The 55883-nt window shown below is 69.4% G+C and carries 56 protein-coding genes, 4 tRNA genes and 1 pseudogene (2 of these 61 only partly in view); 18 read left to right on the plus strand and 43 right to left on the minus strand.

Annotation, left to right across the window (positions count from 1 at the left end; all coding sequences use genetic code 11):
• Positions 1 to 911 carry the 5' portion of an anthranilate synthase component I family protein gene (locus AB0259_RS05800; protein WP_251580628.1) on the minus strand. Its footprint begins 376 nt before the window's first position, so the window shows 911 of its 1287 coding nt (coding positions 1-911); it begins with the start codon at positions 909 to 911; the stop codon falls past the left edge of the window.
• A 33-nt stretch (positions 912 to 944) separates the two neighbouring features.
• Between AB0259_RS05800 and AB0259_RS05805 the strand changes: the two genes are divergently transcribed.
• From AB0259_RS05805 to AB0259_RS05820, 4 genes are read left to right on the plus strand one after another with little or no spacing between them, the layout of a single operon-like run.
• Positions 945 to 1622 (plus strand): DedA family protein, encoded by a 678-nt coding sequence (locus AB0259_RS05805; RefSeq protein ID WP_251580627.1) that lies wholly within the window; start codon positions 945 to 947, stop codon positions 1620 to 1622.
• Positions 1623 to 1626: 4 nt separating this feature from the next.
• On the plus strand, positions 1627 to 2673 hold the full coding sequence (locus AB0259_RS05810; protein ID WP_251580626.1) for a phosphatase domain-containing protein: 1047 nt from the start codon (positions 1627 to 1629) through the stop codon (positions 2671 to 2673).
• Positions 2674 to 2683: 10 nt separating this feature from the next.
• On the plus strand, positions 2684 to 3391 hold the full coding sequence (locus AB0259_RS05815; protein WP_366220113.1) for an SOS response-associated peptidase: 708 nt from the start codon (positions 2684 to 2686) through the stop codon (positions 3389 to 3391).
• Between the two features lie 9 nt (positions 3392 to 3400).
• The gene (locus AB0259_RS05820) at positions 3401 to 4258 is read left to right on the plus strand and encodes a 3-methyladenine DNA glycosylase (protein ID WP_366220111.1); all 858 of its coding nucleotides are present in this window, start codon (positions 3401 to 3403) and stop codon (positions 4256 to 4258) included.
• A 9-nt stretch (positions 4259 to 4267) separates the two neighbouring features.
• Here the strand turns inward: AB0259_RS05820 and nagE are convergent, their stop codons facing one another.
• Entirely contained in the window at positions 4268 to 6187 is a 1920-nt protein-coding gene (nagE, locus tag AB0259_RS05825) for an N-acetylglucosamine-specific PTS transporter subunit IIBC (protein WP_366220110.1), read from the minus strand.
• A gap of 162 nt (positions 6188 to 6349) precedes the next feature.
• Here nagE and AB0259_RS05830 point away from each other — a divergent pair, with 162 nt between their 5' ends.
• On the plus strand, positions 6350 to 6556 hold the full coding sequence (locus AB0259_RS05830) for a hypothetical protein (protein WP_366220108.1): 207 nt from the start codon (positions 6350 to 6352) through the stop codon (positions 6554 to 6556).
• Here the strand turns inward: AB0259_RS05830 and AB0259_RS05835 are convergent.
• The 14 genes from AB0259_RS05835 to rplU all read right to left on the minus strand — a co-directional run bounded on the left by AB0259_RS05835 (position 6539) and on the right by rplU (position 16316).
• Positions 6539 to 7705 (minus strand): low temperature requirement protein A, encoded by a 1167-nt coding sequence (locus tag AB0259_RS05835; protein WP_251580621.1) that lies wholly within the window; start codon positions 7703 to 7705, stop codon positions 6539 to 6541. The genes AB0259_RS05830 and AB0259_RS05835 overlap by 18 nt on opposite strands.
• A 19-nt stretch (positions 7706 to 7724) precedes the next feature.
• Positions 7725 to 8261 carry a hypothetical protein gene (locus AB0259_RS05840; protein ID WP_366220106.1) on the minus strand — a complete coding sequence of 179 codons (537 nt, stop codon included), beginning with the start codon at positions 8259 to 8261 and terminating at the stop codon, positions 7725 to 7727.
• Between the two features lie 166 nt (positions 8262 to 8427).
• Positions 8428 to 8733 (minus strand): biopolymer transporter Tol, encoded by a 306-nt coding sequence (locus AB0259_RS05845; RefSeq protein WP_251580619.1) that lies wholly within the window; start codon positions 8731 to 8733, stop codon positions 8428 to 8430.
• A gap of 156 nt (positions 8734 to 8889) precedes the next feature.
• Positions 8890 to 9309, minus strand: coding sequence for a hypothetical protein (locus AB0259_RS05850; protein WP_366220104.1), 420 nt, complete (start codon positions 9307 to 9309; stop codon positions 8890 to 8892).
• A gap of 100 nt (positions 9310 to 9409) precedes the next feature.
• A tRNA-Ala gene (locus AB0259_RS05855) sits at positions 9410 to 9485 on the minus strand.
• Between the two features lie 72 nt (positions 9486 to 9557).
• Entirely contained in the window at positions 9558 to 9935 is a 378-nt protein-coding gene (rsfS, locus tag AB0259_RS05860; protein ID WP_064002207.1) for a ribosome silencing factor, read from the minus strand.
• The gene (locus AB0259_RS05865) at positions 9935 to 11149 is read right to left on the minus strand and encodes a hypothetical protein (RefSeq protein WP_251580617.1); all 1215 of its coding nucleotides are present in this window, start codon (positions 11147 to 11149) and stop codon (positions 9935 to 9937) included. The genes rsfS and AB0259_RS05865 overlap by 1 nt, the downstream gene beginning before the upstream one ends.
• A complete protein-coding gene (nadD, locus tag AB0259_RS05870; protein WP_251580616.1) occupies positions 11146 to 11742 on the minus strand; it encodes a nicotinate-nucleotide adenylyltransferase in 597 nt (198 codons plus the stop codon). The genes AB0259_RS05865 and nadD overlap by 4 nt, the downstream gene beginning before the upstream one ends.
• Before the next feature lie 10 nt (positions 11743 to 11752).
• Complete coding sequence (locus AB0259_RS05875) at positions 11753 to 11977, minus strand: hypothetical protein (RefSeq protein ID WP_251580615.1); 225 nt, start codon at positions 11975 to 11977, stop codon at positions 11753 to 11755.
• Positions 11978 to 12021: 44 nt separating this feature from the next.
• Complete coding sequence (locus tag AB0259_RS05880; protein WP_366220102.1) at positions 12022 to 13281, minus strand: glutamate-5-semialdehyde dehydrogenase; 1260 nt, start codon at positions 13279 to 13281, stop codon at positions 12022 to 12024.
• A gap of 43 nt (positions 13282 to 13324) precedes the next feature.
• Complete coding sequence (gene proB / locus AB0259_RS05885; RefSeq protein WP_251580613.1) at positions 13325 to 14155, minus strand: glutamate 5-kinase; 831 nt, start codon at positions 14153 to 14155, stop codon at positions 13325 to 13327.
• Positions 14152 to 15657 carry a GTPase ObgE gene (obgE, locus tag AB0259_RS05890; protein WP_366220101.1) on the minus strand — a complete coding sequence of 502 codons (1506 nt, stop codon included), beginning with the start codon at positions 15655 to 15657 and terminating at the stop codon, positions 14152 to 14154. The genes proB and obgE overlap by 4 nt, the downstream gene beginning before the upstream one ends.
• Before the next feature lie 71 nt (positions 15658 to 15728).
• Positions 15729 to 15986 (minus strand): 50S ribosomal protein L27, encoded by a 258-nt coding sequence (rpmA, locus tag AB0259_RS05895; RefSeq protein WP_251580611.1) that lies wholly within the window; start codon positions 15984 to 15986, stop codon positions 15729 to 15731.
• A 21-nt stretch (positions 15987 to 16007) separates the two neighbouring features.
• A complete protein-coding gene (gene rplU, locus AB0259_RS05900; RefSeq protein ID WP_251580610.1) occupies positions 16008 to 16316 on the minus strand; it encodes a 50S ribosomal protein L21 in 309 nt (102 codons plus the stop codon).
• Positions 16317 to 16527: 211 nt separating this feature from the next.
• Between rplU and AB0259_RS05905 the strand changes: the two genes are divergently transcribed.
• Positions 16528 to 16800: a DUF4031 domain-containing protein gene (locus tag AB0259_RS05905; protein WP_366220099.1), complete on the plus strand. Its 273-nt coding sequence runs from the start codon at positions 16528 to 16530 to the stop codon at positions 16798 to 16800.
• Between the two features lie 9 nt (positions 16801 to 16809).
• Here AB0259_RS05905 and AB0259_RS05910 read toward each other — a convergent pair whose 3' ends face one another.
• Positions 16810 to 19164, minus strand: a complete 2355-nt coding sequence (locus AB0259_RS05910) for an Rne/Rng family ribonuclease (RefSeq protein ID WP_366220098.1) — start codon at positions 19162 to 19164, stop codon at positions 16810 to 16812.
• Between the two features lie 302 nt (positions 19165 to 19466).
• On the opposite strand from AB0259_RS05910, the gene AB0259_RS05915 reads away from it, so the two are divergent.
• Positions 19467 to 20072, plus strand: a complete 606-nt coding sequence (locus AB0259_RS05915; protein WP_366220097.1) for a vitamin K epoxide reductase family protein — start codon at positions 19467 to 19469, stop codon at positions 20070 to 20072.
• A gap of 51 nt (positions 20073 to 20123) precedes the next feature.
• On the opposite strand, the gene ndk is transcribed toward AB0259_RS05915, so the two are convergent.
• The 4 genes from ndk to ileS are packed head-to-tail and all read right to left on the minus strand — an operon-like array spanning position 20124 to position 25660.
• The gene (gene ndk, locus AB0259_RS05920; RefSeq protein WP_251580606.1) at positions 20124 to 20540 is read right to left on the minus strand and encodes a nucleoside-diphosphate kinase; all 417 of its coding nucleotides are present in this window, start codon (positions 20538 to 20540) and stop codon (positions 20124 to 20126) included.
• A gap of 1 nt (position 20541) precedes the next feature.
• Positions 20542 to 20922, minus strand: coding sequence for a DUF4233 domain-containing protein (locus AB0259_RS05925; RefSeq protein WP_251580605.1), 381 nt, complete (start codon positions 20920 to 20922; stop codon positions 20542 to 20544).
• 11 nt (positions 20923 to 20933) lie between these two features.
• Positions 20934 to 22286: a folylpolyglutamate synthase/dihydrofolate synthase family protein gene (locus AB0259_RS05930; RefSeq protein WP_366220095.1), complete on the minus strand. Its 1353-nt coding sequence runs from the start codon at positions 22284 to 22286 to the stop codon at positions 20934 to 20936.
• Complete coding sequence (ileS, locus tag AB0259_RS05935; protein ID WP_366220094.1) at positions 22283 to 25660, minus strand: isoleucine--tRNA ligase; 3378 nt, start codon at positions 25658 to 25660, stop codon at positions 22283 to 22285. Before ileS ends, AB0259_RS05930 begins: the two co-directional genes overlap by 4 nt.
• Positions 25661 to 25880: 220 nt before the next feature.
• On the opposite strand from ileS, the gene AB0259_RS05940 reads away from it, so the two are divergent.
• Positions 25881 to 26537 carry a hypothetical protein gene (locus AB0259_RS05940; protein WP_366220092.1) on the plus strand — a complete coding sequence of 219 codons (657 nt, stop codon included), beginning with the start codon at positions 25881 to 25883 and terminating at the stop codon, positions 26535 to 26537.
• Positions 26538 to 26539: 2 nt separating this feature from the next.
• A complete protein-coding gene (locus AB0259_RS05945) occupies positions 26540 to 27052 on the plus strand; it encodes a GNAT family N-acetyltransferase (protein WP_366220091.1) in 513 nt (170 codons plus the stop codon).
• A gap of 4 nt (positions 27053 to 27056) precedes the next feature.
• Here the strand turns inward: AB0259_RS05945 and AB0259_RS05950 are convergent, their stop codons facing one another.
• Complete coding sequence (locus AB0259_RS05950; RefSeq protein ID WP_366220089.1) at positions 27057 to 27470, minus strand: OsmC family protein; 414 nt, start codon at positions 27468 to 27470, stop codon at positions 27057 to 27059.
• Between the two features lie 105 nt (positions 27471 to 27575).
• Here AB0259_RS05950 and AB0259_RS05955 point away from each other — a divergent pair, with 105 nt between their 5' ends.
• The 5 genes from AB0259_RS05955 to AB0259_RS05975 all read left to right on the plus strand — a co-directional run bounded on the left by AB0259_RS05955 (position 27576) and on the right by AB0259_RS05975 (position 32750).
• Complete coding sequence (locus tag AB0259_RS05955; RefSeq protein ID WP_366235781.1) at positions 27576 to 28262, plus strand: ATP-binding cassette domain-containing protein; 687 nt, start codon at positions 27576 to 27578, stop codon at positions 28260 to 28262.
• The gene (locus AB0259_RS05960; RefSeq protein WP_366220085.1) at positions 28259 to 28951 is read left to right on the plus strand and encodes a methionine ABC transporter permease; all 693 of its coding nucleotides are present in this window, start codon (positions 28259 to 28261) and stop codon (positions 28949 to 28951) included. Before AB0259_RS05955 ends, AB0259_RS05960 begins: the two co-directional genes overlap by 4 nt.
• 45 nt (positions 28952 to 28996) lie before the next feature.
• Positions 28997 to 29806 (plus strand): MetQ/NlpA family ABC transporter substrate-binding protein, encoded by an 810-nt coding sequence (locus AB0259_RS05965; protein ID WP_251580597.1) that lies wholly within the window; start codon positions 28997 to 28999, stop codon positions 29804 to 29806.
• A 117-nt stretch (positions 29807 to 29923) separates the two neighbouring features.
• Positions 29924 to 32500: a valine--tRNA ligase gene (valS, locus tag AB0259_RS05970; RefSeq protein WP_366220083.1), complete on the plus strand. Its 2577-nt coding sequence runs from the start codon at positions 29924 to 29926 to the stop codon at positions 32498 to 32500.
• Position 32501: 1 nt separating this feature from the next.
• On the plus strand, positions 32502 to 32750 hold the full coding sequence (locus tag AB0259_RS05975; RefSeq protein WP_366220081.1) for a hypothetical protein: 249 nt from the start codon (positions 32502 to 32504) through the stop codon (positions 32748 to 32750).
• 7 nt (positions 32751 to 32757) lie between these two features.
• On the opposite strand, the gene AB0259_RS05980 is transcribed toward AB0259_RS05975, so the two are convergent.
• Together AB0259_RS05980 and AB0259_RS05985 are read right to left on the minus strand one after the other, a co-directional pair.
• Positions 32758 to 32973, minus strand: a complete 216-nt coding sequence (locus AB0259_RS05980; protein ID WP_366220080.1) for a hypothetical protein — start codon at positions 32971 to 32973, stop codon at positions 32758 to 32760.
• Positions 32970 to 33569 (minus strand): helix-turn-helix domain-containing protein, encoded by a 600-nt coding sequence (locus tag AB0259_RS05985; RefSeq protein ID WP_366220078.1) that lies wholly within the window; start codon positions 33567 to 33569, stop codon positions 32970 to 32972. Before AB0259_RS05985 ends, AB0259_RS05980 begins: the two co-directional genes overlap by 4 nt.
• 95 nt (positions 33570 to 33664) lie before the next feature.
• Between AB0259_RS05985 and AB0259_RS05990 the strand changes: the two genes are divergently transcribed.
• Complete coding sequence (locus tag AB0259_RS05990; RefSeq protein ID WP_366220076.1) at positions 33665 to 35722, plus strand: M3 family metallopeptidase; 2058 nt, start codon at positions 33665 to 33667, stop codon at positions 35720 to 35722.
• A gap of 6 nt (positions 35723 to 35728) precedes the next feature.
• On the opposite strand, the gene AB0259_RS05995 is transcribed toward AB0259_RS05990, so the two are convergent.
• The 6 genes and pseudogenes from AB0259_RS05995 to AB0259_RS06020 form a co-directional block, all read right to left on the minus strand.
• The gene (locus AB0259_RS05995; RefSeq protein ID WP_366220074.1) at positions 35729 to 36292 is read right to left on the minus strand and encodes a dihydrofolate reductase family protein; all 564 of its coding nucleotides are present in this window, start codon (positions 36290 to 36292) and stop codon (positions 35729 to 35731) included.
• Between the two features lie 39 nt (positions 36293 to 36331).
• Entirely contained in the window at positions 36332 to 37600 is a 1269-nt protein-coding gene (clpX, locus tag AB0259_RS06000; RefSeq protein WP_251580590.1) for an ATP-dependent Clp protease ATP-binding subunit ClpX, read from the minus strand.
• Between the two features lie 129 nt (positions 37601 to 37729).
• Positions 37730 to 38395, minus strand: coding sequence for an ATP-dependent Clp protease proteolytic subunit (locus AB0259_RS06005; protein WP_366220072.1), 666 nt, complete (start codon positions 38393 to 38395; stop codon positions 37730 to 37732).
• Between the two features lie 20 nt (positions 38396 to 38415).
• A pseudogene (locus AB0259_RS06010) lies at positions 38416 to 39012 on the minus strand (ATP-dependent Clp protease proteolytic subunit); the annotation flags it as partial.
• 153 nt (positions 39013 to 39165) lie between these two features.
• Positions 39166 to 40692 carry a trigger factor gene (tig, locus tag AB0259_RS06015; RefSeq protein WP_366220071.1) on the minus strand — a complete coding sequence of 509 codons (1527 nt, stop codon included), beginning with the start codon at positions 40690 to 40692 and terminating at the stop codon, positions 39166 to 39168.
• 68 nt (positions 40693 to 40760) lie between these two features.
• Positions 40761 to 40837: transfer RNA gene (locus AB0259_RS06020), tRNA-Pro, on the minus strand.
• 94 nt (positions 40838 to 40931) lie between these two features.
• Here AB0259_RS06020 and AB0259_RS06025 point away from each other — a divergent pair.
• Positions 40932 to 41005: transfer RNA gene (locus AB0259_RS06025), tRNA-Gly, on the plus strand.
• A 14-nt stretch (positions 41006 to 41019) separates the two neighbouring features.
• On the opposite strand, the gene AB0259_RS06030 is transcribed toward AB0259_RS06025, so the two are convergent.
• From AB0259_RS06030 to AB0259_RS06065, 8 genes are all read right to left on the minus strand, one after another.
• Complete coding sequence (locus AB0259_RS06030; protein WP_366220069.1) at positions 41020 to 43479, minus strand: DEAD/DEAH box helicase; 2460 nt, start codon at positions 43477 to 43479, stop codon at positions 41020 to 41022.
• On the minus strand, positions 43476 to 44231 hold the full coding sequence (gene tatC, locus AB0259_RS06035; protein ID WP_251581251.1) for a twin-arginine translocase subunit TatC: 756 nt from the start codon (positions 44229 to 44231) through the stop codon (positions 43476 to 43478). Before tatC ends, AB0259_RS06030 begins: the two co-directional genes overlap by 4 nt.
• Before the next feature lie 61 nt (positions 44232 to 44292).
• Positions 44293 to 44547 carry a Sec-independent protein translocase subunit TatA gene (gene tatA, locus AB0259_RS06040; RefSeq protein ID WP_251580585.1) on the minus strand — a complete coding sequence of 85 codons (255 nt, stop codon included), beginning with the start codon at positions 44545 to 44547 and terminating at the stop codon, positions 44293 to 44295.
• Between the two features lie 57 nt (positions 44548 to 44604).
• The gene (locus AB0259_RS06045; RefSeq protein ID WP_366220067.1) at positions 44605 to 45564 is read right to left on the minus strand and encodes a WYL domain-containing protein; all 960 of its coding nucleotides are present in this window, start codon (positions 45562 to 45564) and stop codon (positions 44605 to 44607) included.
• The gene (locus tag AB0259_RS06050) at positions 45561 to 46559 is read right to left on the minus strand and encodes a WYL domain-containing protein (RefSeq protein WP_366220065.1); all 999 of its coding nucleotides are present in this window, start codon (positions 46557 to 46559) and stop codon (positions 45561 to 45563) included. Before AB0259_RS06050 ends, AB0259_RS06045 begins: the two co-directional genes overlap by 4 nt.
• A 44-nt stretch (positions 46560 to 46603) precedes the next feature.
• A complete protein-coding gene (locus tag AB0259_RS06055) occupies positions 46604 to 47569 on the minus strand; it encodes an FKBP-type peptidyl-prolyl cis-trans isomerase (protein ID WP_366220063.1) in 966 nt (321 codons plus the stop codon).
• A 4-nt stretch (positions 47570 to 47573) separates the two neighbouring features.
• A complete protein-coding gene (locus AB0259_RS06060) occupies positions 47574 to 48587 on the minus strand; it encodes a tRNA (adenine-N1)-methyltransferase (RefSeq protein WP_251580581.1) in 1014 nt (337 codons plus the stop codon).
• Positions 48584 to 49264, minus strand: coding sequence for an HAD family phosphatase (locus AB0259_RS06065; protein WP_251580580.1), 681 nt, complete (start codon positions 49262 to 49264; stop codon positions 48584 to 48586). The genes AB0259_RS06060 and AB0259_RS06065 overlap by 4 nt, the downstream gene beginning before the upstream one ends.
• 78 nt (positions 49265 to 49342) lie before the next feature.
• Here AB0259_RS06065 and AB0259_RS06070 point away from each other — a divergent pair, with 78 nt between their 5' ends.
• Entirely contained in the window at positions 49343 to 50206 is an 864-nt protein-coding gene (locus tag AB0259_RS06070) for a PAC2 family protein (RefSeq protein ID WP_251580579.1), read from the plus strand.
• A 6-nt stretch (positions 50207 to 50212) separates the two neighbouring features.
• On the opposite strand, the gene AB0259_RS06075 is transcribed toward AB0259_RS06070, so the two are convergent.
• From AB0259_RS06075 to AB0259_RS06095, 5 genes are all read right to left on the minus strand, one after another.
• Positions 50213 to 51046 (minus strand): undecaprenyl-diphosphate phosphatase, encoded by an 834-nt coding sequence (locus AB0259_RS06075; protein WP_251580578.1) that lies wholly within the window; start codon positions 51044 to 51046, stop codon positions 50213 to 50215.
• A gap of 10 nt (positions 51047 to 51056) precedes the next feature.
• Entirely contained in the window at positions 51057 to 52355 is a 1299-nt protein-coding gene (locus AB0259_RS06080; RefSeq protein WP_366220062.1) for a M20/M25/M40 family metallo-hydrolase, read from the minus strand.
• An 86-nt stretch (positions 52356 to 52441) separates the two neighbouring features.
• Positions 52442 to 52526 (minus strand) — tRNA-Leu (locus tag AB0259_RS06085).
• A gap of 91 nt (positions 52527 to 52617) precedes the next feature.
• On the minus strand, positions 52618 to 53721 hold the full coding sequence (locus tag AB0259_RS06090; protein WP_366220060.1) for a VIT1/CCC1 family protein: 1104 nt from the start codon (positions 53719 to 53721) through the stop codon (positions 52618 to 52620).
• A gap of 82 nt (positions 53722 to 53803) precedes the next feature.
• Complete coding sequence (locus AB0259_RS06095) at positions 53804 to 55660, minus strand: DEAD/DEAH box helicase (RefSeq protein ID WP_366220059.1); 1857 nt, start codon at positions 55658 to 55660, stop codon at positions 53804 to 53806.
• Between the two features lie 100 nt (positions 55661 to 55760).
• Between AB0259_RS06095 and AB0259_RS06100 the strand changes: the two genes are divergently transcribed.
• Positions 55761 to 55883, plus strand: the 5' end (the start) of a protein-coding gene (locus tag AB0259_RS06100; protein WP_366220057.1) for an SGNH/GDSL hydrolase family protein. The gene runs 720 nt beyond the window's last position; only the first 123 of its 843 coding nucleotides appear in the window; it begins with the start codon at positions 55761 to 55763; its stop codon lies beyond the right edge, outside the window.

Below are 55883 nucleotides of genomic sequence, written 5' to 3' on the forward strand. Positions count from 1 at the left end.
GGGTACGACTCCACGTCGAGCAGTCGTTCCGCGGCCACCGAGCCCGCGTCGCACACGCGCTGGAGGTCGTTGCGCATGAGGTCGACGATCATGACGTTCTCGGCCTGCTCCTTCTCACTGCCGCGCAACTCGGCGGCGAGGGCCGCGTCGCGCGGCGGGTCCGCGGAGCGCGGGCGCGTCCCCTTGATGGGGCGGGTGCGGACGATGCCGTCCTCGACGGCGAGGAACTGCTCCGGTGAGGCGCTCGCCAGCGCCCATCCTCCGCTCCGGATGAAGCCGCCGTGGTGGGCCGGCGTCGCCGCCCGTAGTCGCAGGTACGCGCGGACAGGATCCACGGATGCCGACGTCTCGAAGCGCGTCGTCAGACACAGCTGATATGCGCGCCCCTCACGGATCTCCTCTCGACACTGCTCGATCAGAGCTGCGTACTCCGACGGCTCGTGCCGCGCCGTCACCGCGACGCTCGGCGCGGGATCCGGCACAGAGGTCGCTCGCCACTCGGTCGCCTCGATCTCGTCCATGAAAGCGGTCAGCTGCTCCTGGGCAGCGAACACGACGACGCGACGTGCCGCGTGGTCGAACCCCAGCATCCGCTCGACGCGCAGCCAGAGCTCCCCCGGCCCCTGATCGACCGAGGCCGGCGACCCCGCCCGGGCGGCCGCGTCGTCGTATCCGGCCCAGCCCACCCAGCCGCCGCGGAACGGACCCGCGGAGCGGTCGCCGCCACCCGCCGCCACGACATCGCGCGGAGCCGACGAGCGGATGCCGCTGCCCACCCAGCTCCATCCCTCCGACGCGTCGGGGCCGGCGTCGAGCCAGAAGACGTCGTCCGCGGGGGCGAACAGGCCCAGGAAGACGACGGCGGGATCCACCCATCCCGCAAGGGTGCGGGAGGCCAGGTCGCTCGACATCCCTTCAGGGTAGACGGCGGATAATCTGAGGTCGTGAACGAGATCCTGGACTGGCTGCTCGGCACCGTCCAGGCTGTCGACCCGGTCGTGCGGACGATCGTCGCCGGAGTCGCGATGATGCTCGAGACGAGTGTTCTCGTGGGGCTCGTCGTACCGGGCGACTCGATCGTCATCGTCGCCGGCACCGCCGTGGATACCTTCCCGGAGGGCGCGTGGCTCGTTGCGGCGGTCCTCGTCGGTGCGCTCCTCGGTGAGAGCATCGGTTTCGCCCTGGGCCGCTGGCTGGGTCCCCGCATCCGCTTCTCGCGTGTCGGCCGACTCATCGGCGAACGCAACTGGGTCCGTGCCGAGCTGTACCTGCGCCGGCGAGGCGGACCGGCCATCTTCCTGTCGCGCTTCCTGCCTGTCCTCCACTCCCTCGTGCCCCTCACGGTCGGGATGAGCGGGTTCGCCTACCGTCGCTTCCTCGCCTGGACCATCCCCGCCTGCACCCTCTGGTCGGTCTCCTACGTCGCGGTCGCCGCCGCAGCGGCCGAGGGATATCGCGAGCTCTCCGACAACCTGCACTACGCGGGGTACGTCTTCGTCGGCGTGATCGCTGCGTTCCTCGTCCTCGTCTACGTCGTCAAGCGGGTCATCAGCGCGCGCGAGGCGCGCCACCTCGCCGACGAGGATTCCGCGGGGGTCGACGCCGACGACGTGAAAGACTGAACCGATGGCTTCCCCTGCTTCGCCCCCGATGAAGGTGCTCTGGCTCGCGCGCTTGGAGTACAGGTTCCACGCCTGGCGTGAGAGGCGCGCCCGGGCCCACGGACGGACGGCGACCGTGGCCGCCTTCCCGGGGTACGGCAGCACCGAATGGGTGCGTGTGCTCGGCAGGGTCCTCATCCCGCCGAAGGCGAAGAAGCGCGAGCGCGGCGACTACGCGGGCGTGCGTGGATGGCGCAGTTTCGCGTCCGTTCCGGTCGCGCACGCGACGGTCACCGTGGTCGTGAACGGTGTGCCGCACGAGGTGACCGCCGACCGCGGCGGCGTGGTCGATGCGGTGCTGCCTGCCACCCTCGCCCCCGGATGGCAGAACGTCACGATGAGCGTCGAGGACGCCGAGCCCGTCGAGGCGCGCGTGTTCGTGGTCGGCGACGACATCCGCTTCGGGATCATCTCCGACGTCGACGACACCGTCATGGTCACGGCGCTCCCCCGGCCGTTCATCGCCGCCTGGAACTCGTTCGTCCTCAACGAACATGCTCGGCAGCCGGTGCCCGGGATGGCGGTCCTCCTCGAGCGGCTGGCACGCGAGAACCCGGGCGCGCCCGTCATGTATCTCTCCACGGGAGCCTGGAACGTCGCCCCGACCCTCGCCCGCTTCCAGCGGCGGCACCTCTTCCCGATGGGCGCGATGCTCCTCACCGACTGGGGTCCGACCCACGACCGCTGGTTCCGCAGCGGCAAGCTGCACAAGCAGGAGAGCCTCCGCCGGCTGGCGGAGGAGTTCCCGGACATCGACTGGCTCCTCATCGGCGACGACGGTCAGCACGACGACGAGATCTACACGCAGTTCACGATCCAGCATCCGGATCAGGTCGCCGCCGTCGCGATCCGTCGGCTGACGCCCGCAGAGGCCGTCCTCGCCGGTGGCCGCACCGCCGTCGACGACCACAGCGCCGCCGGGGTGCCCTGGGTGACCGGCGACGACGGCGCCGAACTGCTCGACCGACTGACGGACGTCGACATCGTCCGCGATGTCCCTCCCTCCTCCTAGGCTGTCAGCCATGTGTGGTCGCTTCGTCGTCGCGAACGTCGCCTCCGAGCTCGTCGGCGTCCTGCGCGTCGACGTCGAGAGCGACGATCTGCCCGCGCCGTCCTACAACATCGCCCCGACCTCGCAGGTCGCGATCGTGCTCGACTCCGCGAAGACCGACCCGCCGACCCGGCGTCTCGAGCCGGCGCGGTGGGGGCTCGTCCCGTCGTGGGCGAAGGACGTGAAGGTGGGTGCGCGTGCCTTCAACGCCCGCTCCGAGGAGATCGAGGACAAGCCGATGTTCCGGCAGGCCCTCATCAAGCGGCGCGCCATCGTCCCGGCGACGGGCTATTACGAGTGGCAGACGACCGACGAGGGCAAGACGCCGTACTTCATCCACCCCGCCGACGGCTCACCGCTCCTGTTCGCCGGGCTGTACGAATGGTGGAAGGACCCCGCCAAGGCCGAAGACAATCCCAGCCGGTGGCTGCTGTCGTTCACCATCCTCACCCGCGAGGCGATCGATCCGCTCGGATCCATCCATGATCGGATGCCGCTGTTCCTCGACGCCGACTTCGCCGACGCGTGGCTCGACACCGAAGTCGACAACGTCGGTGACCTGCTGGATGCCGCGATCGACGCCGCGCCGCAGGTGGTCGCGGGGCTGACCGACCACGTCGTCTCGAGCGCCGTCGGGAACGTCCGCAACGACTCACCCGACCTCATCGAGCCCGTCTGACCGTCGATCATGACGACCCTCACCGCGACCGTCCTGGATCGGTCGGAGTGGACCGAGCGGATGCAGGCCCACACCGCCCGCGCGGACGCGCTCACCGCCGCCCGGCGGCGGCGCGCTGCGCGCGGTGAGACGCATCCCGTCGACGACTTCCTGTACACCTACTACTCCTACAAGCCGGCGCTTCTCCGTCGATGGCACCCGGGCCGGGACGTCGCTCTCGACGACGCGACCGATGCACCACACGGCGCGTGGCGGTGGTACCGGTCCGAGGCCGGTGTGGTCGGCGCGGATGCCGAGGCGTTCCTCATCGAGAAGCGTCCGCTCGTGCGCGCGATCCGCGGCATCCTCGCCGGTGCCCTCGGCCGCACGGGATCGTATGGCTGCTTCGGCATGCATGAATGGGCGATGGTGTACCGAGACCGTGAGACGCGGCATCCGGTCCCGCTCCGACTCGGCGCCGCGGGGACGGACGCCGTCGTCGAGGCGCACGACGTCCGCTGCACGCACATCGACGCATTCCGGTTCTTCACACCCGACGCGGTCCCCCGCAACCGCTTCGCGCCGACACGCGAGACACAAGCGGCCATGGAGCAGCCGGGCTGCCTGCACGCCGGCATGGATCTCTACAAGTGGGCGGTGAAGCTGGGGCCTCTCGTCCCGGGTGAGCTCCTGCTCGACGCCTTCGAGCTCGCCCGCGACATCCGCGAACTCGACATGCGCGCGTCGCCTTACGACCTCGAGGCATGGGGGTACGCTCCGGTCTTCGTCGAATCGCCGGAGGGGAAGGCGCAGTACGTCGCCGCGCAGCGCGCCTTCACGACGCGGGCACAGCCGATCCGCGCGGCGCTGCTGGCACGGATCGGCTGACCCCGCATCTCACCCGAGCTCGATGCGCGCCTGCGGGTTGTTCAGAACGACGATCGGCGTGATCGGGGAATGGCCCACGGCCAAGATCTTCGCCCGATCGAAGCGGATCAGTCCGTCACCGGTGGCGACCCGCTGGCCGGCGGAGACGAGCGTCTCGAATCCGTCGCCCTTCATCGCGACGGTGTCGATGCCGACATGGATCAGCAGTTCGGTCCCGTCGTCGAGTCGCAGCCCGATCGCGTGGCCCGTCGGAAAGACGCTTTCGACGGTGCCGTCGGCCGGCGCGGCGATGACATCGCCGGTGGGATCGATCGCCGCCCCCGGGCCCATCGTGCCGTCGGCGAACATCTCGTCGGGCACCTCCGTCAGCGAGAGCACGCGCCCCGCAACAGGTTGGCGAAGTCGCACGATGTCCGGCGCCTGCGTCGCCTGCGCGACGGTCGCGCCCGTCGACGAGAGCGGTGCCGCAGACGCAGCGCGGCCCGCGATGACGTCCTCCATCGCGTCCTTCACGAACTGCACGTTGAGTCCGTAGACGACCTGAACGGAATGACCGCCCGGCTTGATCGTGCCCGCCGCTCCGGCGCGCTTGAGGGCGGCCTCATCGACGCGCGCGACGTCGGCGATCTCCATGCGCAGGCGTGTCGCGCAGTTGTCGAGCTCGACGATGTTCTCGCGTCCGCCGAGAGCGTCGACGAAGCGTTCCGCCGTCGAATGGAAGTCGCCGCGAGGCGCGGCATCCGTCGCCTCGTCGTCGAGGGCGTCGTCGTCCTCGCGTCCGGGGGTCTTGAGATCGAACCGACGGATGATCCACCGGAAGACGAGGAAGTAGATCACGAACCAGACGGGTCCCATGATCAGGATGATCCAGGGGTTCTCGGCCAGCGGGTTCGCCCACCCGAGAACCAGGTCGATGAAGCCGCCCGAGAATCCGAAACCCATGCGCACCGGCAGAATCGCCGAGACGAACAGAGAGATGCCCATGAAGACCGCGTGGATGAGGTACAGCCACGGGGCGAGGAACATGAACGAGAACTCGAGGGGCTCGGTGACACCGACGAAGAAGGACGAGATGGCTCCCGAGAGCAGGATGCCGGCGGCCACCTTGCGTCGTGTCGTCTTGGCTGTCACGTACATCGCGAGCGCGGCGCCGGGGAGGCCGAACATCATGACGGGGAAGAAGCCCGTCATGTACTGCCCGGTGACGCCGTAGACGCCGTATCCCGCGGAACCCTGCAGGAAGTTGTTGAGGTCGTTGATGCCCGCCACGTCGAACCAGAACACGGAATTCAACGCGTGGTGCAACCCCAAGGGGATGAGCAGTCGGTTGAAGAATCCGTAGATGCCGGCGCCGACGGGACCGAGAGTCACGATCCACTCCCCGAAGCCCACCAGGCCGCCGTAGACGAACGGCCAGACGAACATGAGCACGATCGCGAGGATCAGTGACAACCCGGCGGTGACGATCGCAACCGAGCGCTTGCCGGAGAAGAACGACAGCGCATCCGGCAGCTTGGCGTCCTTGAAGCGGTTGTAGCACCAGGCGCCGATCAGCCCGCAGATGATGCCGACGAAGACGTTCTGCACCTTCGTGAAGGCCGGATCGACGTCGTCGACGGCGGCGCCGGTCAGCGCCCCGATCGTCGCCGGGCTCAGCATCGTCGTGACAGTCAGCCACGACACCAGCCCAGCGAGGGCGGAGGTGCCGTCGGACCTCTTCGCCATGCCGATCGACACGCCGACGGCGAACAGCAGCGCGAGGTTGTCGAGGAGGGCGCCGCCGGCCGCACTCAGGAACGCGGAGCCGACGTTGTCCGCGCCGCCGTTGGCGTTCTTGATCCAGTAGCCGATGCCGGACAGGATCGCCGCGACGGGTAGCACCGCCACCGGCAGCATCAGCGATCGGCCGAGCCTCTGGAAGAACTTCATCCGTCTCTCCGTTCCCGGCTCCCGGGGGGGGTGGAGCCGAGCACGAGGTTACTCAGGGTCGGCGCCGGACGGCAGAGGGCACGCGGTCGAGGTCGGGGCCGCCGTCAACCCCTCGACGTTAGTGGGGGCGCTCGCGAGACTGGCAGGGTCGAAAGGATCATCGTGAGCGCTGACAGCACGTCCCACTCCCCCGAGCTCGACCGTTTCGTCGGTGGAGAGCAGGAGGGCCTCCCGCCCGCGCCGGAGGGCGCGCCCGATCCGTCCGACGCCGTCGCGCCCGATGACCGTTTCCACGCGCCGGAGGACGGCGATCTCACGGTCGACACGGTCGTGTCGGAGGAGGACCCGGACTCAGCCGACGAACCCTGATCGAGCCTGCTCGGTCATGGCGGGTGTGCGCCACACCAGGACGGCGACGACGAGGGCGAGGATCACGGCGGTCAGGGCGATCGGCACGGGGATGATCGGGTCGATCAGCACCAACAGCGCGCCGACCGGCACGACGGCGTTCACGACGCGATCAGCGTAGGGCCGGATCGCCAGCACCCAGATCACCCACACGAAGACCGCGATAGGCACGGTGTAGGTGAAAGCAGCCCACGGCGCCTGGAGTTCGCTGTGCCCGGTGAGGACGTCGATCTCGACCTCGATGCCGGCGGAGAAGGCGCCTGCGGCGGCGAACACGAAGTAGTGGCCGTAGCCGTAGACGAGGCTGTTCCGCAGCCGTCCGATCGCGTGGTGGTGCGGCGGCCAGAAGTAGATCCACCACAGCGCCGCGGTGACGACGAGTGTCAGGACGGAGACGCCGATCAGAGGCGCCAGCGCCTCATCGTCGTGCAGGGCTTCGAGGATGGCATTGGCTGAGGCGAGCAGGCTCTCACCGAGCAGGATCAGCGTGAACAGTCCGTACCGCTCGGTGATGTGGTGGGGATGCCACGGCGTGTTCCCCCGGGTCTCCGCGACCACCGGGACGGCGAGCTCCGCCAGAATCAGACCGATGATCGCGAAACGGAAGACACCCTCCGGCAGCGCGAGCGCGGCGACCCACAGGGCCTGCACAACGGTGATCCCACCGGCGTAGAAGAGGGTCGCCCGGCGCGCGGGGCCGGCTCTCCGGGATGCACGCAACCACTGCACCACCATCGCCAACCGCATGACGACGTAGCCCGCCGTGACGATGCGGAAGTCGCCGTCCACGAACGCAGGCTCGACGCCCGCCGCCAGGACGAGGACACCGCCCATCTGCAGGATCGTGAGCACGCGGTAGAGCCAGTCGTCGGTGTCGAAGGATGTCGCGAACCACGTGAAGTTCATCCACGCCCACCAGATGCTGAAGAACACGGAGGCGTAGCTGAGCACACCGTCGAGGACGTGATCCTCCGAGAGTGCGTGGTGGAGCTGGACGGCTGAGATGCTCACGGCGACGACGAACACGAGGTCGAAGAACAGCTCGAGAGAGGATGCGGCGCGCCCCTGCTCGTGCGGATCGCGAGGCCGCATCGGGACGAGTCGCAACATCGGCCCTCCGGTCCCCGCCCTAAGTGCCATCGACGAACTGATTCACGAGACGGTCCATCTCATCCCCGCATTCCTGTTCTTCATCGGCTGGGCACATGACGATGCCGGCTGGCAACGTGTCCAGGTAGGTCGTGTCCCCGATCCGGTAGGTGACCTGGATGCCGCGTCGCACAGACCGTTCCGTGAGTGCACCGCGGTACCCTATGAGGATCTGATAATGCCCGGACCCCGCTGGGATGCGGGCCCCTGCCGCCTCGAACGTCTCACCATCAAGTCCCTCCATCGGCGGATACTCGTCGAACGACTGCCAGGTGCCGTTTCTCCCCAGTGGTCCGGACAGCAGGGTGCCGATCACCGTCACCTCGTCCGAGTCGCCGACGGAACGGATCGACTCGATGACGACGTCGGCGTCGTCGGGCGCGGCGAACGTATCGAATCCGTCGGTGAACTCCATCTCCGGTCCGTCCACCACGTACACGTAGGCGTGCGGGCTCTCGGCGACATCCTGGAAGAGAGGACCGACCGGCGGGTTTGTGCACGCGGACAGGAGCGCCACCGTGCACACGGATGCCGGGACGGATGCCGACAATCGCCGGCGGCCCATCGCGTCACTCTTTCGGTGCGATTCCCGCATAGCCGCCCCTCCGTTCGAGATCGTAGCGAACACCCCCGCAGCAGGTGGGCGGCACGACCCGACAGGTGACACGGTGTCCACCGATCCGTCAGTTCTCGAGGTCCTCCAGCTCAGCGAGCGCCTGCTCCGCTCGGCGCAGACGCTCGTCCTCCGGCTCGTCCCACCAGTACGGACCCCGCTCCCCGAGCCCATGCTTGGCGAGGTCGACTCGCCGGCGGGCCGCCGATGTTGCATCGGGATCGCCCTGTGCGCGGCGCACCGCTGATCGGCCTCGCCCGAGATGGGAGGTCAGCGCCGCCACGAGATCCGCGGGCAAGGCCGGATCGGTGCGCCGCCATCGACGTCCGTTGACGACGAGCCAGCGTTCGTCGCCGGGAGGTGTCTCATCCGCCATCGGCATCCTTTCCGGTCGGGGTCGGCGAACCGCGGTGGCTGCTGCGCCTGACCGGGGCGACTGCGCAGAGCAAAAGCTGGGCGGCCGGTGCCGCCGTTGCCGAGAGAGGAGAACGCCCATTGAGACACCGCTCCTGGTGCGGCGAGCGATCCGGTGTCACGGGTGCTCACGCCGGAGCGCACGGCCGAAAGCGCGGACGACGAGCCAGGAGGTGAGAGTACCGACGAGCGCCACCGCAGCAACGAAGATCGCAACGGTGCCCCAGTTGCCGAAAAAGCCGGCGACGGCGAGACCGACACTGGCCGGGACGAGATTCGCGAGGAATGCAGCAGTCAACGGTGCGGAATCGCCGTCACCCTTATCCGCGAGCACGAGCACGAGCACGATGATGAAGGCGACCAACCCACCGGCGGAGTGCATCGCAAAGAAGTACCCGATGAGCTCCCCGTTCGTCGCGAAAGGGTTGAGCTCCGGCTGCGGGATCCAAACGGCTCCGATCGCCGCGAGGGCGGACAGTATGAGGACCGCGGCGAACAGAGCCAGGATCATCTTTATTTGGGTCGACGTGCGCTCCACGGGTTCCTCCTGCGGCCGGTGCCGTGCGCTCACCATCTCATGCCCAGGGGGGACGCCCACCTTTCCGCGAAACACAAAAACCCCGGTGAACCGGGGTGTTTGGTGGACCTGAGGGGACTCGAACCCCTGACCCCCTGCATGCCATGCAGGTGCGCTACCAGCTGCGCCACAGGCCCTTGGTCGCCGCTCGCGGCAACTCATTCAGCTTACTACACGCCGAGGAGTGCTCTGAACATGAGGCGACGTCGTCACTCGCTCGGGGTCGGCTCCGCGATCGTGACGGGGATGATCGGGCAGTCCTTCCACAGGCGCTCGAGCCCGTAGAAGACGCGCTCCTCCTCGTGGAAGACGTGCACGACGAGGTCGCCGAAGTCCAGCAGCACCCAGCGCGACTCGTCGCGCCCCTCACGCCGCAGCCGCTTCTGGCCGGCCTCGAGCATCTTGTCCTCGACCTCGTCCGCGATGGCGGCGACGTTGCGCTCGCTGTTTCCGGTCACGAGGAGGAAGGCGTCGATCAGTGGAAGGGGGCCGGAGACGTCGAAGGCGACGAGATCCGTACCGCCCTTGCTGTCGGCCGCGGCGGCGGCGACCTGGACGAGTTCGTGTGTGTGCTCTGCAGCGACCATCAGAAGTTTCCGTTCACAAGGATGAGGACGAGCACCGTTGCGATCGCGAGCCCGAGGGCGCCGGCGCAGATCGCGAGGGTCATCATGAGGCGGCTGCCCTTTTCGGGCGCCGGGGGGCGGATGATCTCATCCGCACTCTTGATCGTACTGATCGCCGCGGAGGCGGCGATCGGGGTCGGTGAGGATGCCGCAGGGAGTTCCCCGTCCATGAGGGCGGCGTCCGCGTCCTTGCCGTCCGACACACCCGGCGCAGCCCCGGTGGAGCCGAACGTGTCGGGCAACTGATAGCTGCCCGTGATGATGAGCTCGCCCGTGCCGAGGATAGGAACGGACAGGGAGCCGGTGTCCGGCGTCTGCGAGAGGATGAGAGCGTTCGGCGCCGAGGCCGAGCCGCTGCCTCCGCGGGTCAGGAGATGATCGAACGACGGGGGCAGGTCGACGTGGGCCGCCCCGTCCTCGAGCAGCTGCGCGCCGAGATCGGGCGCGACGACGCGCGCAGGCTCCTTTTCCTCCTCATCCGCAGCGGACCGCTCCTGTTGAGCACCGTCGGGCTCGCTCTCGACCGAGTCCTCGGCATCCGTGTCGACCTGCGCCTCGACGGGTTCCTCCCCCTCGGGGGACCCTGTTCCAGTCACGGGCCCGTCGTCGTGGGCCGGGGGTTCCGTCTCGAGACCCGGCTCCGAGTCGGAGCCTTGAGGCTCTTCCTCCACCTGCTCGACCGCATCGTCGACGGCCTCGCCGTCGGCGGGCTCGTCCGCTGCGACGGGCTCTTCGACCGGCTCATCGACCTCGGATTCGCCGGCATCCGCGGGGTGGCCTTCCGCCTCTTCCGCGTCGCCCGCGTCCTCGGTTGCGGCCGCGGGCACCAGCTCCACCTCGGGCTCCGTGCTCTCGACCTCGCCGGTGTCCGCCGGAACGACGTCCAGCGTCCCGGTGCGGAGCTTCTCGAGCAGGCGGGCCTGCCGCCGAGTGACCGGCTGCGCGTCCGGGTCCAGATCGGACAGATCGTCGAGCGCGATCGGCGTGCGCTCGGGCGCGACCTCGGCCTCGTGCGCGGCGGCGGCCTCGGCTGCCTCCTCTGCGGCGGCGTCCGACATCTCGGCATCCGCCTGCGCCTGCTCGGGCGTGATGATCGGCGTCGATGCCGTGTTGCGCAACTCGCGCAGCTGGCGCCGGGTGAGCGGCGGAGTGCTCGGCTGGTCAGGTGTACTCATGCCTTGCTCCGATACAGGTGATGCTTCGCAATGTATTGGACGACGCCATCCGGGACGAGGTACCAGACGGGGTGTCCACGGCTCACGCGGGCGCGGCAGTCGGTGGAGGAGATCGACAGGGCGGGGATCTCGAGTTTGCTGACGTCCTCAGCCGGGAGCCCATCCACGCTCAGCGTGTGTCCCGGGCGAGACACCGCGACGAAGTGTGCGAGCTCCCACAGCTCCGAGACGTCGCGCCAACCCAGGATCTGCGCGATGGCGTCCGCTCCGGTGATGAAGAACAGGTCCGCATCCGGCCGCTGCGCCTTGAGGTCGCGCAGGGTGTCGATCGTGTACGTCGCCCCCGTCCGGTCGACATCCACGCGACTCACCGTGAACATCGGGTTGGATGCCGTCGCGATGACGGTCATCAGGTAGCGGTGTTCCGCGGAGGAGACACCAGACTTCTGCCACGGCTGACCGGTCGGGACGAAGATCACCTCGTCAAGATCGAACGACTGTGCGACCTCGCTCGCCGCCACGAGGTGGCCGTGATGGATCGGGTCGAACGTGCCGCCCATCACACCGATTCGCGGTGCGCGCGTGGTTGCCATCGACACGGCGTCAGTGGTGGCCGTGGCCCGCCTGCTGCACGGGGTTCTTCGCGGCGTACGCCTCGGCCTTGTGAGCGTGGCGGTTGGCCACGTTGCGGTACGACACCGACACGAGCGCCAGCAGCATGAACAGCACGAAGGCGACCACGCCGTACACGAAGGTCGTGGCCATGACGTTGCCGCCGTGGTGCTCGGCCTCCGCCGCAGCGGAAACGATGGTCGTCACGAGGTTCATTCGGGCTCCGTTCGAGGGGTCGGGTGCAGCAACAGTTTAGGCGGTCAGGACCGGATCTGCCCGGCGCCCCGCGCCAGCCACTTCGTGGTCGTCAGTTCCGGCAGCCCCATCGGTCCGCGCGCATGGAGCTTCTGCGTCGAGATTCCGACCTCCGCGCCGAAACCGAACTCGCCGCCGTCGGTGAACCGCGTCGAGGCGTTGACCATGACGACAGCCGCATCCACCTCTGCGAGGAACCGCGCGGCGACGGCATCATCCGTCGTGATGATCGACTCGGTGTGCTGCGTCGAGTACCGGCGGATGTGCGCGAGCGCGTCGTCGAGGTCCTCGACCACGCGCACCGAGATGTCGAGGCTCATGTGCTCGGTCGCCCAGTCGTCCTCGGTGGCGGGGACCACACCGGGGACCAGGGAGGCCGTCGCCTCGTCGCCGTGCACCGTGACGCCCTGCGCCTGCAGTGCTGCCACGACGGTCGGCACGAGTCGCTCCGCAGCGCTGCGGTGAACGAGGAGCGTCTCGACCGCGTTGCAGACGCTGGGGCGCTGCACCTTCGCATTGACGGCGATGTCGGTCGCCCAGTCGAGCGGAGCCGACTCGTCGAGCACGATGTGCACGACACCCGCACCGGTCTCGATGACCGGCACCGTGGACTCCGTGACGACGGTCTCGATCAGCTGCGCGCTGCCGCGCGGGACGAGGACGTCCACGAGGCCGCGAGCCCGCATGAGCGCGCGGGCGCCCTCGCGACCGAAGTCGTCGACGGTCTGGATGGCGTCGGGATCGACGCCCGCCTCGGCGAGGGCGCCGCGCATGACGGAGATCAGCGCCGCGTTCGAGGACTGCGCCGCACTCCCGCCGCGCAGCACGACGGCGTTGCCCGAGCGCAGCGCGAGGGCGGCGATGTCGACGGTGACGTTGGGGCGGGCTTCGTAGATGGAACCGATCACCCCGAACGGGACCGAGACCTTCTGCAGGTGGAGCCCGTTGGGCAGAGTGCGCTCGTCGAGGACGCGGCCGACCGGGTCGGGGAGGTCGGCGACGTCGCGCACGGCCGCGGCGAGAGCACGCACCCTCTGGTCGTCGAGCGTCAACCGGTCGAGCAGCCCCGTCGACAGCCCGTCCGCACGACCGCGCGCCAGGTCATCGGCGTTGGCGGCGACGATGGGCGCGACATTCGCCTCGATCGCGTCGGCGATCGAGCGCAGGAGCCCTGCCTTCGTGGCATCCGTCAACAGACCCACGGATCGGGACGCGGTGCGTGCGGCGTGCATGCGCTCCTGGGGTGTGGTCGCGGTGATCGTCATCCGCCAAGTCTAGAGCGGACGGATGCCGAGGCTCCCCTCCGTGTCAGGCGTCGGGGACCCGCACCGAACCCGTGATCGAGGGCGCGGCGGGCTCCGGATTCGGAGCGAACCAGGTGCCCACCTCATCGCCCCGGAGCGCGGCGTGGACCAGGTCGGCGCTCGTCACGAGCACGGCGATCCCCGCCGTGGAAGCGAGTCGGGCTGCCGACACCTTGGTGGCCGCTCCGCCCGTGCCGACGCTGTTCACGACGACCGAGCCGAACTGGTAGCCGGCGAGGTCGTCACCGAACGCGACGTTGCGGATGGGAAGGGCGCCGGGCTCGTCCGGCGGCCTCGTGTACAGCGTCTCGATGTCGCTCAGCAGCACGAGCGCGTCGGCTCCGATCAACTGCGCGACGAGAGCCGCGAGACGGTCGTTGTCGCCGAAGCGGATCTCGTGCGTCGCGACCGTGTCGTTCTCGTTGACGATGGGCAGGATGCGGAGGCCGAGCAGCCGCTCCATCGCGCGTCGCGCGTTCGAACGGTGGGTCGGGTTCTCGAGGTCACCGGCTGTCAGCAGGACCTGACCCGCGACGATCTCGAACGGGCGCAACGCCTCCTGGTACCGGTAGATCAGGACGTTCTGCCCGACCGCGGCCGCGGCCTGCTGCGTGGCGAGGTCACTCGGACGGGCATCGAGCAGCAGGAACGGCATCCCGGTGGCGATGGCACCGGACGAGACCAGCACGACCTCGGTCCCCCGTGCGTGGGCCTCCGCGAGGGCGTCGACGATCGGGCCGATCTTGCCCGCGTTCTCGCCGCTGATCGACGACGAACCCACCTTGACGACGACACGTCGTGCGCCGGCGATCCCGCCGCGGTCCTGCAGGGTCACGACGCGTCCTCGTCCTCCCCGCGCACCGCGAGACGCTCGGACTCGAGCTCCGCACGGGCCTCGGCCTTCGCGTCCATCCGCTCGTGGTATCGGTCACGGCGCTGCGACGTGGTGCGTCGCGGATTGAGGTCGAGACGCGGGTCCGTGCCGCGGGGCGCGGTCATCAGCTCGGCCGCGGAGCTGAGCGAGGGGTGCCAGTCGAAGACGATGCCGTCGCCGGGTCCGATGACGACCGTCGAACCGGCCTGCGCTCCGGCGCGGAACAGCTCGTCCTCGACACCCAGCTTCTCGAGTCGGTCCGCCAGGAAGCCGACCGCTTCCTCGTTCTGGAAGTCGGTCTGCTGCACCCACCGGACCGGCTTTTCGCCCAGGATCCGGTAGATGTTCCCGTACGTGCCTCCCTCGACGCGGATCTCGAAATCCTTCGTCGCACCCTTGGGTCGGATGACGACACGCTCCGGCACGGGCGCTGCCGCGAGCGCCGCCCGGTGCTCCTCGACGATCTCACCCAGCGCGAACGTGAGCTGACGCAGACCGTCGCGACTGACCGTCGAGATGTCGAAGACGCGGAAACCGCGTGCCTCGAGGTCGGGCCGGACGAGGTCGGCGAGGTCCTTGGCCTCGGGGACGTCGAGCTTGTTGAGCGCGACGAGCTGCGGACGCTCGAGGAGCGGTACCTGCCCCTCGGGCACCGGGTAGGCCGCGAGCTCCGCGAGGATCACGTCGAGGTCGCTGATGGGGTCGCGCCCCGGTTCGAGGGTCGCGCAGTCGAGGACATGCACGAGAGCCGTGCAGCGTTCGACGTGGCGCAGGAACTCGAGCCCCAGGCCCTTCCCCTCGCTCGCGCCCTCGATGAGGCCCGGGACGTCGGCCACCGTGAAGCGCGCGTCGCCGGCCTGCACGACCCCGAGATTCGGGTGAAGAGTCGTGAACGGGTAGTCGGCGATCTTGGGACGGGCCGCGGAGATCGCCGCGATCAGGCTGGACTTGCCGGCGGACGGGAACCCGACGAGCGCCACGTCTGCGACCGTCTTGAGCTCGAGGTGGACGTCCCCCTCCCACCCAGGGGTACCGAGGAGCGCGAAGCCGGGAGCCTTGCGCTTCGGGTTCGCGAGAGCCGCGTTGCCGAGACCGCCCTGCCCACCCGGTGCCACCACGAAGCGGATGCCGGGAGTCGCCATGTCGATGAGCGTCTCGCCGTCATCGTCCTTGACGACCGTGCCCACCGGGACAGACAGTTCGAGGTCCTCGCCGGCGGCGCCCGAGCGGTTGTCACCCATGCCGAAGCCGCCGTTGCCCGCAGAGCGGTGCGGCGAGTGGTGATACGACAGGAGCGTCGTCACCTGGGGGTCTGAGACGAGGACGATGTCCCCGCCGTGCCCGCCGTTGCCGCCGTCGGGGCCGGCGAGCGGTTTGAACTTCTCGCGGCGGACGGAGACACAGCCGTTGCCGCCCTTGCCCGCGCGCAGATGCAGCGTCACGCGGTCGACGAACGTCACCATGCGATGTCTCCTATCGGGGGAAAAGATGAGGGGCGGGCCGTAGCCCGCCCCTCATGAAGGAATGCGTCCGATTACTCGGGGACCGACACGATGTTGACGACCTTGCGGCCGCCCTTCGTGCCGAACTCGACCGCGCCCGCGGCCAGCGCGAACAGCGTGTCGTCGCCACCGCGGCCGACACCGGCGCCCGGGTGGAAGTGGGTGCCGCGCTGACGGACGATGATCTCGCCGGCGAGGACCTGCTGGCCGCCGAAACGCTTCACGCCGAGGCGCTGTGCGTTGGAGTCACGACCGTTACGGGTGGAGCTTGCGCCCTTTTTGTGTGCCATCTCTCGTGTCCTCTCGGCTTCTTACTTGATGCCGGTGATCTTGACGCGCGTGAGGTCCTGGCGGTGCCCCTGGCGCTTCTTGTAGCCGGTCTTGTTCTTGAACTTCTGGATGACGATCTTCGGGCCGCGCTCCTCGCCGAGGACCTCGGCGGTGACCGTGACCTTGGCGAGCTTGTCGGCGTCGGTCGTCACGGCGTCGCCGTCGACGAACAGGACGGCGGGGAGCTCGATCTTGTCGCCGACCTTCGCCGCCTGACGGTCGAGGACGACGATGGTGCCGACCTGGACCTTCTCCTGACGGCCACCGGCGCGCACAACTGCGTAAACCACTTCACACCTTGTTTCTTCTGTGGAGCGCTCGGCTCCGATTGTCTGATGAGACTGGAAGTCGTGGTGCGGAAGCCAGGCTCTGCGTCGCAACTGCCTGCGACACGTGACGCACCAAGGAACCAGGATACCCGATCGCCGCAGCGAGGGCAAAAGCACGGCTCGGCGCGCCGCGGCCGATCCCCGCCGCTCCGGCCGGTCATATGATCGGCGGATGGCCATCCTCGTCGACTCCGCGATGTGGCCGGCGCACGGTCGCCTGTGGGCCCACATGGTCTCGGACAGCGATCTCGACGAGCTCCACGCTTTCGCGGCGGCCCACGGCATCCCGGCCCGTGCCTTCGACCGCGACCACTACGACGTGCCCGAGGACGCGCTCGAGCGGCTCGTGGCGGGCGGCGCACAGCGGGTCAGCGCGCATGAGCTGGTGCGGCGACTCATCACCTCGGGGCTGCGCGTCACCACCCGCGAACGCCGGGGACGGTGACGCGCGCCGTCAGTCCTCGGTCGGGGTCTGAACGGGTGTGCCGGTCAGCGCCGCCGTCGTGACACGACGACGCGCGCGTCCCTGACCGGGCGCCTTCGGTTCGGGCAGCGCCTCCAGCACCGAGTCGAGCAGGCGATCGGCGTCGGTCTTGGGAGCCTCCGCCTTCTTACGGCGCGGGCGCTTGGCGCGCTCGGGCCGCTCGGCGACGGGCTCCTCCACGGCGGCGGCAGCGGGCTCCTCGTGCGGCTGGATGGTGGATGCGGCGATCTGCGCCAGAGCCGACTTCACGCCCTCCGTGATGACATGCGTGTGCCCGGGAGCCGCGGCGGCGTTTCCGCCGCCCTGGCTCTGCGAGGCTCCGCCGTTCTGACGCGGTCGACGGTTGTTGCCGTTCCCGTTCCCGTTGCCGCCGTTCGAGGACCCGCGGTGCTTGACCACGGGGTCGTGGTGCACGATGACGCCGCGGCCGGCGCAGACCTCGCACGGCTCGCTGAAGGTCTCGAGAAGCCCCAGACCGATCTTCTTGCGGGTCATCTGCACGAGACCGAGCGAGGTCACCTCGGCGACCTGGTGCTTCGTCCGGTCACGGCTCAAGCACTCGACGAGCCTGCGCAGGACGAGATCGCGGTTGGACTCGAGCACCATGTCGATGAAGTCGACGACGATGATCCCGCCGATGTCGCGCAGCCGCAGCTGGCGGACGATCTCCTCCGCGGCCTCGAGGTTGTTCTTGGTGACCGTCTCCTCGAGGTTGCCGCCCGTGCCGACGAACTTGCCGGTGTTGACGTCGACGACCGTCATCGCCTCGGTGCGGTCGATGACGAGCGACCCGCCCGACGGCAGCCACACCTTGCGGTCCAGGGCCTTCTCGATCTGCTCCGTCACGCGGAAGACGTCGAACGGGTCCTGCTCGCCCTCGTACTTCTCGATGCGCTCGAGGAGGTCGGGCGCGACACCTGTCAGGTAGGACGTGATGGTCTGGTAGGCCTCATCGCCCTGGATGAGCATCTTCCGGAAGTCCTCGTTGAAGACGTCGCGGACGATCTTGACGAGGAGGTCGGGCTCGGAGTGCAGGAGCGCGGGCGCCTGGCCCGTCTGAGCCTGCGTGCTGATGTGCTCCCACTGCGAGGTGAGTCGCTGGACGTCGCGGGTGAGCTGCTCCTCGGTCGCGCCCTCCGCCGCGGTGCGGACGATGACGCCCGAGGACTCCGGGAGGACCTCCTTGAGGATCTTCTTCAGCCGCGCGCGCTCGGTGTCGGGAAGCTTCCGGGAGATGCCGTTCATCGCTCCGCCGGGAACGTAGACGAGGTACCGACCGGGCAGCGAGATCTGGCTCGTCAGTCGCGCACCCTTGTGGCCGACGGGGTCCTTCGTGACCTGCACGAGAACACGGTCGCCCGACTTGAGGGCGAGCTCGATCCGGCGGGGCTGATTGCCGGTCTCGACGGCATCCCAGTCCACCTCACCGGAGTAGAGCACGGCGTTGCGTCCGCGGCCGATGTCGACGAAGGCGGCCTCCATGCTGGGAAGGACGTTCTGCACGCGGCCGAGGTAGACGTTCCCGATCAGCGACGCGTCCTGGTTTCGGGCGACATAGTGCTCGACGAGGACGTTGTCCTCGAGCACACCGATCTGGATGCGGCCGCCGCGCGAACGGACGATCATGTCGCGGTCGACCGACTCGCGACGCGCGAGGAACTCGGCCTCGGTCACCACGGCGCGACGACGGCCCGCCTCGCGGCCGTCGCGACGACGCTGCTTCTTGGCCTCCAGCCGCGTGGAGCCCTTGATGCGCTGCGGCTCGGTGATGACCTCGACGACTCGGCGGCGCGGCGCGGGCTCGTCGTTCTGGTCGGCGCTGTTACCGCCCCCACCGCGCCGACGGTTGCGGCGACGTGATCCGCCGGATGCCTCACTGCCGGCGTCATCGCGGTCGTCACGGTCATCGCGCGGCAACGGCGGGAGGGCGGCGACCTCAGGCGCGTAGAAGTGGAGCGCCGTCGAGACGGCGGAGACGAACTGCTCCGGCAGCAGGCCGAGGCTCACCGCGGTCGGAACCGCCGGCGCCGCGGGCTCCTCAGGCTGCGCCTCGGGCGTCGCCGTGTCGGCGTCCGCCCCGGGCTCCTCAGGCTGCGCATCGGGCGTCGCCGTGTCGGCGTCCGCCGCGGGCTCCTCAGGCTGTGTCTCCGGCGTCACCGTCGCGGCGTCCTGGGCCGGCGCGTCCTGTCCCTGCTCGGGAGCGGACTCCCCCGCGGTCGGCGCACCGGACTCGGCGGCCTGTTCGAGCTGCGCGTCGGTGGCGCCGGGCGTCAGCTCTCCCTCGGTCGCGTCGGATGCTGTCGTGTCGTTCGTCTCATCTGCCATCTCTGGCTTACTCCCAGCCGACGGCCCCGCGTGCCGTCCGGCGAAAATCGGGCGGCTCCGCTCCGGTCTCGGAGGTGTGCCGCGAACTCATCTGGTCTGCAGCCGATCCCCGCACACTCGGCGGGGTGATGCTGCGCGGGCGTCGATCGCCCGAAGTCTTCTGGTGACATCCTGGCGGCGCGGCCGCGGGGACGTCGACCCCCATTATCCCACTTCCCGGCCCGGAGCCGTGACCGACGCCCTCGGATATGCACGGCCGGTGCCTCAGAGTGCTGATCAGAGGCGGTGCGATAATCGCCGGCATGGCCGCCCCGACCCGCAACTCCCGCCCCACCGTCTTCGCCCTGTGGCTGATCTTCGCGGGTGTCGTGGGGTGGTTCGCCGCCTTCGAGCTCACGACGGAACGCTTCAAGATCCTCGCGAACCCCGGGACGGCGGCATCCTGCGACATCAGCCTTCTGGTGCAGTGCGGAAAGAACCTGGAGTCCGCGCAGGGGTCGGTGTTCGGGTTCCCCAACCCGATCCTCGGCCTCACCGGGTGGGTGGCGCCGATCGTCGTCGGTGCGGCCCTGCTGGCGGGGGCGCGATTCGCCCGCTGGTTCTGGCTGCTGCTCGGCGTCGGCGTGACGGCGGCGTTCGCCTTCGTCCTCTGGCTCATCTCGCAGAGCATCTTCGTGCTGGCGACCCTCTGCCCCTGGTGCATGGTCACCTGGTCGGTGACGATCCCGACGTTCTTCGCCGTGATGGTGCACCTCGTGCGCGTCGGCGCACTCCCGGCATCCGCTGCGGCCCGCAGGCGTGCCGACGCGCTCATGGCGTGGACGCCGCTCATGGCGATCGTCGCCTTCGCGGTCATCGGGGTGATCGCGCAGGTGCAGTTGGACTGGATCTCGGAGTTCACCCGCTGAGACGACGATGCGCCCGCCCCGGACGGGGACGGGCGCACTCGCGCGTCGGGCTCAGTCGAACCAGATGGCGAGCTCGCGGTCCGCGGATTCGACGCTGTCGCTGCCGTGAACCAGGTTCTGCTGGACGGCGAGGCCCCAGTCCCGGCCGAAGTCGCCGCGGATGGTGCCCGGAGCCGCGGTGGTGGGGTCGGTGGTGCCCGCCAGAGAACGGAAGCCTTCGATGACGCGGTTGCCGGCGAGGCGGATCGCGACCGACGGGCCGGACATCATGAACTCGAGCAGCGGCTCGTAGAACGGCTTGCCGGCGTGCTCGGCGTAGTGCTGCTCGAGACGCTCGCGGTCGGGCTCCACGAGGCGGATGTCGACGAGGGCGTACCCCTTCGCCTCGATGCGGGCCAGGATCGCGCCGGTGAGGCCGCGGGCGACCCCGTCGGGCTTCACGAGGACGAGCGTCTGTTCGGTGGCCATGTCAGTCTCCGTTCTTCTCCGCCTCGGCGGCGAGTGAGGCGTTGCGCGCGTCGAGCGCGCCGCCCTTGATGGTGCCATAGACGTACAACGCACCGAAAACGGCCGCCGCGATCAGGAGCGCTGGCACGAGGAACGCCCCGAGTGCGATGACGACCTGCAGGGCACCACCGGCGACGACGGCCCAGCGATAGCGGGTGACGCCGGCCAGGGCGATCATGAGGATGCCGAGGACGACGCCGCCGACGATGCCCCACCACGGTTCGATCCCCTGGGGCAGTGCCCGCAGCCCGTAGACCGCGAGGCCGGCCAGGAACGCGACGATCGACTCGAAGCCGAGGATGACCGACAAAAGCGATTCCCGGGCGCCGCGCTGCCGTCGCACGCGTGGCCTGCTCACGACTCGTACCCCGACTTCCAGTCCTCGGCCTCGGCGAGGACGACGGCCTCACCGGCGAGCACGACGCTGCCGGCGATCACGACGGCGCGACGATCGGATGCCGCAGCCCACGCGCGCGCCGCCTCGGCGGCCTCGGCGAGGTCGCGGTGCACCGTCACGGGTGTCCCGGTCTGCTCGACGAGGTCGGCGACGGCATCCGGCTCCTGCGCGCGGTCCGACTCGGGCGCCGTCGCGAACACATGCGCGACGGCGGGGGCGAGGGTGCCGACGATGCCGGCGACGTCCTTGTCGGCGAAAGCGCCGAGGACGAGACCCCACTCATCGAAGTCGAACGACTCCGCGAGGGCGGCGACCAGTGACCGGGCGCCGTGCGGGTTGTGGGCGCTGTCGACGAGCACCGTGGGGGCGACCCCCACGAGCTGCAGTCGACCGGGCGACGTCGCGGCGCCGAGGCCGTCGGCGAGCACGTCCGGCGCGATGGGCTGCGTGCCGCCGCCGATCAGCGACTCGACCGCCGCGATCGCCAGGGCGGCGTTGCGTCCCTGGTGTGCGCCGTACAGCGGCAGGTAGAGCTCGTCGTAGGTGGCGGCGAGACCGCGGACCGTCAGGAGCTGGCCGCCGACCGCGAGCTTCTGATCGAGAAGCCCGAACTGGTCGCCGTCGACGGCGAGGCTCGCACCCTGGGCGCGCGCGGCGGCGGTGAGGACGGAGAGCGCAGCCGGCTGCTGGGCGGCCGAGACGACGGCCGCGCTGGGCTTGATGATCCCCGCCTTCACGGTTGCGATCTCCGCGATCGTCTCGCCGAGCTTGTCGGCGTGGTCGATGTCGATCGGTGCGAACACAGCGACGTCGCCGTCGGCGGTGTTCGTCGAGTCCCACGCCCCACCCATGCCGACCTCGATCACCGCGACGTCGACCGGCGCATCGCCGAACGAGACGAACGCGAGCACCGTGAGCAGCTCGAAAAACGTGAGCGGCGGCTCGCCCTTGCCCGCGAGCTCATCGTCGACGAACGCGACGATGGGCGCGACGTCATCCCAGGCGTCGGCGACGGCGGCATCGGCGATGGGCTCCCCGTCGATCATGATGCGCTCGGTGAACCGTTCCAGGTGCGGGCTGGTGAACAGGCCGGTGCGCAGGCCGTGGGCTCGCACGATCGACTCGGCGATTCGACTCGTCGAGGTCTTGCCGTTCGTCCCCGTCACGTGGATGACGCGATAGGTGCGCTGCGGGTCGCCCAGCAGCTCGAGGGCACGACGGGTGCGCTCGACGCGGGGCTCGACCCACCGCTCGCCCTGCCGTTGCAGGAGAGCCGCGTACACGGCATCCGCTCGTGTGCGGTCGCTCATGAGGTCGCTCCGATCCGGCGCACGCCGATCGTGAAGGCGCCGGCGTTCGCGTACGTGCCGGCCGGGACGGATGCCGTGTGCTCGGGGGCCGAGCGCAGGGCCTCGCCGCGCAGGGTGCTCCCGTCGGCGGTGGCGACGAGGTCGGCGACCGACAGGGTCTCCCCCGCGACGTCGGCGACCGCGAACGCGGACGCGACGGCCTCGGCGTCGGCGGTGTCGTCGAACGTGAGCTGCAGCGCGATGCGGTCGCTCACCTCGAACCCTGCGGCCTTGCGGGCGTCCTGCACGGCGCGGATGACGTCGCGCGCGAGGCCCTCGGCCTCGAGCTCGGGCGTCGTCGTGGTGTCGAGCAGCACGAACCCGCCGCGCGGGAGGAGCGCGATCGCGGTGCCCTCGGCGACGCCGCCCGCCTCGAGCGTGAGGTCGTACTCCCCCGGTTCGAGCGCGATGCCGTCGACGACGACCACGCCGTCGGTCTCGGTCCACAGGCCCGCCTTGGCGCCCTTGATGACGTGCTGCACCTGCTTGCCCAGGCGCGGCCCCGCGGCGCGCGCGTTGACGGCGAGCCGCTGGCTGATGCCGTACTGCTCCGCGAGTCCGTCGGTGAGCTCGACGACCTGCACGGCCTTGACGTTGAGCTCGTCGCGGACGATGTCCTCGAACTGCGCGAGCGCGTCGGCACCTGCGACGGCGACCGTCAGCGATGCGAGCGGCAGGCGCACGCGCTTGCCCTCCTTCTTGCGCAGCGCGTTGGCGACCGACGAGACCTCGCGGACGGTGTCCATGGCCTCGCGGATGTCGGATGCCGGGGCGAACCGCTCGGCGTCGGGCCAGTCCTCCAGATGCACGCTGCGCCCGCCCGTCAGGCCCTGCCACACGCGTTCGGAGACGAGCGGGATGAGCGGCGCCGCGACCCGCGTGAGCGTCTCGAGCACCGTGTAGAGCGTGTCGAACGCCTCGGTCGTGGCCGGGTCGGCGGCATCCACCCCCACCCAGAACCGGTCGCGCGAGCGCCGGATGTACCAGTTCGTGAGCGCCTCGGCGAATTCGCGCAGCTTGGCGGCGGCCATCGTCGAATCCAGCGCTTCGAGGTCGGCGGCCACGTCGCGGACGAGGTCGCCGGTCAGAGCGAGGATGTGACGGTCGAGGACGTTCGTGGAGTCGGTGCGCCAGACCGCCTCATACCCTTCGCCGTCCGGTCCGCCGGCGGCGTTCGCATACGTCGAGAAGAAGTACCAGGCGTTCCACAGCGGCAGCAGGAACTCGCGGACGCCGGAGCGGATGCCCTCCTCGGTGACGACGAGGTTGCCGCCGCGGAGGACGGACGAGCTCATGAGGAACCAGCGCATCGCGTCGGAGCCGTCGCGGTCGAAGACCTCGCTGACGTCGGGGTAGTTCCGGAGCGACTTCGACATCTTCTGCCCGTCGCTGCCCAGGACGATGCCGTGGCAGGCGACCCCCGAGAACGCGGGACGGTCGAACAGGGCACCGGAGAGCACGTGCATGACGTAGAACCAGCCGCGCGTCTGCCCGATGTACTCGACGATGAAGTCCGCGGGAGCGTGCTCGTCGAACCACTCGCGGTTCTCGAACGGGTAGTGCACCTGCGCGTACGGCATCGACCCGGAGTCGAACCAGACATCGAAGACGTCCTCGATGCGGCGCATCGTGGAGTTCCCGGTCGGGTCGTCCGGGTTCGGACGGGTGAGGTCGTCGATGAACGGGCGGTGCAGGTCGACCTCGCCCGCCTCGTTGACCGGCAGCCGGCCGAAGTCACGCTCGAGGTCGGCGAGCGAGCCGTAGACGTCGACGCGCGGGTACTCGGGGTCGTCGCTCTTCCACACCGGGATCGGCGATCCCCAGAACCGGTTGCGGCTGATCGACCAGTCGCGCGCGCCCTCGAGCCACTTGCCGAACTGACCGTGCTTGACGTTCTCGGGCGCCCAGGTGATCTGCTCGTTGAGTTCGACGAGGCGGTCCTTGATCGAGGTGACCCGCACGAACCAGCTCGAGACGGCCTTGTAGATGAGGGGGTTCCGGCAGCGCCAGCAGTGCGGGTACGAGTGCTCGTACGACGCCTCGCGGAGCAGGCGCCCCTCGGCGTTGAGCAGGCGGATGAGGGGACGGTTGGCGTCCATCCACAGCTCGCCGGCGACATCGGTCACCTGCGGCAGGAAGCGGCCGCCGTCGTCGAGGCTCATGATGAGCGGGATGCCGGCGGCCCCCGTCACCCGCTGGTCGTCCTCACCGTAGGCCGGGGCCTGGTGGACGATGCCGGTGCCGTCGGTCGTGGTGACGTAGTCGTCGACGAGGATGCGCCAGGCGTTCTGCGTGCCCCAGGTCTCCTCGTCGGCGTAGTAGTCGAAGAGCCGGTCGTAGGCGACGTCGGCGAGTTCGGCGCCACGGACCGTCTGGTCGACCGCGTCCCGCGCCTCGTCCGCCGAGGCGTAGCCGAGGTCCTTCGCGTAGTTCCCCAGCAGGTCGGCAGCCAGGAGATAGCGGTGCGACTGCCCTTCGATCGCGTCCTCGTGGACGTCCGCGGCGCCGGCGGGACCGCCGGGCACGACGACGTACTCGATGTCGGGACCGACGGCGAGCGCGAGGTTGGTGGGCAGGGTCCACGGCGTCGTCGTCCACGCCAGGGCGCGGACGGCGGTGAGGCCGAGCGCCTCGGCCTTCGCCCCGACGAGCGGGAAGGTCACCGTGACGGACGGGTCCTGCCGCATCTTGTAGACGTCGTCGTCCATGCGCAGCTCGTGATTGGACAGCGGCGTCTCGTCGCGCCAGCAATAGGGCAGGACACGGTGGCCCTCGTAGGCGAGGTCCTTGTCGTAGAGCTCCTTGAAGGCCCACAGCACCGACTCCATGTAGCCGGTGTCGAGCGTCTTGTAGCCGCGCTCGAAGTCGACCCATCGGGCCTGGCGGGTGACGTAGTCCTCCCACTCCCGGGTGTACTCGAGGACGGAGGAGCGTGCCTTCGCGTTGAAGGCGGCGATCCCCATCTCCTCGATCTCGCTCTTCTCCGTGATCCCGAGCTGCTTCATCGCCTCGAGCTCAGCCGGAAGGCCGTGCGTGTCCCAGCCGAAGACGCGGTCGACCTTCTTGCCGCGCATCGTCTGGAAGCGCGGGAAGAGGTCCTTGGCGTAGCCGGTGAGGAGGTGCCCGTAGTGCGGCAGGCCGTTGGCGAATGGCGGGCCGTCGTAGAAGACCCATTCGTCCGCGCCGTCGCGCTGGGCGATCGACGCGCGGAACGTGTCGTCCTGCTCCCAGAAGGCGAGGACGTCGCGTTCGAGATCGGGGAAGCGCGGACTCGGGACGACGGCCGCGGGCGCGTCGGCGGCCGGGCCGAAGGCGGAAGGTCGGGGGTAGGTCATGTCACTCCTGCAGGTCTGCTCCTGCGAGGACGATCCGGAGACCGCGGTACCACCCCGCTTGGCGCTGCCCGGATCCGGGTGCACCCACTCACCTGCGGCGATGACGGGCCTGCCCCGCTCGGTTCTACTGGGCGGCGGACCGCTGTTCTTCCGAGAGCTCCCCGGTGATGGCCGGATCGGTGCTGATGACTCGATCATACCGTCGGCATAGCCTGGCGTCATGGCCCGCACCCGCATCCGTCCCGAGCCTCCCCGCATCCCGGATCCCGATCTTCCCACCGAGTTCTCCCCCGCCGCGCTCCGCCGGTCGGGTGAGGCTTTCGAGGCGCGTATCGACCTCGAGCCGGGAACGACGGATGCCGCGCACGCCCGCATCAGCGAGAGTGTCGTCGCCCCGGCATCCGTCGAGTCGGTGGATCTGACCGGCGCGATCGTGGCCGACGTGGTGTTCGAGGGCGTGTCCGCCGCTGAGCTGATCGCCCGCGACGGCACCTGGCGGACCGTCGTCATCCGCGGAGGCCGCATCGGGACGCTTGACCTGTCGCGTGCCCGCTGCGACGGCATCCTGCTGGACGCAGTCAGGGTCGACTACCTGACGGCCGGCGGCGCGACCCTGCGCGACGTCGACATCAGCGGATGCCGCATCGGCACCCTCGACGTCCCGGGCGCCCGTGTCGAACGCCTGCGGATGGCGGATACCGCCATCGACGAGCTGGACCTGCGCGAGTGGCAGGCGAGCGACGTCGATCTGCGGGGCGCTGAGGTCCTCTCGTTCACGGATGTCCGGATGCTGCGCGGGGCCACCCTCACCGAGACGCAGGTGACCTCGCACGCGCGGGCGTTCGCGGCATCCCTCGGCGTCGACGTCCGGGGCTGACGATGGAGGTGCGCACCGAACGCCTCGTTCTCCGGCCGATGACGCCCGACGACCTTCCCGCGCTCCGACGGATCCTGGCCGATCCGGTGGCGATGGAGGCGTACGAAGGAGCCTTCACCGAGGACGAGACGCGGCAATGGCTCGAGCGCAACCTCCGCCGTTATGAGGAAGACGGTTTCGGTCTGTGGGCGGTGGATCTCGCCGACGACCCGGGCGTCCTCATCGGCCAATGCGGCATCACTCGTCAGCGCATTGAGGACGACGAGGTCCTCGAGGTCGGCTACCTCTTCCGCCGATCGCACTGGCATCGCGGCTACGCGACCGAGGCGGCGAGCGCGAGCCGCGACTGGGCCTTCCGCGAACGGGATGCCGCGTCGGTGTGGGCCAAGATCCGGGACACCAACATCGCCTCGATGAACGTCGCGATCCGCCTGGGAATGACGGTGCGACGGCGGTTCACCGTCCGCTACCGGAGTGTCGACATGCCGCACCTCGGATTCGCCGTCGACCGCTGAGGCGTCAGCCCGCCCAGCCCTCGGCGCGGAGGGCGACCGTCGCCGCCCCCTGCAGGAGGCGGGAGATCGGGCAGCGGTCATGTGCCGCGGTCACGAGGTCCTCCGTCTCGGCGATCGTGCGTCCCTCGGCCGAGACGAACGCGGTCACGTGGAACTCGTAGCCGCCCCGGCTGGGTGAGTCCTGCAGTTCGACCTCCACGCGGACCCGTGTGCGGTGCGACTTCTTCACGATGGCCTGCAGAGTCGCGTCCAGGCACGTCGCCCACGCGAGGGCGAGGAGCTGCTCGGGGTTGCTGCGGGAGAGATCGGCATCCGGACTCAACGGATTCGTGACGGGAACGGTCATGCCGCCCACCACGCGGCTGACACCTGTCCCGCCGTCGTCGTTGATCGCTTCGGTCCGGTACCTGGTGGTCATGTCAGAACTATAATTGGACTTCATCCAACAACGGCCTGAGGTCCTATCGTGCTGCCCGCAAACCCCGTCTCGCTCTCACGCGCGGGCGTGGTGTACCCCGGTGGCGTGACCGGACTGAGCGATGTGGATCTCACGGTCCGGGCCGGGGAGATCCTCGGTGTGATCGGTGAGAGCGGTGCGGGCAAGAGCACGCTCCTCGGTCTGCTCACCGGGGAGGTCATGACGACGGAGGGTGTCGTCACGGTGCTCGACCAGGACGTCCGTGGACTCGATCGCCCGGGTCTGCGTCGACTGCGCCGCGAGATCGGCGTGGTGTTCCAGGGCGTTCACCTGCTGTCCAACCGCACCGTCCGGCAGAACGTCGAGGTCGCCCTCAGCCTTCACCCGCGGCGTGAGCGCTCCCCCGGGACCGTCGACGAGGTGCTCCGGTTCGTAGGACTCGACCACCGAGCGGATGCCTATCCCGCGCAGCTCAGCGGCGGGCAGCGCCAGCGGGTCGGGATCGCCCGGGCGCTGGTCACGCGCCCGCGCCTCCTCCTGTGCGACGAGCCGACGTCGGCCCTGGACGCGGGGACGGCGGCCGAGGTCCTCGACCTCCTCCGCAACGCGCGCGACCGCTTCGGCACCACCGTCGTCATCGTGACGCACGACCTCGAGGTCGTGCGCGATGTGTGCGAGCGCGTGGCCTTGTTCGATGCGGGAAGGCTCGTCGAGCTCCTGACGGTCACGCCGGCGGTGCGACGCGAGCGTGAGACCTACCTCGATCGGGCGCGGCGGGAGCTGGGCGCATGACCGAGCCGCAGGACATTCTCGCCTCCCTCGGCGCGTCGCTCGCCGAGCGCGGCGACGACCTCGTCGAAGCGCTCGGTGAGACGGCCTATATGCTCGGTGTCTCCCTCGCCGCAGCCGTGCTGATCGGTCTCCCCCTCGGCGCCGCCGTGTACCTGACGCGACCCGGCGGCATCCGCCCGCAACGCGTCGTGTGGACCGTCGCGAACGTCCTGATCAACGTCATCCGGTCCTTCCCGTTCCTGCTGCTGGTGGTCTTCCTCGTACCCGCGACCCGGGCGATCTACGGCACGACCTTCGGCACGCCGGCTGCGACCTTCTCGCTCTGCGTCGTCGCTGTCGCCGTCTACGGCCGCCTGGTGGAGCAGATCCTCCGCGAGGTGAGCCCCGGCATCCCCCGGGTCGCGCAGACCCTCGGGGCGACGGTTCCGCAGACCGTGTGGCGCTTCCTGCTGCCCGAGGCCCTGCCGGGCCTCGTGTACGCGCTCACCTCGGCGAGCATCAGTCTGCTCTCCTACTCGACCGTCCTCGGTGTCGTCGGCGGCGGCGGGATCGGCGACTTCGCGCTGCGCTACGGCTACCAGGAGTACGACGACGTGCTCATGTACTTCACGATCCTCGTCATCCTCGCCATCGTCCTCGTGATCCAGGCAGTCGGGCAGCGGATCTCGGTCCTCCTCGACCACCGCTGAGCCTCTGCCACCTCCGACATCCACCCCATCCCACAAGGAGCACCTATGTCCCCGAGCCGCCTCACCCTCGCCGCAGCATCCACCGCCGCCGCGGTCGCCCTCCTGGCCGGCTGCGCCTCCCCCGCCCCGACGGGCGGCGACGAGGTGCAGACGATCCGCGTCGGTGCCGTCACCTCCCCGATGACCGACATCGTGGAGGCCGCGGCCGACGAGATCGAGGACGGCTACGAGGTCCAGCTGGTCGAGGTCGCCGATTACGTCACGATCAACAAGATGCTCGCCGCCGGCGACATCGACGCGAACTTCTCACAGCACGAGCCCTACATGCAGGAGTTCAACGCTGCGAACGACGCGGACCTCACCGCCGTGCAGCCGATCTACAACTTCACGATCGCCTTCTACTCCAAGACGATCGACGACATCGCCGATCTTCCGCAGGGCGCGACCGTCGCGATCCCCAACGACGCGTCGAACACCGGCCGCGCCCTAAAGATGCTGGCGGATGCCGACATCATCACGCTGGCCGAGGGCGTCGACCCCTACGAGGCCACCGTCGACGACATCGCCGAGAACCCGAAGGACCTGACGTTCCTCGAGCTGCAGATCAATCAGCTCAACACGGCGTACGACGAGGCGGATCTCGTCTTCCAGTGGCCGTCGCACATCGCGGCGCTCGGCCTCACCCCGCAGGACGACGGCCTGCTCACCGAGCTCGACGACCGCTTCGCACTGCAGCTCGTCGTCCCCGAGGAGGACGCGGATGCCCCCTCCACCGAGGCGCTCATCGACGCGTTCACGAGCGACCCGGTGCGGGAGATCATCGACGGCAACGCCACCATCGAGGCGGCGTTCTGACGAGCTGACGCGGGCTGCGGCGCCATGCGGCGTCACAGCCCCGGCGGTAGACTGGCGCGACACCCACACTCAGGCACGCTCACACAGTGCCGCACATATCGCTCGAGGAGCACCACCATGACGAACGCGCACATACCCGACAAGCCCGCCCTGGAAGGCCTCGAGCAGAAGTGGGATGCCGCGTGGTCCGACGCCGGCACGTACCTGTTCGACCGCGACGCGGCCAAGGCCAAGGGACGCGCGGGCGTCTTCTCGATCGACACTCCTCCCCCGACGGCATCCGGCTCGCTCCACATCGGGCATGTGTTCAGCTACACGCACACCGACGTGAAGGTGCGCTACGAGCGCATGCGGGGCAAGACCGTGTTCTACCCGATGGGATGGGACGACAACGGGCTTCCCACCGAACGCCGCGTGCAGAACTACTACGGTGTGCGCTGCGACACCTCGCTCCCCTACGACCCCGATTTCACGCCGCCCTTCCGCGGTGACGCGAAGAGCCTGAAGCCGGCCGACCAGGTGCCGATCAGCCGTCGCAACTTCATCGAGCTCTGCGAGGAGCTGACGCTCGAGGACGAGAAGCAGTTCGAGGACCTGTTCCGCAAGCTCGGCCTGTCGGTGGACTGGACGCAGACGTACCGCACCATCTCGGACGACACCATCCGCACGAGTCAGCTCGCGTTCCTGCGGAACCTCGAGCGCGGCGAGGCCTACCAGGCCATGGCGCCGACTCTGTGGGACATCGACTTCCGCTCGGCGATCGCCCAGGCCGAGCTCGAGGACCGCGACCAGCAGGCCGCGTATCACCGTGTTGCGTTCCACAAGTCCGACGGCTCGGGCGACATCCACATCGAGACGACACGTCCCGAGCTTCTCCCCGCGTGCGTGGCCCTCGTCGCGAACCCGGACGACGAGCGCTACCAGCCCTACTTCGGATCCACCGTGCGCACGCCGCTGTTCGACGTCGAGGTGCCCGTGCTCGCCCACCCGCTCGCGGTCAAGGACAAGGGCACCGGCATCGCCATGATCTGCACCTTCGGCGACGTGACCGACATCATCTGGTGGCGCGAGCTCGACCTGCCGAACCGCACGATCCTCGGCCGCGACGGCCGGATCATCGACGAGGCCCCCGACGTGCTCGAGACGGATGCCGCTACGGCGGCGTACGCGGAACTCGCCGGCAAGACCGTGTTCAGTGCCAAGAAGCGCATCGTCGAGCTGCTGCAGGAGTCCGGCGAGCTGCTCGAGGTGTCGAAGCCGTTCACCCACCCCGTGAAGTTCTACGAGAAGGGCGACCGTCCCCTCGAGATCGTCTCGACGCGCCAGTGGTACCTCCGCAACGGCGCGCGGGATGCGGACCTTCGCGAGAAGCTCATCGAGATGGGTCGCAGCATGGGCTGGCACCCCGACTTCATGCGGGTGCGGTACGAGAACTGGACGAACGGGCTCACCGGCGACTGGCTCGTCTCGCGCCAGCGCTTCTTCGGCGTGCCGATCCCGGTCTGGTACGCGCTCGATGAGAACGGGGAGCGCGACTACGACCGCGTGCTGACCCCCGACCTCGCACGCCTGCCGATCGACCCCACCACCGACGTGCCCGACGGCTACACCGAGGAGCAGCGCGGTGTGCCCGGCGGCTTCGACGCCGAGCGCGACATCTTCGACACCTGGGCGACCTCGTCGCTCACGCCGCAGCTCGCCGGCGGGTGGCAGCGCGACGAGGAGCTCTGGAACCTCGTCGCGCCGTTCGACGTGCGACCGCAGGGTCAGGACATCATCCGCACGTGGCTCTTCTCGACCATGGTCCGTTCGGTGCTCGAGGACGGTCGCGCGCCGTGGACGGATGCCGCGATCTCGGGCTTCATCGTCGACCCCGACCGCAAGAAGATGTCGAAGTCGAAGGGCAACGTCGTGACCCCGGCGGACATCCTCGACGCCCACGGCACGGACGCCGTCCGCTACTGGGCGGCCTCCAGCCGCCTGGGCGCCGACGCGGCGTTCGACCCGCAGAACCCGACGCAGGTGAAGATCGGTCGGCGCCTGGCGATCAAGGTGCTCAACGCCGCGAAGTTCGTGCTGTCCTTCCCGGTCCCCGAGGAAGCGCGCATCACCCACGCGCTGGACGCGTCGATGCTGGCCACCCTCGACCAGGTGGTGCGCGACGCGACGAAGGCCTTCGACGCCTTCGACCACGCCCGGGCGCTCGAGATCACGGAGGCGTTCTTCTGGACGTTCTGCGACGACTACCTCGAGCTCGTGAAGGAGCGGGCGTACAACCAGGCCGACGCCGGTCAGGCCTCGGCTGCGCTCGCGTTGCGCATGGCCCTGTCGACGCTCCTGCGCCTGCTCGCCCCGGTGCTGTCGTTCGCCGCCGAGGAGGCGTGGTCCTGGTTCGAGGAGGGTTCCGTGCACACGGCCGAATGGCCCGCACCGCTCGGCATCGAGGGCGACCCGGTCGTGCTGCGCACCGTCGGTGAAGCGCTCATCGGTGTGCGCCGCGCGAAGACGGAGGCCAAGGCCTCGCAGAAGACGCCGGTGGAGTCGCTCACGATCACGGGACCGGATGCCGCCCTCGACGCCATCCGTTCGGCCGAGGGCGACCTCGCCGCCGTGGGCCGCATCGCGCAGGTTTCCTACGCGGCCGGCGACACCGTGTCGGTCGGCGACATCGTCCTCACCCCTCAGGAGGCCTGACATGCAGCTCGGTACCCGATGGACCAGCGGCGAGCAGCCGCCGACCGCCGTCCCCGAGATCCTGCGCGAGCAGATCGCGGCCGTCGACGCCGCCGTCGACCAGGATCCGCTCGGTCAGCCCCGTCCCCGGTGGACGCTGACCTGGCTCGAGGGACGCCCGGTCGCGGAGCTCGAGACGGGCGTCGTCGTGCACGTCGACCGCGAGGGTGAGGTCGTCGTCGGTCACCTCGACGACGACGGCATGGCCTGACGGACGCTCAGGCGCGCGGGTGACGCGCGAGGTGCGCGGCGACGTCGACGCGCGTGCGCTCGGCGTGCTCGTCGGCCGCTGACTGCGCCAGGGCCTGTTCGGCGCGGCGCATCATCCGCGTTGCGACGGCGCGCTGCACCGACGCGGAGGCGGCCAGGAGGAGCGCCTCGAGCCGGGTCGGACGACCGGCGACGTCCAGTACCGGAATGGTGATCGTGGTCATCGTCCGTCTCCGTCCTCGGGAAGTGCGAACACGTCCACCCGGACGGTGAACGGTGAGCGGTCGGGATCCTCCTCGTGCCCGCGAGCGCCGGCGACGACCTCGGAGACGACGGCCGAAAGGCGGTCGATCAGGTCCTTCGCCTGCGCGCGCGTGAGGTGGATGTTGGCGGTCGAGATCATGGTGGACTCGTCGTGCTCGTCCGGCGAGGCGATGCCCTCGCTGACGTGCCGCATCAGCTGCTGGTGACGGCGCCCGAGGAACTCGTTCATGATGAGCTGGGTCGCCGAACGCACCGCGGGCGACGTGAGCGCCTCGGGGCTGTCGAACGACACCGACTTGTCGGCGCGCTCCCACCAGCGCTCGCGGGCCGACCCGCGGTCCGGGATCTCGCGGATGAGATCCTGCTTCGCCAGCGCACGCAGGTGGTAGCTCGTCGCGCCCGACGACTCCCCCGTCCGCTCGGCAAGCGAGCTCGCGGTCTGCGGCCCGTACTGGGAGAGGATGTCAAAGAGCTGCACGCGCAGCGGGTGCGCCAGCGCTCGGAGAGCGCCGGCATCCAGCTTGCGCCCTTCTCTGACGTCCTCGGATCCGCTCATAATGCAAAGATATCTTTGCAAGTAGAAGTTTGCAAGCATTTCTTTGCAATAGGGCCTTTGCGGTCTGACAACGGCCCGAGCCGTACGCTGGGACGATGACGGATGCCGCTGCCAACCCGCTTCTTTCGCCCTCCCCCCTCGCATTCGAGCTGCCGGACTATCCCCGCATCCGCCCGGAGCACTACCTTCCCGCCTTCCGCGAGGCGTTCGCCGCTCACCGCGCCGAGGTCGAAGCGATCGCGACCTCGACCGAGATGCCGACATTCCAGAACACGCTCGTCGCCCTCGAGCGCTCGGGCGAGCTGCTGGGGCGCGTGGCGCGCACGTTCTACACGGTCAGCTCCGCCGACGCGACGGTCGACATCCAGGAGATCGACGAGAGGCTCGCTCCTCTGATGTCCGCGCACCAGGATGCCGTGACGCTCGACGCCGGTCTCTACGCTCGGGTCGCTGCCGTCCACGCGCAGCTGGACGACCTCGGGCTCGACGGGGAGGACCGCTATCTCGTCGAGCGCACGTACCGCGAGATGACGAACGCCGGGGCCGGCCTCGATGTGGCTGACAAGACCGTGCTCACCGAGCTCAACCAGCAGCTGTCCGTGCTGACGACCACCTTCGAGAAGAACCTCCTCGCCGACACCAACGACCTCGCTGTGGTCTTCGAGGACGCCGCAGAACTGAACGGCCTCACCGACGGCGAGTTGTCCGCCGCAGCCCGGAACGCAGCCGATCGCGGGCTCGACGGGAAGTTCGTGGTGACGCTGACGCTGTTCACGGGGCATCCCTATCTGTCGTCGCTCACCTCCCGGGCCAGCCGCGAGAAGCTCATGACCGCCTCGCGCTCGCGTGGCCGTCGAGGGAACGAGAACGACAACCGCGCGGTCCTGACCGAGATCGTCCGTCTCCGCGCCGAGCGCGCCCGCGTGCTCGGGTACGACTCACACGCGGCGTACGTCACCGCCGACGAGACGGCAGGCTCGCCCGAGGCGGTCCACGCGCTGTTGCGCCGCCTCGCCGTCCCGGCCGCGGCGAACGCGCGTCAGGAGCAGGCGGCCCTTCAGGACATCATCGACGGCGACGGCGACGGGTTCCCGCTCGCGGCCCACGACTGGGCGTTCTACACCGAGCGCGTCCGCGCCGCGCTCTACGACCTCGACCGGACGGCCCTGCGCCCGTGGTTCGAGGCGGAGCGGGTGCTCGTCGACGGCGTCTTCCGCGCGGCGACGGACCTCTACGGCATCACCTTCACGGAGCGCCCGGACCTGCCTGCGTATCACCCCGAGGCGCGCGTGTTCGAGGTGCGGAACGAGGACGGCTCACACCTCGGGCTCTACATCCTCGACCTCTACACGCGCGACTCCAAGCGCGGCGGAGCGTGGATGAACTCGATCCAGTCGCAGTCGGCCCTGCGCGGCACGGCTCCGATCGTCGTGAACAACCTCAACGTGCCGCAGCCCGCGCCCGGCAGCCCGACCCTCCTGACGCTCGACGAGGTCACCACGCTCTTCCACGAGTTCGGCCATGCGCTGCACGGACTGTTCGCAACGGTCACGTACCCGCACTTCGCCGGCACCGCCGTGTTCCGCGACTTCGTCGAGTTCCCCAGCCAGGTCAACGAGATGTGGATCTTCTGGCCGGAGATCCTCGCCGCCTATGCCCGTCACATCGACACCGACGAGCCGCTGCCCGAAGAGGTCGTGGCGAAGTTGCGGGAGTCGGAGGCCTTCAACCAGGGATTCGCCACGAGCGAGTATCTGGCGGCTTCGTGGCTCGACCAGGCGTGGCACAGCCTCGACGTCGAGGACACGGCGTCCGAGATCGACGTCGACGCCTTCGAGGCGACCGCCCTCGCCGACATCGGCCTCGACAACCCGGCCGTGCCGACCCGGTACTCGTCCACGTACTTCGCGCACGTCTTCTCGGGTGGATACAGCGCCGGCTACTACTCCTACATCTGGAGCGAGGTCCTCGACGCCGACACGGTGGAATGGTTCCGCGAGAACGGCGGGCTGACGCGCGCGAACGGCGACCGGTTCCGTGAGCGTCTGCTCGGGGTCGGTGGCTCGAAGGATCCGTTGGAGGCCTACCGCGACTTCCGCGGACGCGATGCGCGGATCGAGCCGCTGCTCGAGCGCCGTGGTCTCACCGGCTGAGCGGAGTCACTCGCTCGTCGGCCGGACGCTGTAGATCAGCCGCGCGAACTGTCCGACCGCCTCGGCCGATACGAGCCGCAGGCGGTCGGATTCGACACGGCGCGGCAGCAGGGGCGCACCTCCGGCCAGGAAGACGGGCGCCACCGAGACGGCGATCTCGTCGAGCGCGCCGATGTCGAGGAACTGGCCCGCGAGATCTCCCCCGCCCACGATCCACACATCGCCGTCACCGGCCGCGGCACGGATCTCCGGCAGGGCGGATGCGACATCCCCCTGCACGAAGCGAATGTCGGCGCCCGCAGGCTTCGGCAGTTTCCGGGTGGTGAAGACGAACGTGGGGCGGTCTCCGTGGAACTCCGCCCAGCGGTCGGGGTGCGCCAGGATGTCGGACTCAGCGAGCACCCACTCGTAGGTCGTCGAGCCTTCGACGAGCACCGTAGCGCCGGAGGGCAGCAAGGAGTCGTCCGGCGTCTGACCGTTCTCGACCGCGAACAGCCATGAGAGCGAGTTGTTCTCGTCGGCGATGAACCCGTTGGCTGACGTGGCGGTGTCGAAGAGGATGCGTCCCATGCCGGGCACGCTACTCGCCGCTTACGACATCGGCGCGTGTCAGGCGCTCTTGCGCTTCTGACGCAGCACCAAGGTGGGCGGCGCGCCGTCCTCGACGGCGGCACGGGTGACGACCACCTTGTCGACGTCCTCTGCGGAGGGGATCTCGAACATGATCGGCCCGAGCACGTCCTCGAGGATCGCGCGCAGGCCACGGGCACCCGTCTTGCGCGCGACGGCGAGGTCGGCTACGGCGCGGAGCGCGTCATCCTCGAACTCGAGCTCGACACCGTCCAGCTCGAACATGCGCTGGTACTGCTTCACGAAGGCGTTCTTGGGTCCAGTCAGGATCTCGATGAGCGCCGTCTGGTCGAGCGGGGACACCGTCGTCACGACGGGGAGGCGGCCGATGAACTCGGGGATCAGACCGAACTTGTGCAGGTCCTCGGGCAGGACGTCGCGGAACACGTCCTGCTCCTGCTCCTTGTCCTGCAGCGGGGCACCGAAGCCGACACCGTGCTTGCCGACGCGCGACGAGATGATGTCCTCGAGACCCGCGAAGGCACCGGCCACGATGAACAGGACGTTCGTCGTGTCGATCTGGATGAACTCCTGGTGCGGGTGCTTGCGGCCGCCCTGCGGCGGGACCGAGGCGACGGTGCCCTCGAGAATCTTCAGCAGCGCCTGCTGGACGCCCTCGCCGGAGACGTCGCGCGTGATCGAGGGGTTCTCCGCCTTGCGGGCGATCTTGTCGACCTCGTCGATGTAGATGATGCCCGTCTCGGCGCGCTTGACGTCGAAGTCCGCCGCCTGCAGGAGCTTCAGCAGGATGTTCTCGACGTCCTCGCCGACGTAGCCGGCCTCGGTGAGAGCCGTCGCATCCGCCACGGCGAACGGGACGTTGAGGCGCTTCGCGAGCGTCTGCGCGAGGTAGGTCTTGCCGCATCCGGTCGGTCCCAGCAGCAGGATGTTGCTCTTGGCGATCTCGACCTCGTCGGCCCGCTGCTCGGCGGACTGGATCGTGCTGCGGGCACGGACGCGCTTGTAGTGGTTGTAGACGGCGACCGACAGCGCGCGTTTCGCGGGGTCCTGCCCGACGACGTACTCCTCGAGGAAGCTGAAGATCTCCCGCGGCTTGGGGAGATCGAAGTCCTTGACCTCGCCGTCACCGGACTCGGCCATGCGCTCTTCGATGATCTCGTTGCAGAGTTCGACGCACTCGTCGCAGATGTAGACGCCGGGACCGGCGATCAGCTGCTGGACCTGCTTCTGGCTTTTGCCGCAGAAGGAACACTTGAACAGGTCGGCGCTCTCACCGATGCGTGCCATGGTGTCCCCCTCAGGATTTCGTGCCGGTGGAGATGAGCCTAATCGCAGATCCGGGCACGGGGCGGATTGCGACACGAGTGTGGACGACGACGCCCCGCCGACGGATCGGCGGGGCGTCGCGTGCGGGCATCACGCCGTGATGGCGGCCGGCGTGCGCTTGCGCGAGGTCAGCACCTGGTCGACGATGCCGTACTCCAGGGCCTCCTGCGCGGACAGGATCTTGTCGCGATCGATGTCCTTGTTCACCTGCTCGACGGTGCGGTTCGTGTGCCGTGCCATCGTCTCCTCGAGCCAGGTGCGCATACGGAGGATCTCCGCCGCCTGGATCTCGATGTCCGACGCCTGACCGTGACCGGACTCGCCGACGGCGGGCTGGTGCATGAGGATGCGGGCGTTCGGCAGCGCGAGACGCTTGCCAGTGGCACCTGCGGCCAGGAGCACGGACGCCGCCGAAGCAGCCTGCCCGAGGACGACCGTCGACACCTGGGGCGAGATGTACTGCATGGTGTCGTAGATCGCCGTCATGGCGGTGAACGAGCCACCGGGCGAGTTGATGTACATGATGATGTCGCGGTCGGGGTCCATGGACTCCAGGACCAGCAGCTGCGCCATGACATCGTCGGCGGACGCGTCGTCGACCTGGACGCCGAGGAAGATGACGCGATCCTCGAACAGCTTGTTGTACGGGTCCTGACGCTTGTAGCCGTAGGCGGTGCGCTCTTCGAACTGCGGCAGGATGTAGCGGCTCGAGGGCATCGCGACGCCCTGCGGGCGACCGAAAGTGGGGGTGTTCATTCTCTTCGTCCTCCGGTCGTTCAGTTCTCGGTCCCGCCGCCGCCGGTGACGTCGGCGGCGTGTTCGCGGATGTGGTCGACGAAGCCGTACTCGAGGGCCTCCTCGGCCGTGAACCAGCGGTCGCGGTCGCCGTCGGCGTTGATCTGCTCGACGGACTTGCCGGTCTGGGCGGAGGTGATCTCCGCGAGCCGGTTCTTCATCGAGATGATCAGCTGCGCCTGGGTCTGGATGTCGCTGGCCGTACCGCCGAAACCACCGTGGGGCTGGTGCAGGAGCACGCGGGCGTTGGGCGTGATGTAGCGCTTGCCCTTGGTGCCGCTCGTCAGCAGGAGCTGGCCCATGGAGGCGGCCATCCCGATGCCCACGGTGACGATGTCGTTCGGAACGAACTGCATCGTGTCGTAGATCGCCATGCCGGCGGTGATCGACCCGCCGGGCGAGTTGATGTAGAGGTAGATGTCCTTCTCGGAATCCTCGGCCGCGAGCAGCAGGATCTTGGCGCAGATCTCGTTCGCGTTCTCGTCGCGCACCTCGGAACCGAGCCAGATGATTCGGTCCTTCAGCAGCCGGTCGAAGACACTGGTCGCCATAAGGGGTTCAGCCATGGATGCTCTCCTGGATTCGTGTTCGTGCTTCGAATCTAGTGGCGTGCTCCGAGCGCCTCGCCCGTGTTCGCCGTGGGCATACCGGCGTGGGCATCCGTCGTTCTCGGCGTCCGGAAACGCCGAAGGACGGCAGGGCCGTGAGGCACCCGCCGCCCTTCGAAGCGGTCACTCGCTGTCGGCGGCCTTCTTGGTCGCGCGCTTGGCCGGAGCCTTCTTCGCGGGAGCCTCGGCGGACTCCGCGTCGGCCTTCTTGGCGGCGGGCTTCTTCGCGGGAGCCTTCTTGGCGGCCGGCTTCTCGTCCGCAGCCTCGTCGGCATCCGCCTTCTTCGCAGCGGGCTTCTTCGCGGGAGCCTTCTTCGCGGGCGCCTTCTCGGCGGCCGGCTTCTCGTCCGCAGCCTCGTCGGCGGTCTCGTCCTCCTCGGCGGCGAAGCCGGCCAGGTCGACCTTCTTGCCGTTGGTGTCGACGACGTTGACCTTGCCGAGCGCGACCGCGAGGGCCTTGTTGCGCGCGACCTCGCCGACCATGAGGGGGATCTGGTTGCCCTCCTGCAGCGCGTTGACGAAGTCCTGCGGCGACATGCCGTACTGCGCCGACGACTGGATGAGGTACTGCGTGAGCTCCTCCTGGGAGACCTGCACCTCGTGCTTCTCGGCGATCTTGTCGAGGATCATCTGGGTGCGGAACTGCTTCTCGCTGGCCTCGGTGACCTCGGCGCGGTGCACGTCGTCCTCGAGACGGCCCTCACCCTCGAGGTGGGCGTGGACCTCGTCCTCGACGAGCTTCGCCGGCACGGGGATGTCGGCCTTCTCGATGAGGGCCTCGACGAGCTTGTCGCGCGCGGCGGAGCCCTGCGTGAACACGGCCTGCTCCGAGACGCGCTCGACGAGGCTCTCGCGGAGTTCGGCGATGGTGTCGAACTCGGAGGCGACCTGTGCGAAGTCGTCATCGGCCTCGGGCAGCTCGCGCTCCTTGACGGCCTTGACGGTCACGGCGACCTCGGCCTCTTCACCGGCGTGGTCGCCGCCGACGAGCTTCGAACGGAACGTGGTGTCCTCACCGGCGGTGAGGGACTCGACGGCCTCGTCGATGCCCTCGAGGAGCTCGCCGGAGCCGACCTCGTAGGAAACGCCCTCCGCGCGGTCGATCTCGTTGCCCTCGATGGTGGCGACGAGGTCCAGCTCGACGAAGTCGCCGGCCTTGGCGGGACGGTCGACCGTGACGAGCGTGCCGAAACGGCTGCGCAGCTTGTCGAGCTCGGCGTCGACCGCGGCCTCATCGGTCTCGACGGCGTCGACCTCGATGGTGATGTCGTCGTAGGACGGCAGCTCGAACTCGGGGCGGACGTCCACCTCGACCTCGACCTTGAGGTCGCCGGAGAAGTCCTTCGTGCTCGGCCACTCGACGATCTCGGCGGCCGGGCGGCCGACGATGCGGACCTCGTTCGCGGTGACGGCTTCGCGGTAGAACGCGTCGAGGCCCTCGCTCACGGCGTGCTCGAGCACGGCCTCACGGCCGATGCGCTGGTCGATGATCGGCGCCGGGACCTTGCCCTTGCGGAAGCCGGGGATCTGCACGTCCTGCGCGATGTGCTCGTATGCGTGGGAGATGCTCGGCTTGAGCTCCTCCGGGGTGACCGTGATGTGGAGCTTCACCCGGGTGGGGGTGAGCTGCTCGACGGTGCTGGTGACCATGCCTGTCGTTCTCCTTGTCCGGCCGCGAACACGCGCGTCCGTTCGGTGATCTGGGTTCGTGGGGCCGTTGGTCGGGGCGACAGGATTTGAACCTGCGGCCTCCCGCTCCCAAAGCGGGCGCTCTACCAAGCTGAGCTACGCCCCGGGCGCGCACGCTGGCGAGCGCCGAAAAACGGCCGTTGGTCAGTCTAGCCGACCATGTCGGGTACACTCGTCGAGGCGCTCATCGCAGCGCCGACGGGGATGTAGCTCAATGGTAGAGCCTCAGTCTTCCAAACTGATTACGCGGGTTCGATTCCCGTCATCCCCTCCACGAGACGCCTCGCGTCACACCGAGCTGTAGGCCACGATGCCGCGCCGCACGGCGTCCAGCGCCTTACGCGCGGTCGTTGCGACACCGGCATCCGCCACGATCGACAACTGGTCGAGCAGGTCGATCGTCTGCTTCGCCCAGCGGACGAAGTCGCCCGCCGCCATGTCGGCCTCGGTGAGGACGACGTCCAGCGACGCACCGCGGGCCCACGAGTTCATCGCCTGCGCGAGACCTGTCGCGATCGCCTCCGTGCCGGGCAGATGATGCTCCTGCTCGAGGTCGTCGAGTCGGCTCCAGAGGTCCTGCGTCTTGGTGAGAGCCTCACGGAAAGGCCCGCGGGGCAGCCGGTACTCCCCCGCCTCGTCGCGGCGCGGCTCGTAGACGAGGCAGCACGCGAGGGCTGCGAGCCCGGCCGGGTCGAGGTCCCGCCACAGTCCGCGGCGCAGCGACTCCGCCACCAGGAGATCCCGCTCACCGTAGATGCGACGCATCGTGCGGCCGGCCGCCGTCAGGGATGCGGCGCCGTCGTCCAGCGCGACGTAGTCGAGCTCGGCGAGCACGTCGATGATGCGGTCGAAGATCCGCGCGACGGTGCCGGTGCGGGTCTCGATGTCACGGCGCGTCCGGTCGGTGCGCCGGCGGAGCTTCCAGTACCGCTCCGCCCAGCGCGCGTGATCCTCGCGATCCGGGCAGCTGTGACAGGGGTGCCGCTGCATCCGACGTCGCAGCGACTGGATCTCGTTCTGCCGTTGCTGGCGGATGCGGGCCGGCGCCGTCCGGTCCGCCCGGTTGAGCTTCTCGGCGTCGCTGAGATCGCGACGGATGCCGGAGTACTCGGCGAAGTCGCCGAGCTCGCACGTCATCGCCTTCTCGTAGCCGGCGAGGGATGCCTCGGCCTCCTTCACCTGACGGGCGAGGCCCACGACGGCGCGATCGGCCTGGAACTGCGCGAACGAGGATTCGAGGATCTCCCGCGCACGCGGACGTCCGAACTGGTCGATGAGGTTGACCGCCATGTTGTACGTCGGGCGGAAGCTCGAGTTGAGCGGGTACGTGCGGCGGGACGCCAGCGCCGCCACCGCCTGCGGGTCGAGCGACTCGGTCCACTGCACGACCGCATGGCCCTCGACGTCGATGCCGCGCCGTCCCGCGCGACCGGTCAGCTGCGTGTACTCCCCCGAGGTGATCGCGACACGCGCCTCGCCGTTGAACTTCTCGAGCTTCTCGAGCACGACCGTACGGGCGGGCATGTTGATCCCGAGCGCCAGCGTCTCGGTCGCGAAGACGACCTTCACGAGCTTGCGCTGGAAGAGCTCCTCGACGACCTCCTTGAAGGCGGGCAGGAGCCCCGCGTGGTGGGACGCGATGCCGCGCTCGAGGTTGTCGCGCCACTCCCAGTACCCGAGCACACCCAGGTCCTCGTCCTGCAACGGACGCATGCGCTCGTCGATGATCCAGCGGATCTCGTCGCGCTCGGCGGTGTCCGTCAGTCGCACTCCCGCGCGGCGCACCTGCTGCACCGCGGCGTCGCAGCCGACCCGGCTGAAGATGAAGAAGATCGCCGGCAGCAGATTCGACCGGCCGAGGAGCTCGACGACCTGCGGGCGGTCCATCCGCTCGATCCGCATCGCGGTCGACGGCCGGACCGGCCGCTTACCGCCACGATGCGGGCGACGCCTCTCCTGGTCACCGCGCGAGCGGTACTCCATCGCCCGACGGTTGTTCTCGTAGAGCGCGCCCTTGGGCGAGCGGATGCGGGTGAGCTCCTGGTTCACCTGGGCGGTCGCCACCCCGGCGCGGTCGTCGAACAGCGGCAGGAGGTCCCCGCGCACGAGGACGTGCTGCTCCAGCGGGACCGGGCGGGTCTCGGAGACGATCACCGCGGTGTCGCCGCGGACCGTGTCGAGCCAATCGCCGAACTCCTCCGCATTGGAGACGGTCGCCGACAGCGAGACCAGCCGCACGGCGGGCGGCAGGTGGAGGATGACCTCTTCCCACACCGGACCCCGGAACCGGTCGGCGAGGTAGTGCACCTCGTCCATGACGACGTAGCGCAGTCCGCGCAGCGCCGGCGAGTCGGCGTACAGCATGTTCCGGAGCACCTCGGTGGTCATGACGACCACGCGGGCGTTCCCGTTGATGTTGGTGTCGCCGGTGAGAAGCCCCACCTCGCCCTCGCCGTAAACCTCCTGCAGCTCGCGGAACTTCTGGTTCGACAGCGCCTTCATCGGCGTCGTGTAGAAGGCCTTGTCGCCCGGCTCGCGCATCGCGAGGTGGATCGCGAACTCGCCGACGATGGTCTTGCCCGCACCGGTGGGGGCGGCGACGAGCACACTCCGCCCCTCCTCGAGCGCGTGACAGCCCTCGATCTGGAACGGGTCGAGCTCGAACCGCTGCAACGCGGCGAAGGAGGCGGAGATCGGATGCCGGCGCGAGGCCTGCGCGCGTGCGTAGCGCGCCGAGGGGTCCGTCATGCGGCCCGACCGAGGAGCGCCTGGTCGCGCTTGCGCTTTCGGCGATCGAAGAGCATCGACAGGCCCGCGGCGGCGAAGAAGAGGACCGTGAGGATCCCGGCGAGGATGAGCATGCTGACGACGTCGGCGGCAGGTGTCGCGGCGCCGGCGAACACCGTCGCGATGACGATGGCGACGCGCCAGCCCTTGATGATCTCGCGGCCGGTCATGACGCCGGCGAGGTTCAGCGCCACGAGGAACACGGGTGTGACGTACGCGACGCCCACGACGAGGAGGAGCTTGAAGACGAAGTCGTAGTAGTACTTCGCGTCGTAGAAGTTGGAGGCACCGACGGGTGTGAAGCCGGCCATCAGCTCGACGAGATGCGGAAGGATCAGCCAACCCGTGAAGGTCCCTGCGAAGAAGAGCGGCACCGCGGCGGCGACGAACCCGATGGTGTAGCGGACTTCCTTCCGCGTCAGCCCGGGCATGAGGAAGGCCCAGATCTGCCACAGCCAGACGGGCGCCGAGATGAGCAGGCCGACGGCGAAGGAGATGCGGATGCGGAGGTCGAAGGCGGATGTCACGGTCGCGAACATGAGGGTGACGGCATCCTCGTCGCCGCGACGCTCGGCGACGATGCGGATGGGCTCCGTCATCGCCCAGATGATCCCGTCGGTCAGGATGAACGAGACGATCATGCCCGCGACGAGCGCCGCGGCGGCGATCAGCAGCCGTTTGCGGAACTCGCGCAGATGGTCGCCGAGCGACATCCGCTTGTCCCGGTAGGGGGCGTCGTCTCGCGCGGCGTCCCGATCGGTCGTCGTCACCGAATCAGGGCGTGGGGCCCTGCGATGGGCCCTGCGCCGGTGGCGGCGTCAGCCCGGTGACGGAGGAAGGAGCCTGCGGGGGCTGGTGGGTCGGCGTCTCGGCCGGCCCGTCCTCCTCCTTCATCGCCTTCATCTCGCCCTTGAAGACACGCGCCGACTGACCGACGCTCTTCGCCAGCGCCGGCAGTTTCGCCGCACCGAACAGAAGAAGGATCACCGCCAGAACGACGATGAGATGCCAGCCCTGCAGACCGCCCATGAAAGCTCCTCGGGGTTGAAGTGGTTCCAGTCTAACCGCCGGTGACGCAGCCGGCCCTCAGGAGTACTGGGCGAGCCCCGCCTCCGCCCAGGCCCGGGCTGCCTCGCGCGCGGTGGCCGGCGAGAGGATCTCGACATCCCCGCCGAGGCGGGCGGCGAGCCGCTTCAGGCTGCGCTCGTCGCCCACGCGCAGACCCACCGTGCGGTGGTCGCCCTTGCCTCGGACCGCCGCTCGCGCAGCGAACTCGCCGAGCAGCGGGACGACGTCCTTGCGGCAGCGGAGTTCGACGATCACATCGGTGTCGGACGGCTCGAACAGACCGGGCAGCGCGTCCGAGCCGTGCGTGCTCGGGATGTCGGTGAGCACCACGTCGGAGACCCGGTCGAGGTGGAAGGTACGCACGGCCTCCCGCAGATGGCACCACCCCTGCAGGTACCACTGCCCGTCGGCGATGTGGACCTTCACGGGGTCGACCGTGCGCGTCGTGACAGGGGCGTCCGGTGCGCGGTACGCGAACGACACCGCGACACCGCGCTGGACGGCATCGGCCACCGTCGTCCGGACGTCGTCGACCACGGGGGTCGCGACGATGACCTCCGCCGGCGCACTGGCGGCACCGGCGGCGAGTTTGGCGAGCAGCCCCTGCACGACGCCGCTGTCACCCACGCCGGGAAGGCTCGCCGCGAGCTGGAGTCCGGCCAGCAGCGCGGCCGCCTCACGAGCCGTCAACCGGGGCGTGCGCTCGAGCGCCACCGCGTTGGTGATCGAGATGGTGTCCTGCTCGTCGAGCAGATCCCAGTCGATGTCGAACAGGTCGTTCGCCATCTGCCAGAAGCCGCCGTCACCGGGGAGGCCGATCACCGTCAGCTTCTCGACCATCGACCGCATCTCGTCCGGCACGACATCGAAGTCCCTCGCGGCATCCTCGACCGTGACCTCGCCCTTCGAGATCAGATACGGCACGAGCTGCAGGATCAGGGACGCGCGGTCGGTGGCGACCAGCGGCTGCGCGCTCATCCGGCGACCCCCGCGTGGAGATCGGCTGCCCGCCGCAGGCGCGCCACGACCAGCTCCACCAGCTCGGTGGGCTCGATCACGCGGACCTCGGGGCCGTAGGAGGCGAGCTCATCGGCGAAGATCTGTGCATCGACGTAGGGCACCCGGCATCCGCTCGCGTCGGCCGAGACCGCGCGACGGTTCAGTCGCAGCGCAGCTTCGGTGCCCGGCTCCACCTGGACGAGGGCGCGCTGTCGCTCCGCGACGGCCTCGAGTCCCGCGATCGCCTTGTCGCCGGCACCGTCGCGCAGGGACAGGTCGAAGGATGTGCGGGTCACGACGACGTCCGACGAGATGCGCGACAGGAGGAAGGTGCGCTCGGCGTCCTGCAGGAGGTCGAAGCCGTACACGTGCCATCGACCCTCGTACTCGACGAGCGCCCACGGCTGCACGCGACGTCGGTGAGCGGCATCCGACCCGCCCTTGATGTAGTCGAACTCGACGACCCGGCCCTGCTCGATCGCGCGCTGCAGCGGAGTGAACGACGGCTCACGCAGACTGATGCGCGGCGCGTACCCGATGATGGGAGCGTCGACGTCGATGCCGAGCGCCTGGATCTTGCGGAGGCCGCTGCGCGCCGAGACAGACATCGAGCTCTCGCCCCACACGCCGCCGGCCAGATTCAGCACGGCGATCTCCGCCGGCGTGAAGTCGATGTCGACCGGCAGCGAGTACTCCGCGGTCGGGATCCGATAGCGCGCTTCCCGGAGGTCATCCGGATCGGCGTAGTCGCCGATCGTCTCGATGGGGACGCCGAGTGAACGCAGGCTGTCCTTGTCGCGTTCGAACATCTTCTCGAGTGCGTCCTTCGACGCACCGGCCGCGCCCTGCTCGCGATAGCCGGAGACGGACGACAGGATCGTGTCCTTCGTCAGCCCCTGCTCCGTGGCGAGCAACGCGACGACGAGGTTGACAAGACGCTCCTCGGGCGCGCTGCGGATCGGATCGGTGGGCACACGGCAATCCTAGGCGCGGGACCGCTCGATGGCCCCGCGCAGGCTCACTGTGTCGAGGTCGTGGCGTCGTCGCTCGTGTCGATCCCGAGGATGTCGATCACGAAGACGAGGGTCGAGTTCGCGGGCACCGCGCCCGAGGCCTGATCACCGTAGGCCTGGTCCGGCGGGATGACCGCCAGCACCTGCGAACCCACGGTCTGACCCTCCAGCGCCTTCTGGAAGCCGGGGACGACACCGTCGAGCGACAGCGTCGTCGGGGACCCCTTCTCCCACGTGGAATCGAACACCTCTCCGGAGTTCCAGAGCACGCCGGTGTAGTTGACGCGCGGCGTCGAGTCGGCTGTGAGCTTCTCGCCCTCGCCCTTCTTCAGGGTCTTGATGATGAGGTCGTCCGGCGCGACCGCATCCGGGACGATGATGCCCGGGGTGCCGTCGGGGGCGAGGACGACGGTGGGGATGTTGCTGCCGTCGACGTACTGCGGCACACCGTTCGCCGCCGGGAGGAAGACGGTGTTGACGTCGATGACGACGACCGCGGCCTCCGACTCGGACAGGCCGATCTGGCTCACGAGGTCCGGGCTCAGATCCTTGGCGGGGATGGCCGACACGATGCGCGAACCGGGACGCGCGCAGTCGAGGACGTCCAGGATGGTCGGGAAGGTCTGCTCGAGCACGCTCACCTGGACCACGCGTGTGGGAGCCGACAGGACCTGCTGCCCGGTCGCGCCGTCCAGGAGGGTGATGCCGAGCTGTACGTCCTGCGTGCTCGTGGTGATCGGGGTGCCCGATCCCGTCGCGACGTCCGTGAAGGAGGTGCGGGTGACGTAGACCGGATCGGTCGTGGTCGCCGTCGGCGCCGGCTCGGCATCCGTGACGTTCACGAGGTCGAGCGACGAGGCCGGGACGGTGACGCGCTCGCAGCCGCTGTCGGCGGGGCCGGTGGGGGCGCAGCCCACGAGGGCCAGGGCGGTCAGGCCGATAACGGCCACGGCAGCGGGGATCTGACGCATTCGATCAGTCTACGGTCTCGCCGGAGCGGTCCTCGGCAGCCTGTCGGGCCCCCTCCACGGCACGCTGCGCGTCGCGCACGCGTTTGCGGAGGTTCTTGTCCGTGATCTCGCGATCGCCGACCGCACCGGGGGTCCAGGCCTCGACGTCCGCGTCGGCGTAGGACGGCTTCTTCAATGCGCGCTTGCGCACATCCGGGGGCATCGCACCGGGGGCGAGGCGACGGGCGGTGAGCAGGAAGCCGGTGTGGGCGACCATCCGGTGGTCGGGTCGCACGGCGAGTCCCTCGACGTGCCATCCGCGCACCATCGTCTCGGTCGCCTCGGGCTCGGTGAACAGCCCCGAGTGGCGGATGTACTCCGCGACGCGGCTGAGCTGCGTCGCCGTCGCGATGTAGCAGAGCACGACGCCGCCGGGCGTGAGCGCCTCGGCGACGACATCGATGCACTCCCACGGCGCGAGCATGTCGAGGACGACGCGGTCGACGGTCCCGGGTTCGGCGACCTGGGGCAGCTCCTCCGCGAGATCTCCGACGACGACGCGCCACGCGTCCGGATAGTGGCCGAGGAAGGTCTCCACGTTGGCCTCGGCCACGTCGGAGAACTCCTCACGGCGCTCGAACGACAGCAAGCGGCCGGAGGGGCCGATCGCGCGCAGCAGCCACAGCGACAGCGCTCCCGACCCGACGCCCGCCTCCACGACGGTGGCGCCGGGGAAGATGTCGGCGGAGGCGAGGATCTGCGCGGCATCCTTCGGGTAGACGATCGCGGCGCCGCGCGGCATCGACATGACGAAGTCGCGCAGGAGCGGACGCAGCGCCAAGTATTCGTGGCCGCCGCTGTTCACGACGACCGAGCCGTCGGGCTGGCCGATGATCGACTCGTGGCGCAGCACGCCGTGATGGGTGTGGAGCTCGCCGCCCTCCCGGAGCGTGACGGTGTGCATGCGACCCTTGGGACCGGTCAGCTGCACACGGTCCCCCAGCCGGAACGGGCCGCTCGGGCGCAGGTCGTCGCTCACGCGTCCACCCCCCGACGGACGCGCTCGAGCACATCGGCGACATCCGCGACCGTCCGCCCGTCGAGGGTCGGCCACAGCTCGTGCGCGCCGACGCCGTCGAGAGGGACCATGTGCGGGATGCCGACGGTCACCGTCCCGGCAGCGACCGCGGACGTCGTGCCGGTGACGGAGTCCTCGAAGGCGACCGTGTCCGCCGGGTCGACGCCCAGGGCGGCGCACGCCTGCAGATACGGGGCGGGGTGCGGCTTCGGGTGGGTGACCTCGTCACCGCCGATCACGACGTCGAAGGCGTCGAAGTCGATGAGCTCCGTGATCACCTTCGCCATCCGACTCATGGACATCGTCACCAGTGCCGTCGGGACGCCCGACTCCCGCAAGGCTCGGAGCAGTTCACGGGCGCCGGGGCGGAAGGGCACTCCGTCCTCCCGCAGCCGGCGCATGACCTCATCGGTCAGGTGGGCGACGATCTCGTCGACCTCGAGGCGGACACCGGCGGCCTGCAGGACACGCGCGGCGTCCGCGAGCCCCATGCCCACCATCGCCAGGCCATCCTCATGCGTCCAGGTGCCGCCGAAGCGCTCGACGAGCGGGGTCTCGGCGGCCATCCAGTAGGGCTCGGTGTCGACGAGGGTGCCGTCCATGTCCCAGAGGACCGCGGCGGGAAGGGGGGAAGTCACCGGTCAATGCTATGCGAGGGGTTCCGCCCGCCCCGCGGCGGTCGGCGTATCGTGGGGGTACCGACAGAGAGGACGTCCGTGCAGGGACTGGGACAGCGGGTGCTCGTGATCGCCGTCGACGGCTGGAACGACGCCGGAGAGGCCGCGACTGCTGCGGTCGCGCAGCTGCGCTCGTCGGGCACGTACGAGAAGGCCTTCGGTGTCGATCCGGAGCTGTACTTCGACTATCAGTACACCCGACCGCAGATGCAGATCGATGCCGACGGCGCCCGTCGCCTGGTCTGGCCGGAGGCGACGCTCTGGCGCCCGATCGCGCCGCGCGAAGACGGACCCGACCTGTGGCTGCTCACCGGCACCGAGCCCGCACGCGCCTGGCAGGCGTTCGCGGCCGAGGTCGTCGACGCGGCACTGCGGGAGGACATCACGGGGATCGTCGCCCTCGGCTCGATGATGAGCGACGTCCCTCACACCCGCCCCATCTCCGTCTTCGCCGGTTCCGAGAACGAGGAGCTCCGCTCCACGCTGGGGCTCGAGCGCTCCACCTATGAAGGTCCGGTGGGCATCCTGTCGGCCCTTGCCGCGGCCGGTGACGCAGCCGGCATCCCCTCCGCCGGTCTCTGGGCGAGCATCCCGCACTACGTCGGCGGCCACACGCCGTCCCCCAAAGCGACGCTCGCCCTGCTGGACAAGGTCGAAGAGATCACCGGCGCGACGATCTCGCGCGGCACGCTGCCGGCCGATGCGCTCGCCTGGGAGGCGTCCATCGACGCGGCGGCGGCGGACGACGAGGAGATGACGGAGTACATCCGCCAGCTCGAGACCACACGTGACGCGTGGGACTCCCCCGAGGCGTCGGGCGACGCCATCGCGCAGGAGTTCGAGCGCTACCTGCGCCGCCGGGGCGACGGACCGCGCGGGCCGAAGGACGACCCCCGCCGCTGAGCCGACTCAGTACGCCTGCAGCACCCCGGTGGCGAGCAGGATGATCAGGACGACGCCCAGCACGACGCGGTAGAGCACGAACGGCAAGAAGCTGCCGCGCTTCAGGTAGCGCATGAGGTACGCGATGACCGCGAGACCGACGCCGAACGACACGACCGTCGCGACACCCGTCTCGACGAGGGTGAACGGGGACTCCCCCGGTTCGCGGATGGCCTGGAGCAGCTCGTACAGGCCGCTGCCGAAGACAGCCGGCACCGCAAGGAGGAACGCGACCTCCGCAGCCGCGGGCCGCGTGTAGCCGAGGGCGAGACCGGCCGTCGTGGTCGCACCCGAACGCGAGACACCGGGGATGAGCGCGAGGGCCTGCGCGAAGCCGAGGGCGAGGCCGTGCCCCATCGTGAGGTCCTTCTCGGTGCGCACGCGCGTGCCCAGAGCGTCGGCGGCGCCGAGGATGAGCCCGAACACGATGAGGACCACAGCGACGAGCCAGAGGTTGCGGAACGTGTCGCGGATCACGTCCTGGAACAGGAAGCCGAGCACACCGATCGGGATCGTGCCGATGATGACGATCCATCCCATGCGGGCGTCCGGGTCGGTGCGCGGCACCGCACCGGTCAGCGACTTCGCCCACGCGGCGATGATCCGCGTGATGCGGCTCCAGAAGTACACGAGCACCGCCAGCTCGGTGCCGATCTGCGTGATGGCGGTGAAGGTCGCACCCGGGTCCTCGGCCGACGGCAGGAATTCGCCCACGATGCGCAGGTGAGCGCTCGACGAGATCGGCAGGAACTCCGTCAGTCCCTGGACGATGCCCAGGATGATGGCCTCGAGGATCGACATGCGCGGCCTTTCAGTACGAGCGGATCAGGTCGGTGAGCACCCGCTGCCCGAAGACCAGCGCATCGATCGGAACGCGCTCATCGACACCGTGGAACATCCCCGTGAAGTCGAGATCGGTGGGCAGCCGCAGCGGTGCGAACCCGAACCCGGCGATGCCGAGCTCGGCAAGGGCCTTGTTGTCGGTCCCTCCACCCATAAGGTACGGGATGACCGGGATCCCGGGATCATGCCGGCCCAGCGCGCCGACCATCGCATCCACGAGATCGCCGGAGAAGGGGACTTCGAGGCCGATGTCGCGGTGGACGACCTCGATGCGGATGTCGTCGCCGACGATGCGCTGCACCTGCGCGAGCACCTGATCCTCGTGTCCCGGGAGGGTGCGGATGTCGATCGCGGCAGTCGCGGCATCCGGAATCACGTTGTGCTTGTACCCGGCGGTCAGTCCGGTGGGGTTCGTGGTGGTCCGGAAGGTGGAGCGCAGGAAGGCGGATGCCGCGCCCGCCGTGTCGGCGACGGCGTCCGGGTCGTCGGCCAGGGTCCCCGACAGGTCGGCGAGCGAGCCGACGAGCTGCCGGGTCGTCGAGGTGAGCTCGATCGGCCACCCGGTGCGGCCGAGGGCGGAGACCGCCTCGGCCAGACGCGTGACGGCGTTGTCGGGGTGGTGCCGACTGCCGTGCCCCGCCTGACCGGTCGCATGCAGCCGGATCCAGATCAGCGCCTTCTCGCCCACCTGCAGCAGGTAGGCGCGCTCATCGCCCACAGCGATCGAGTAGCCGCCGACCTCGCTGATCGCCTCGGTCGCGCCGGTGAACCACTCCGCTCGATCGCGGACCACGAGCTGCGATCCCTCGACGCCGCCGTTCTCCTCGTCGGCGAAGAAGGTCAGGATGAGGTCTCGTTCGGGCTGCTCCCCCGCCCGCAGCAGGTCGCCCACGGAGGTCAGGATCATGGCGTCCATGTCCTTCATGTCGACGGCGCCACGACCCCACAGCATCCCGTCCTTGACGACACCCTCGAAGGGATCGACGCTCCAGTCGTCCGCGACGGCCGGGACGACGTCGAGGTGCCCGTGGAGGATGAGCGCAGGCTTGTCGGGGTCACGCCCCGGCACCCGTGCCGTGACGTTCGTCCGACGCGGGACCGGCTCGTAGTACTCCGGGGTCAGGCCGAGCGACTCGAGGTGGGCACCGACGTACTCGGCCGCCTCGCGCTCGCCCTTCGCGCGACCTTCGCCGTAGTTCGTCGTGTCGAAACGGATCAGATCGCGCGCGACGCGCGCAACCTCGGGCAGATCGTCGGGAGCGGTCATGCCGCCCACGCTACCCGTTCGATCCGGCGTCACCGCCGACCGCGGAGACGAGAAATGGGCCCCTCTCGGGACCCATTTCGACTCTGTGCGCGAGGGGGGACTTGAACCCCCACGCCCTATTCGGGCACTAGCACCTCAAGCTAGCGCGTCTACCTATTCCGCCACCCGCGCAGAGTTTTTCCCGTCGTTTCCTCGGGGATTTCGGTTTCGCAACCGAGGATCGACAGTAGCACGTTCTGACCGCTGTCGATAATCGGCGCGGCTACACCGCGGAGACGCCGAACAGCAGTCCCAGCAGGTAGGTGATCGCCGCCGCCCCGAAGCCGATGGCGAGCTGCCGCAGGCCGCGACGCAGCGGCGGCGCACCCGACAGCAGGCCGACGGTGGCACCGGTGAGCAGGAGAGCGAGCCCGACGAGCGCGAGCGCGAGGACGACAGCGGAGAGTCCGGAGAGACCGAAGATCCAGGGCAGCACCGGGATGACGGCGCCGGAGGCGAAGAACGCGAAACTGGATGCCGCGGCGCCGAGTGCCGAGCCGACGGACTCGAGGTCGGCGGGCGGCTCGGCCGCACGTCGGTACGGCACGGCGCGATCGCTGGCCTGGGCGGTCGCGATCACCTTGCGGGCGCGCGCCAGGGCGTCGTCCTCGTCGAGTCCGCGCGTCCGGTACACGAGTGCGAGTTCGTTCGCATCGAGGTCGAGGTCGGGCAGGACGTGGTCGGTGTCGTTGTTCGGATGTGTCGCCTCGATCAGCTCGCGCTGAGAGCGCACCGAGACGAACTCGCCGGCCGCCATCGACAGAGCGCCGGCGAGCAGACCCGCGATGCCGCTGAAGAGGACGAACTGCGGTGCGACGCCGGTCGCCCCGATGCCCATGACGAGGGCGAGGTTGGACACCAGGCCGTCGTTCGCGCCGAACACCGCGGCCCGGAAGGTGCCCGACAGGCGCATCCGGCCGCGGGCGGCGAGACCACGGACGACCTCGCCGTGAATCTTCTCATCGGCGCGCATCGCGGGGGTGGCGTGCGGGTCATCGTCATAGGGCGACCGGTTCTCCGCGTTCTGGGCGAGCGCCAGGACGAAGATCGAGCCGAACCTGCGGGCCATGCCGGCGAGCATCCGCGTGCGGAGCGACGCCCGCGGCAGCCGTGACGGCTCGCCCCCCAGCAGCTCCAGCCAGTGCGCCTCATGACGCCCTTCGGCGTCGGCCAGCGCCGTGAGGATCTCGCGCTCCTCCCCTGACCTCCGCGCGGCGAGCTCGCGGTACACGCGCGCCTCGGCGCGTTCATCGGCGAGGTAGGAGGCCCACCGCCGACGATCGCGAGGAGTGGCGTCGGGCAGGGGCGTCGCGTTCGTCGTGCTCATGTCCCTTTTACGGTAGCCAGCACACGCGTCGTCCAACGCCGGAAGGCCGGAACTGCCAGCATTTCGGGGATCCGAAGGGGGGTCAGGAGTGCACGCGTCGCCGCAGGACGTCGATGCGCGCCTGCAGTTGGGCGACGGTCGCCCGCGCCACCTCGGGCCCGCCGCACACGCGACGCAGCTCGGCGTGGACGGCGCCGTGGGGTTCGCCGCTCTGTCGGGCATACAGCCCCACGAGGCTGTTCAGCAGCTGCCGTTGTTCGCGGAGCGTGCGGTGCAGGGCCGGCGGCAGCGTGTTCTCGGCCTCGCCGGTCGCCTCGCCCCTCACCTTCTCCTGGGCCTCACGGGCATGACGGTGGCGCGTCTGTCGCGACTGCCGCTGCATGAGGAGCTCGTGCACGTGCTCGGGTTCGAGAAGCCCGGGGATCCCGAGGAACTCCTCCTCCTCGAGCGTGCCGGGGACGGCGAGCTGCCCGAACTCCTTGCCGTCGTACAGCACACGGTCGAAGTGGGCCGTGGACCCCAGTGCCTGGTAGCTGCCCTCCTCGAGGAGTGCGTCCGAGGCCTTGTCGTCGCGCTCGGCCTCCTCCAGCAGCGAGTCCTCGAGACCGTCGTCCTCGGACTCCTCACGGTCGAGCGCGTGGTCGCGCTCACGCTCCATCTCGTTCGCGAGGGCCAGCAGCTGCGGGACGTTCGGGAGGAAGACGGATGCCGCTTCACCCCGGCGGCGAGCGCGCACGAAGCGACCGATGGCCTGGGCGAAGAAGAGCGGCGTCGAGGCGCTCGTCGCGTACACGCCGACGGCCAGACGCGGCACGTCGACACCCTCGGACACCATCCGCACCGCGACCATCCACCGCGTCGTCGACTGCGAGAAGGTCTCGATGCGGCCCGATGCGGCCTTGTCGTCGGAGAGCACCACGGTGGTGGGCTCCCCCGTGATGTCGCGCAGGATCGCGGCGTATGCCCTCGCCGCCGTCTGGTCGGTGGCGATGACGAGGCCCCCGGCATCCGGAACGTCCTGTCGGACCTCGCTCAGCCGCCGGTCGGCGGAGCGCAGGACGGCGGAGATCCACTCCCCCTCGGGATTCAGGGCGGTCCGCCACGCCTGCGCGTTGATGTCCTTCGTGTTGTCCTGGCCAAGGTGCGCCTCGTACTCGTCTCCCGCCTTGGTCCGCCACTTCATCTGACCGGCGTAGACGTGGAACAGCACGGGACGGACGACGCCATCGGCGAGCGCGCGACCGTAGCCGTAGTTGTAGTCGGTCCGCGAGATGCGGATCCCCTTGTCGTTCGGGTGGTACTCGACGAACGGGATGGGTGCCGTGTCGCTGCGGAACGGAGTGCCCGACAGCAGCAGACGTCGGGTCGCGCGGCCGTAGGCCTCGCGGAGGGCGTCGCCCCAGCTCAGCGCGTCACCGCCGTGATGCACCTCGTCGAGGATGACGAGGGACCGCGAGTCGAGCACGAGACGCTCGTGCACCGACGCCTTGACGGCGACCTGGGCGTAGGTCACGGCGACACCGTGGTAGTGCCGCGCCGGCGAGTAGTGCCTGTTGCTGAAACGAGGGTCGAGGCGGATGGAGACGCGGGCCGCGGCATCCGCCCACTGCGTCTTCAGGTGCTCGGTCGGCGCGACCACGATGATGCGGTCGATCACCTGCCGCCGCAGCAGCTCGCTCGCCAGTCGGAGGGCGAACGTGGTCTTGCCGGCGCCCGGTGTCGCGGCGGCGAGGAAGTCCCGTGGTCCGCGGCCCACGCCGTCGGGGCCGTCCGCCTCGAAGTACTGCTCGAGGGCCTCGGCCTGCCAGGCGCGCAGGTTCTGTGCCGTTCCCCACGGCGCGCGCTGCGGGAAGGCGGGCGAGAGGTGCTCGGCGGCGAAACTCCCGAAGTGGGGCTCCTGCGAAGCCGCCCCCTCTTCGTTCGTCGTCTCGCTCGTCACGTCGATCCACCCTAATCCTCCGGCGGACATCGGGTCCTCTCCCGGACGACGGCGCTCCTGGCCGCGGAGGTCGGACGGGTAGCCTCGAAGCGGAGGTGCCATGCGCGACATCGACTCGGGGCCCGACGCGAACCGTTCGCCCTACGTCCCCAACCCGAGCACCCATCCCTGGCGACGGATGGTGTCCATCGGTGACTCGTTCACCGAGGGGATCGGCGACCCC

The sequence above is a fragment of the Microbacterium sp. NPDC080005 genome (assembly GCF_040702445.1).
GTDB lineage: Bacteria > Actinomycetota > Actinomycetes > Actinomycetales > Microbacteriaceae > Microbacterium > Microbacterium oleivorans_D.

Coding starts and splice junctions, on each gene's coding strand:
- AB0259_RS05810 (WP_251580626.1), top strand. CDS start 1,627: ATGGCTTCCCCTGCTTCGCCCCCGATGAAGGTGCTCTGGCTCGCGCGC.
- AB0259_RS05815 (WP_366220113.1), top strand. CDS start 2,684: ATGTGTGGTCGCTTCGTCGTCGCGAACGTCGCCTCCGAGCTCGTCGGC.
- AB0259_RS05820 (WP_366220111.1), top strand. CDS start 3,401: ATGACGACCCTCACCGCGACCGTCCTGGATCGGTCGGAGTGGACCGAG.
- nagE (WP_366220110.1), bottom strand. CDS start 6,187: ATGAAGTTCTTCCAGAGGCTCGGCCGATCGCTGATGCTGCCGGTGGCG.
- AB0259_RS05835 (WP_251580621.1), bottom strand. CDS start 7,705: ATGTTGCGACTCGTCCCGATGCGGCCTCGCGATCCGCACGAGCAGGGG.
- AB0259_RS05845 (WP_251580619.1), bottom strand. CDS start 8,733: ATGGCGGATGAGACACCTCCCGGCGACGAACGCTGGCTCGTCGTCAAC.
- rsfS (WP_064002207.1), bottom strand. CDS start 9,935: ATGGTCGCTGCAGAGCACACACACGAACTCGTCCAGGTCGCCGCCGCC.
- AB0259_RS05865 (WP_251580617.1), bottom strand. CDS start 11,149: ATGAGTACACCTGACCAGCCGAGCACTCCGCCGCTCACCCGGCGCCAG.
- nadD (WP_251580616.1), bottom strand. CDS start 11,742: ATGGCAACCACGCGCGCACCGCGAATCGGTGTGATGGGCGGCACGTTC.
- AB0259_RS05875 (WP_251580615.1), bottom strand. CDS start 11,977: ATGAACCTCGTGACGACCATCGTTTCCGCTGCGGCGGAGGCCGAGCAC.
- AB0259_RS05880 (WP_366220102.1), bottom strand. CDS start 13,281: ATGACGATCACCGCGACCACACCCCAGGAGCGCATGCACGCCGCACGC.
- obgE (WP_366220101.1), bottom strand. CDS start 15,657: ATGGTGACGTTCGTCGACCGCGTGACGCTGCATCTGCGCGCGGGCAAG.
- rpmA (WP_251580611.1), bottom strand. CDS start 15,986: ATGGCACACAAAAAGGGCGCAAGCTCCACCCGTAACGGTCGTGACTCC.
- AB0259_RS05905 (WP_366220099.1), top strand. CDS start 16,528: ATGGCCATCCTCGTCGACTCCGCGATGTGGCCGGCGCACGGTCGCCTG.
- AB0259_RS05910 (WP_366220098.1), bottom strand. CDS start 19,164: ATGGCAGATGAGACGAACGACACGACAGCATCCGACGCGACCGAGGGA.
- AB0259_RS05915 (WP_366220097.1), top strand. CDS start 19,467: ATGGCCGCCCCGACCCGCAACTCCCGCCCCACCGTCTTCGCCCTGTGG.
- ndk (WP_251580606.1), bottom strand. CDS start 20,540: ATGGCCACCGAACAGACGCTCGTCCTCGTGAAGCCCGACGGGGTCGCC.
- AB0259_RS05930 (WP_366220095.1), bottom strand. CDS start 22,286: ATGAGCGACCGCACACGAGCGGATGCCGTGTACGCGGCTCTCCTGCAA.
- ileS (WP_366220094.1), bottom strand. CDS start 25,660: ATGACCTACCCCCGACCTTCCGCCTTCGGCCCGGCCGCCGACGCGCCC.
- AB0259_RS05940 (WP_366220092.1), top strand. CDS start 25,881: ATGGCCCGCACCCGCATCCGTCCCGAGCCTCCCCGCATCCCGGATCCC.
- AB0259_RS05945 (WP_366220091.1), top strand. CDS start 26,540: ATGGAGGTGCGCACCGAACGCCTCGTTCTCCGGCCGATGACGCCCGAC.
- AB0259_RS05950 (WP_366220089.1), bottom strand. CDS start 27,470: ATGACCACCAGGTACCGGACCGAAGCGATCAACGACGACGGCGGGACA.
- AB0259_RS05960 (WP_366220085.1), top strand. CDS start 28,259: ATGACCGAGCCGCAGGACATTCTCGCCTCCCTCGGCGCGTCGCTCGCC.
- AB0259_RS05965 (WP_251580597.1), top strand. CDS start 28,997: ATGTCCCCGAGCCGCCTCACCCTCGCCGCAGCATCCACCGCCGCCGCG.
- valS (WP_366220083.1), top strand. CDS start 29,924: ATGACGAACGCGCACATACCCGACAAGCCCGCCCTGGAAGGCCTCGAG.
- AB0259_RS05975 (WP_366220081.1), top strand. CDS start 32,502: ATGCAGCTCGGTACCCGATGGACCAGCGGCGAGCAGCCGCCGACCGCC.
- AB0259_RS05980 (WP_366220080.1), bottom strand. CDS start 32,973: ATGACCACGATCACCATTCCGGTACTGGACGTCGCCGGTCGTCCGACC.
- AB0259_RS05985 (WP_366220078.1), bottom strand. CDS start 33,569: ATGAGCGGATCCGAGGACGTCAGAGAAGGGCGCAAGCTGGATGCCGGC.
- AB0259_RS05990 (WP_366220076.1), top strand. CDS start 33,665: ATGACGGATGCCGCTGCCAACCCGCTTCTTTCGCCCTCCCCCCTCGCA.
- AB0259_RS05995 (WP_366220074.1), bottom strand. CDS start 36,292: ATGGGACGCATCCTCTTCGACACCGCCACGTCAGCCAACGGGTTCATC.
- clpX (WP_251580590.1), bottom strand. CDS start 37,600: ATGGCACGCATCGGTGAGAGCGCCGACCTGTTCAAGTGTTCCTTCTGC.
- AB0259_RS06005 (WP_366220072.1), bottom strand. CDS start 38,395: ATGAACACCCCCACTTTCGGTCGCCCGCAGGGCGTCGCGATGCCCTCG.
- tig (WP_366220071.1), bottom strand. CDS start 40,692: ATGGTCACCAGCACCGTCGAGCAGCTCACCCCCACCCGGGTGAAGCTC.
- AB0259_RS06030 (WP_366220069.1), bottom strand. CDS start 43,479: ATGACGGACCCCTCGGCGCGCTACGCACGCGCGCAGGCCTCGCGCCGG.
- tatC (WP_251581251.1), bottom strand. CDS start 44,231: ATGTCGCTCGGCGACCATCTGCGCGAGTTCCGCAAACGGCTGCTGATC.
- tatA (WP_251580585.1), bottom strand. CDS start 44,547: ATGGGCGGTCTGCAGGGCTGGCATCTCATCGTCGTTCTGGCGGTGATC.
- AB0259_RS06045 (WP_366220067.1), bottom strand. CDS start 45,564: ATGAGCGCGCAGCCGCTGGTCGCCACCGACCGCGCGTCCCTGATCCTG.
- AB0259_RS06055 (WP_366220063.1), bottom strand. CDS start 47,569: ATGCGTCAGATCCCCGCTGCCGTGGCCGTTATCGGCCTGACCGCCCTG.
- AB0259_RS06075 (WP_251580578.1), bottom strand. CDS start 51,046: ATGTCGATCCTCGAGGCCATCATCCTGGGCATCGTCCAGGGACTGACG.
- AB0259_RS06080 (WP_366220062.1), bottom strand. CDS start 52,355: ATGACCGCTCCCGACGATCTGCCCGAGGTTGCGCGCGTCGCGCGCGAT.
- AB0259_RS06090 (WP_366220060.1), bottom strand. CDS start 53,721: ATGAGCACGACGAACGCGACGCCCCTGCCCGACGCCACTCCTCGCGAT.